Annotated in this window: 46 protein-coding genes, 1 tRNA gene and 8 pseudogenes (2 of these 55 running past the window's edge); 29 read left to right on the top strand and 26 right to left on the bottom strand. The window is 63.7% G+C overall.

Going from position 1 to position 56,383, the window contains the following annotated elements:
* Window positions 1–1,144: the 3' portion of a tRNA guanosine(34) transglycosylase Tgt gene (gene tgt / locus ACVWW3_RS11845; protein ID WP_456649943.1), read on the top strand. It extends 5 nt beyond the left edge of the window; the window shows 1,144 of its 1,149 coding nt (coding positions 6–1,149); the start codon falls outside the window, past its left edge; it ends in the stop codon at window positions 1,142–1,144.
* A gap of 15 nt (window positions 1,145–1,159) precedes the next feature.
* Here the strand turns inward: tgt and ACVWW3_RS11840 are convergent, their stop codons facing one another.
* A complete protein-coding gene (locus ACVWW3_RS11840; RefSeq protein WP_354047873.1) occupies window positions 1,160–1,378 on the bottom strand; it encodes a hypothetical protein in 219 nt (72 codons plus the stop codon).
* A 218-nt stretch (window positions 1,379–1,596) separates the two neighbouring features.
* Between ACVWW3_RS11840 and cysK the strand changes: the two genes are divergently transcribed.
* Both cysK and ACVWW3_RS11830 read left to right on the top strand, forming a co-directional pair.
* Window positions 1,597–2,574: a cysteine synthase A gene (cysK, locus tag ACVWW3_RS11835; RefSeq protein ID WP_456649944.1), complete on the top strand. Its 978-nt coding sequence runs from the start codon at window positions 1,597–1,599 to the stop codon at window positions 2,572–2,574.
* Between the two features lie 3 nt (window positions 2,575–2,577).
* A complete protein-coding gene (locus tag ACVWW3_RS11830; protein ID WP_354106467.1) occupies window positions 2,578–2,820 on the top strand; it encodes a BrnA antitoxin family protein in 243 nt (80 codons plus the stop codon).
* 78 nt (window positions 2,821–2,898) lie between these two features.
* On the opposite strand, the gene ACVWW3_RS11825 is transcribed toward ACVWW3_RS11830, so the two are convergent.
* Both ACVWW3_RS11825 and ACVWW3_RS11820 read right to left on the bottom strand, forming a co-directional pair.
* Window positions 2,899–4,317: a caspase family protein gene (locus ACVWW3_RS11825; protein ID WP_456649945.1), complete on the bottom strand. Its 1,419-nt coding sequence runs from the start codon at window positions 4,315–4,317 to the stop codon at window positions 2,899–2,901.
* A 194-nt stretch (window positions 4,318–4,511) separates the two neighbouring features.
* On the bottom strand, window positions 4,512–5,387 hold the full coding sequence (locus tag ACVWW3_RS11820) for a DMT family transporter (RefSeq protein ID WP_456649946.1): 876 nt from the start codon (window positions 5,385–5,387) through the stop codon (window positions 4,512–4,514).
* 151 nt (window positions 5,388–5,538) lie between these two features.
* Between ACVWW3_RS11820 and ACVWW3_RS11815 the strand changes: the two genes are divergently transcribed.
* Window positions 5,539–5,973 (top strand): RidA family protein, encoded by a 435-nt coding sequence (locus tag ACVWW3_RS11815; protein WP_456649947.1) that lies wholly within the window; start codon window positions 5,539–5,541, stop codon window positions 5,971–5,973.
* A gap of 15 nt (window positions 5,974–5,988) precedes the next feature.
* On the opposite strand, the gene ACVWW3_RS11810 is transcribed toward ACVWW3_RS11815, so the two are convergent.
* The 3 genes from ACVWW3_RS11810 to ACVWW3_RS11800 all read right to left on the bottom strand — a co-directional run bounded on the left by ACVWW3_RS11810 (window position 5,989) and on the right by ACVWW3_RS11800 (window position 7,596).
* Complete coding sequence (locus tag ACVWW3_RS11810) at window positions 5,989–6,534, bottom strand: hypothetical protein (protein ID WP_247343387.1); 546 nt, start codon at window positions 6,532–6,534, stop codon at window positions 5,989–5,991.
* Window positions 6,479–6,823, bottom strand: a complete 345-nt coding sequence (locus ACVWW3_RS11805; RefSeq protein WP_456649948.1) for a hypothetical protein — start codon at window positions 6,821–6,823, stop codon at window positions 6,479–6,481. The genes ACVWW3_RS11810 and ACVWW3_RS11805 overlap by 56 nt, the downstream gene beginning before the upstream one ends.
* 185 nt (window positions 6,824–7,008) lie before the next feature.
* Window positions 7,009–7,596, bottom strand: a complete 588-nt coding sequence (locus ACVWW3_RS11800) for a formyltransferase family protein (protein ID WP_456649949.1) — start codon at window positions 7,594–7,596, stop codon at window positions 7,009–7,011.
* 190 nt (window positions 7,597–7,786) lie between these two features.
* Between ACVWW3_RS11800 and ACVWW3_RS11795 the strand changes: the two genes are divergently transcribed.
* Window positions 7,787–7,954, top strand: coding sequence for a hypothetical protein (locus ACVWW3_RS11795; protein ID WP_456649950.1), 168 nt, complete (start codon window positions 7,787–7,789; stop codon window positions 7,952–7,954).
* A gap of 436 nt (window positions 7,955–8,390) precedes the next feature.
* Complete coding sequence (locus ACVWW3_RS11790; RefSeq protein WP_247343377.1) at window positions 8,391–8,624, top strand: hypothetical protein; 234 nt, start codon at window positions 8,391–8,393, stop codon at window positions 8,622–8,624.
* 5 nt (window positions 8,625–8,629) lie between these two features.
* Here the strand turns inward: ACVWW3_RS11790 and ACVWW3_RS11785 are convergent, their stop codons facing one another.
* From ACVWW3_RS11785 to ACVWW3_RS11775, 3 genes are all read right to left on the bottom strand, one after another.
* Complete coding sequence (locus tag ACVWW3_RS11785; protein ID WP_456649951.1) at window positions 8,630–8,932, bottom strand: hypothetical protein; 303 nt, start codon at window positions 8,930–8,932, stop codon at window positions 8,630–8,632.
* 91 nt (window positions 8,933–9,023) lie between these two features.
* Window positions 9,024–11,069, bottom strand: a complete 2,046-nt coding sequence (locus tag ACVWW3_RS11780; RefSeq protein WP_456649952.1) for an acetoacetate--CoA ligase — start codon at window positions 11,067–11,069, stop codon at window positions 9,024–9,026.
* A gap of 164 nt (window positions 11,070–11,233) precedes the next feature.
* Window positions 11,234–11,461 carry a hypothetical protein gene (locus tag ACVWW3_RS11775; protein WP_247343368.1) on the bottom strand — a complete coding sequence of 76 codons (228 nt, stop codon included), beginning with the start codon at window positions 11,459–11,461 and terminating at the stop codon, window positions 11,234–11,236.
* A gap of 391 nt (window positions 11,462–11,852) precedes the next feature.
* Between ACVWW3_RS11775 and ACVWW3_RS11770 the strand changes: the two genes are divergently transcribed.
* Window positions 11,853–12,980, top strand: coding sequence for an AI-2E family transporter (locus ACVWW3_RS11770; RefSeq protein ID WP_456649953.1), 1,128 nt, complete (start codon window positions 11,853–11,855; stop codon window positions 12,978–12,980).
* Window positions 12,981–13,125: 145 nt separating this feature from the next.
* Window positions 13,126–13,512: pseudogene (locus tag ACVWW3_RS11765) on the top strand (NUDIX hydrolase); the annotation flags it as partial.
* 8 nt (window positions 13,513–13,520) lie between these two features.
* On the opposite strand, the gene ACVWW3_RS11760 reads toward ACVWW3_RS11765, so the two are convergent.
* From ACVWW3_RS11760 to ACVWW3_RS11750, 3 genes are all read right to left on the bottom strand, one after another.
* Window positions 13,521–13,808 (bottom strand): Zn-ribbon domain-containing protein, encoded by a 288-nt coding sequence (locus ACVWW3_RS11760; protein WP_247447225.1) that lies wholly within the window; start codon window positions 13,806–13,808, stop codon window positions 13,521–13,523.
* 170 nt (window positions 13,809–13,978) lie between these two features.
* Complete coding sequence (locus ACVWW3_RS11755; RefSeq protein ID WP_456649954.1) at window positions 13,979–14,218, bottom strand: hypothetical protein; 240 nt, start codon at window positions 14,216–14,218, stop codon at window positions 13,979–13,981.
* A gap of 278 nt (window positions 14,219–14,496) precedes the next feature.
* Entirely contained in the window at window positions 14,497–14,739 is a 243-nt protein-coding gene (locus ACVWW3_RS11750) for a hypothetical protein (RefSeq protein WP_247343353.1), read from the bottom strand.
* 1,203 nt (window positions 14,740–15,942) lie between these two features.
* Between ACVWW3_RS11750 and ACVWW3_RS11745 the strand changes: the two genes are divergently transcribed.
* A complete protein-coding gene (locus ACVWW3_RS11745; RefSeq protein ID WP_456649956.1) occupies window positions 15,943–16,605 on the top strand; it encodes a hypothetical protein in 663 nt (220 codons plus the stop codon).
* A gap of 900 nt (window positions 16,606–17,505) precedes the next feature.
* Window positions 17,506–17,727, top strand: a complete 222-nt coding sequence (locus ACVWW3_RS11740) for a hypothetical protein (protein ID WP_456671969.1) — start codon at window positions 17,506–17,508, stop codon at window positions 17,725–17,727.
* A gap of 13 nt (window positions 17,728–17,740) precedes the next feature.
* On the opposite strand, the gene ACVWW3_RS11735 is transcribed toward ACVWW3_RS11740, so the two are convergent.
* Window positions 17,741–18,492, bottom strand: a protein-coding gene (locus tag ACVWW3_RS11735; RefSeq protein ID WP_456671968.1) for an IS5 family transposase whose coding sequence is annotated in 2 segments (ribosomal slippage) — window positions 17,741–18,162 and window positions 18,162–18,492 — 753 coding nt in all. Because the reading frame shifts where the segments join, the coding sequence is not laid out codon by codon here.
* A gap of 468 nt (window positions 18,493–18,960) precedes the next feature.
* On the opposite strand from ACVWW3_RS11735, the gene ACVWW3_RS11730 reads away from it, so the two are divergent.
* Window positions 18,961–20,304: a DUF6056 family protein gene (locus tag ACVWW3_RS11730; RefSeq protein ID WP_456671967.1), complete on the top strand. Its 1,344-nt coding sequence runs from the start codon at window positions 18,961–18,963 to the stop codon at window positions 20,302–20,304.
* A gap of 335 nt (window positions 20,305–20,639) precedes the next feature.
* On the opposite strand, the gene ACVWW3_RS11725 is transcribed toward ACVWW3_RS11730, so the two are convergent.
* From ACVWW3_RS11725 to ACVWW3_RS11715, 3 genes are all read right to left on the bottom strand, one after another.
* Window positions 20,640–20,715 (bottom strand) — tRNA-Lys (locus tag ACVWW3_RS11725).
* A gap of 326 nt (window positions 20,716–21,041) precedes the next feature.
* The gene (locus ACVWW3_RS11720) at window positions 21,042–23,705 is read right to left on the bottom strand and encodes a glycosyltransferase (RefSeq protein ID WP_456649958.1); all 2,664 of its coding nucleotides are present in this window, start codon (window positions 23,703–23,705) and stop codon (window positions 21,042–21,044) included.
* 215 nt (window positions 23,706–23,920) lie between these two features.
* Entirely contained in the window at window positions 23,921–24,514 is a 594-nt protein-coding gene (locus tag ACVWW3_RS11715; protein ID WP_247346812.1) for a beta-1-3, beta-1-6-glucan biosynthesis protein, read from the bottom strand.
* A gap of 224 nt (window positions 24,515–24,738) precedes the next feature.
* Between ACVWW3_RS11715 and ACVWW3_RS11710 the strand changes: the two are divergent.
* A pseudogene (locus tag ACVWW3_RS11710) lies at window positions 24,739–26,405 on the top strand (glycoside hydrolase family 17 protein).
* Here the strand turns inward: ACVWW3_RS11710 and ACVWW3_RS11705 are convergent.
* Together ACVWW3_RS11705 and ACVWW3_RS11700 are read right to left on the bottom strand one after the other, a co-directional pair.
* Window positions 26,365–26,745, bottom strand: a complete 381-nt coding sequence (locus tag ACVWW3_RS11705) for a hypothetical protein (protein ID WP_456649960.1) — start codon at window positions 26,743–26,745, stop codon at window positions 26,365–26,367. The pseudogene ACVWW3_RS11710 and the gene ACVWW3_RS11705 sit on opposite strands and share 41 nt — an antisense overlap.
* 181 nt (window positions 26,746–26,926) lie before the next feature.
* Window positions 26,927–28,301 (bottom strand): annotated as a pseudogene (locus ACVWW3_RS11700) (hypothetical protein).
* 173 nt (window positions 28,302–28,474) lie between these two features.
* Here ACVWW3_RS11700 and glmU point away from each other — a divergent pair.
* Window positions 28,475–29,831 (top strand): annotated as a pseudogene (gene glmU / locus ACVWW3_RS11695) (bifunctional UDP-N-acetylglucosamine diphosphorylase/glucosamine-1-phosphate N-acetyltransferase GlmU).
* A 159-nt stretch (window positions 29,832–29,990) separates the two neighbouring features.
* On the opposite strand, the gene ACVWW3_RS11690 reads toward glmU, so the two are convergent.
* Window positions 29,991–30,221, bottom strand: coding sequence for a hypothetical protein (locus tag ACVWW3_RS11690; protein WP_354047837.1), 231 nt, complete (start codon window positions 30,219–30,221; stop codon window positions 29,991–29,993).
* 219 nt (window positions 30,222–30,440) lie between these two features.
* Between ACVWW3_RS11690 and glmS the strand changes: the two are divergent.
* The 5 genes and pseudogenes from glmS (at window position 30,441) to ACVWW3_RS11665 (ending at window position 35,980) form a co-directional block, all read left to right on the top strand.
* Window positions 30,441–32,268, top strand: a pseudogene (glmS, locus tag ACVWW3_RS11685) (glutamine--fructose-6-phosphate transaminase (isomerizing)).
* Window positions 32,269–32,388: 120 nt separating this feature from the next.
* Window positions 32,389–33,159, top strand: a complete 771-nt coding sequence (locus ACVWW3_RS11680; protein ID WP_247346839.1) for a DUF502 domain-containing protein — start codon at window positions 32,389–32,391, stop codon at window positions 33,157–33,159.
* Window positions 33,160–33,275: 116 nt separating this feature from the next.
* On the top strand, window positions 33,276–34,133 hold the full coding sequence (locus ACVWW3_RS11675; protein WP_456652021.1) for a DUF1932 domain-containing protein: 858 nt from the start codon (window positions 33,276–33,278) through the stop codon (window positions 34,131–34,133).
* 527 nt (window positions 34,134–34,660) lie between these two features.
* Window positions 34,661–35,050, top strand: coding sequence for a nuclear transport factor 2 family protein (locus ACVWW3_RS11670; RefSeq protein WP_354107846.1), 390 nt, complete (start codon window positions 34,661–34,663; stop codon window positions 35,048–35,050).
* Window positions 35,051–35,149: 99 nt separating this feature from the next.
* Window positions 35,150–35,980, top strand: a complete 831-nt coding sequence (locus tag ACVWW3_RS11665; protein WP_456649964.1) for a helix-turn-helix domain-containing protein — start codon at window positions 35,150–35,152, stop codon at window positions 35,978–35,980.
* Between the two features lie 148 nt (window positions 35,981–36,128).
* Here the strand turns inward: ACVWW3_RS11665 and tnpC are convergent.
* Window positions 36,129–37,584: pseudogene (gene tnpC / locus ACVWW3_RS11660) on the bottom strand (IS66 family transposase).
* A gap of 155 nt (window positions 37,585–37,739) precedes the next feature.
* On the opposite strand from tnpC, the pseudogene panE reads away from it, so the two are divergent.
* Window positions 37,740–38,670, top strand: a pseudogene (gene panE, locus ACVWW3_RS11655) (2-dehydropantoate 2-reductase).
* Here panE and recG read toward each other — a convergent pair.
* Entirely contained in the window at window positions 38,667–40,775 is a 2,109-nt protein-coding gene (gene recG, locus ACVWW3_RS11650; protein WP_456649967.1) for an ATP-dependent DNA helicase RecG, read from the bottom strand. The pseudogene panE and the gene recG overlap by 4 nt on opposite strands.
* Window positions 40,776–40,959: 184 nt before the next feature.
* Here recG and ACVWW3_RS11645 point away from each other — a divergent pair, with 184 nt between their 5' ends.
* From ACVWW3_RS11645 to ACVWW3_RS11625, 5 genes are all read left to right on the top strand, one after another.
* Window positions 40,960–41,250 (top strand): FAD assembly factor SdhE, encoded by a 291-nt coding sequence (locus ACVWW3_RS11645; RefSeq protein ID WP_456649968.1) that lies wholly within the window; start codon window positions 40,960–40,962, stop codon window positions 41,248–41,250.
* Window positions 41,247–44,765, top strand: a complete 3,519-nt coding sequence (mfd, locus tag ACVWW3_RS11640; RefSeq protein ID WP_456649969.1) for a transcription-repair coupling factor — start codon at window positions 41,247–41,249, stop codon at window positions 44,763–44,765. Before ACVWW3_RS11645 ends, mfd begins: the two co-directional genes overlap by 4 nt.
* A gap of 248 nt (window positions 44,766–45,013) precedes the next feature.
* On the top strand, window positions 45,014–45,223 hold the full coding sequence (locus ACVWW3_RS11635; protein ID WP_247346851.1) for a cold-shock protein: 210 nt from the start codon (window positions 45,014–45,016) through the stop codon (window positions 45,221–45,223).
* Between the two features lie 216 nt (window positions 45,224–45,439).
* The gene (locus ACVWW3_RS11630; protein ID WP_256467602.1) at window positions 45,440–45,568 is read left to right on the top strand and encodes a hypothetical protein; all 129 of its coding nucleotides are present in this window, start codon (window positions 45,440–45,442) and stop codon (window positions 45,566–45,568) included.
* A 76-nt stretch (window positions 45,569–45,644) separates the two neighbouring features.
* Entirely contained in the window at window positions 45,645–45,881 is a 237-nt protein-coding gene (locus ACVWW3_RS11625) for a hypothetical protein (RefSeq protein ID WP_247346852.1), read from the top strand.
* Window positions 45,882–45,945: 64 nt separating this feature from the next.
* Here ACVWW3_RS11625 and ACVWW3_RS11620 read toward each other — a convergent pair whose 3' ends face one another.
* The 3 genes from ACVWW3_RS11620 to ACVWW3_RS11610 all read right to left on the bottom strand — a co-directional run bounded on the left by ACVWW3_RS11620 (window position 45,946) and on the right by ACVWW3_RS11610 (window position 50,630).
* On the bottom strand, window positions 45,946–47,169 hold the full coding sequence (locus ACVWW3_RS11620) for a GGDEF domain-containing protein (protein ID WP_456649970.1): 1,224 nt from the start codon (window positions 47,167–47,169) through the stop codon (window positions 45,946–45,948).
* An 85-nt stretch (window positions 47,170–47,254) separates the two neighbouring features.
* On the bottom strand, window positions 47,255–48,757 hold the full coding sequence (locus tag ACVWW3_RS11615) for an AMP-binding protein (RefSeq protein WP_456649971.1): 1,503 nt from the start codon (window positions 48,755–48,757) through the stop codon (window positions 47,255–47,257).
* A 4-nt stretch (window positions 48,758–48,761) separates the two neighbouring features.
* Window positions 48,762–50,630: an extracellular solute-binding protein gene (locus tag ACVWW3_RS11610; protein WP_456652022.1), complete on the bottom strand. Its 1,869-nt coding sequence runs from the start codon at window positions 50,628–50,630 to the stop codon at window positions 48,762–48,764.
* A gap of 262 nt (window positions 50,631–50,892) precedes the next feature.
* On the opposite strand from ACVWW3_RS11610, the gene ACVWW3_RS11605 reads away from it, so the two are divergent.
* Window positions 50,893–51,705, top strand: coding sequence for an invasion associated locus B family protein (locus ACVWW3_RS11605; protein ID WP_456649972.1), 813 nt, complete (start codon window positions 50,893–50,895; stop codon window positions 51,703–51,705).
* 98 nt (window positions 51,706–51,803) lie between these two features.
* Here ACVWW3_RS11605 and hspQ read toward each other — a convergent pair.
* Window positions 51,804–52,137 (bottom strand): annotated as a pseudogene (gene hspQ / locus ACVWW3_RS11600) (heat shock protein HspQ).
* A 106-nt stretch (window positions 52,138–52,243) separates the two neighbouring features.
* Between hspQ and ACVWW3_RS11595 the strand changes: the two are divergent.
* Window positions 52,244–53,197: an AEC family transporter gene (locus tag ACVWW3_RS11595; RefSeq protein ID WP_247346931.1), complete on the top strand. Its 954-nt coding sequence runs from the start codon at window positions 52,244–52,246 to the stop codon at window positions 53,195–53,197.
* 3 nt (window positions 53,198–53,200) lie between these two features.
* On the opposite strand, the gene ACVWW3_RS11590 is transcribed toward ACVWW3_RS11595, so the two are convergent.
* The gene (locus ACVWW3_RS11590) at window positions 53,201–54,385 is read right to left on the bottom strand and encodes a UbiH/UbiF family hydroxylase (protein WP_456649973.1); all 1,185 of its coding nucleotides are present in this window, start codon (window positions 54,383–54,385) and stop codon (window positions 53,201–53,203) included.
* An 87-nt stretch (window positions 54,386–54,472) separates the two neighbouring features.
* Between ACVWW3_RS11590 and pcsA the strand changes: the two genes are divergently transcribed.
* The 3 genes from pcsA to ACVWW3_RS11575 all read left to right on the top strand — a co-directional run.
* Window positions 54,473–55,240, top strand: a complete 768-nt coding sequence (gene pcsA / locus ACVWW3_RS11585) for a phosphatidylcholine synthase (protein ID WP_456649974.1) — start codon at window positions 54,473–54,475, stop codon at window positions 55,238–55,240.
* Window positions 55,237–55,971: a TerC family protein gene (locus tag ACVWW3_RS11580; RefSeq protein WP_456649975.1), complete on the top strand. Its 735-nt coding sequence runs from the start codon at window positions 55,237–55,239 to the stop codon at window positions 55,969–55,971. Before pcsA ends, ACVWW3_RS11580 begins: the two co-directional genes overlap by 4 nt.
* A gap of 75 nt (window positions 55,972–56,046) precedes the next feature.
* Window positions 56,047–56,383: the start of a quinone oxidoreductase family protein gene (locus tag ACVWW3_RS11575; RefSeq protein ID WP_456649976.1), read on the top strand. Its footprint extends 638 nt past the window's final position; the window shows 337 of its 975 coding nt (coding positions 1–337); the start codon lies at window positions 56,047–56,049; its stop codon lies beyond the right edge, outside the window.

Below are 56,383 nucleotides of genomic sequence, written 5' to 3'. Positions count from 1 at the left end.
TCGTCCTGACACCGGTCTGCCCAATCATTTCGAACTGCTCGCCACCGATGGCGCCGCGCGCGCCGGCCGCCTGACCACGCCGCACGGTGTGGTGCGCACGCCCGCCTTCATGCCGGTCGGCACCGCCGGCGCGATGAAGGGCATGCACTGGCGCGAGGTGCGTGAGGCCGGTGCCGACATCGTGCTCGGCAACACCTATCATCTGATGCTGCGTCCCGGCGCGGAGCGGATCGCGGCGCTGGCCGGCTTGCAGACATTCACCGGCTGGAACGGCCCGATGCTGACGGATTCCGGCGGCTTCCAGGTGATGTCGCTGGCGGATTTGCGCAAGGTCAGCGAGCACGCCGTCACATTCCGTTCGCATATCGACGGCGCCAAGGTCGAGTTGTCGCCGGAGCGCTCGATCGAGGTGCAGCGTTTGCTCGGCTCCGACATCGCCATGCAGATGGACGAATGCGTGCGGCTGCCCGCCGAGCGCGCCGACATCGACCGCGCGATGCAATTGTCGCTGCGCTGGGCCGAGCGGAGCAAGCGCGCCTTCGAGAGCGCGCCCGAGGGCTACATGCTGTTCGGCATCGTGCAGGGCGGCGACATACCGCAGCTTCGCCATGCCAGTGCGCAGGGCCTCATCGAGATCGGTTTCCACGGCTATGCGATCGGCGGCCTCGCCGTCGGCGAGCCGCAGGCCGTGATGCTGGCGATGATCGAAGAGACCGCGCCGCTGCTGCCGAGGGAGCGGCCGCGCTATCTGATGGGCGTCGGCACGCCGGACGACATGCTCCAGGCGGTCAAGCGCGGCATCGACATGTTCGATTGCGTGATGCCGACGCGCAATGGCCGGCATGGCGTTGCGTTCACACGCTTCGGCCAGGTGAATTTGCGCAACGCCCGCCACGCCGACGATCCGCGTCCGCTCGACGAAGAGAGCTCGTGGCCGTCGGCGCGCACCTACGCGCGCGCCTATTTGCACCACCTCGTCAAGTCGGGCGAGACGCTGGGTGCGATGCTGCTGTCCGAGATCAATGTCGCTTATTACCAGTTCCTGATGCAGGGCATCAGGGACGCGGTCGCACGGGGAACGTTCGAGGAGTTCTATCAGCGTACGTGCGAGGACTGGGCGAGGGGCGACATCGCCCCGCGCTAGCTCGACTGCACAGGGTCAGTTGCACACGAAATGTTGCTTGACGGCATGCTTGGTCACGAAGCCATAGCCGCAATTGTCGCAGGTCCAGAGATAGCTGATCACGTGGTCCGACACGTATGCTGAAGCTTCGGCTGCGACCATGGAGTCGGCGCAGACGGGACAGGTAGGCAACGCGCTACAACGCGGATAGCGGTGGTGTGTGACGGTCGACAACACTTCAGCGACTGCTGACATCGTGGTGACCTTCCTGCTTCGAGACGTAAGTCTAACATAAGCAGAATCAGTTGACGAGGTCGCAACACAAATGCGTTGGTTTTCTGATAATTAAAGCTCACGCGATTTTGCGATGCAGCGTATTTAACATGTTGCCGCAATGTCGCTTGCCTGTCGTCGCAGGCTGTCTGTAACTGCGCAAGAGACGTGACAGAAGCGCAAATTGCACGGAGTTCATCATGGACGCATCGTCCAGCACGGGTGCAGCGCACCAACCCGGCCGCGGCCGGATCTACGACTCGATCGTCGATGCTTTTGGCGACACGCCGGTCGTTCGCCTGCGACGGCTGCCGGCCATGCACGGCGTCAACGCGACCATTTTGGCAAAACTTGAATACTTCAATCCGGCCGCCAGCGTGAAGGACCGCATCGGCGCGGCCATGATCATCGCCATGGAGAAGGCCGGCATCGTCAAGCCCGACACCGTGCTGATCGAGCCGACCTCCGGCAATACCGGCATCGCGCTGGCCTTCGTCGCGGCGTCGCGCGGCTACAGGCTCAAGCTAGTCATGCCGGAGTCGATGTCGATCGAACGGCGCAAGATGCTGGCCTTTCTCGGCGCTGAGCTCGTGCTGACACCGGCGGCGCAGGGCATGAAGGGCGCGATCGCGACGGCCGAAGAGCTGTTGAAGACGACGCCGAATTCGGTGATGCCGCAGCAGTTCAAGAATCTCGCCAATCCCGAGGTGCATCGCCGTACCACCGCGGAGGAGATATGGAACGACACCGGCGGCAATATCGATTTCTTCGTCGCTGGCGTCGGCACCGGCGGCACCATCACCGGCGTCGGCCAAGTGCTCAAGCCGCGCAAGCCCTCGCTGCGGGTGGTCGCGGTCGAGCCCGAGGAAAGTCCGGTACTGTCGGGCGGCCAGCACACGCCGCACAAGATCCAGGGTATCGGCGCCGGCTTCGTCCCCGACATCCTCGACCGTTCTGTGATCGACGAGATCGTCAAGATCAACTCGACGACGGCGATCGAGGCCTCCCGCGCGCTGGCGCGGCATGAGGGTATTCCTGGCGGCATCTCCTCCGGCGCTGCCATTGCGGCTGCGCTACAGATCGGCAAGCGGCCGGAAGCTGCGGGAAAAACCATCCTGGCTATAGTGCCGTCCTTCTCCGAGCGGTATCTTTCGACGGCACTGTTTGAGGGAATCTAGGACATGGCTGATCAACCACCGAGGCGGCCGCGCACGCTCGGCGATGCCAGGACCGAGGCCGAGGCGGCGTTCAAGAAAGTGACGACCAAGGTCGCAGTGGCGCCGCCGAAGCAGAACGTAGCCCCGGGGGTCAAGGAGCAGGTCACGCTGCGGATCGATCAGGACGTGCTGGAGCATTTCCAGGCAGGTGGACCCGGCTGGCAGGACCGCATCAACGACGCGTTGCGGAAAGCCGCTGGGAAGTAGGCGCCAGCTGGCTGAGGGACTCGCAACGAAAAAGCCCGGCGCGAACCGGGCTTTTGTGCTTGCGATCTGGTCCTCGCCTCAGCGGCGGAACATGCCGCCCATCATGCCGCCGACGACACCGCCGACGAAGGCCGCGCCGGGATCGCCGCCGCCGCTGCGATGCTGGGCCGGTGCGCTCGGGGCAGGGGCGCTGGCGCGCCGGGCTGGCTTCGCGCTTTCGTCGCTCGCCGTCGGCGTGGCGGCCACGATCTCGGAGAGCAGGGCCTTGTGCTGGAGCTTGTTGAGATAGCCGGTCGACGGATAGCCACGTGCCGCCTGCCAGCGCTTGAGCACCGTACGGGTGTCGTCGCTGAAGGCACCGCTGACCTTGATGTCGAAGCCGAGCCCCGTCAGGCGGCGCTGCACGTCGCGGCGCTGACCTTTGTCGAGGCCGATCTGGTCCTCGGTCAGCTGGCTGGCGTCGTCGGTGAAGGTCGCGGGATCGACACCGGCGTTCAGGTTACGGGTCGTCGTCGACGGGCCGCTCTTGATCGCGGCGAGCCGCGCCAGCGCCAGCGCCTTGAACTGGCCGTTTGGGTAGGCGGAGAGGTAGGCGTTGAGTTCTTCCGGCTTGTTGCTCTCCTTGACCGAGCGCCAGTATTCGAGCTCGACACCGTCCGAATTGCCGCCGGTCGCCGCAGGCACGACGCCAGCCGCCGTCGGTGCCGCATTGGCAACCTGGGTCGTGGGCGCCTGGTTGAGATACACTGCGCCAATCAGATTGGTGTGGCCCCAGGGCAGCTGACCCTTGTGGGTCTCCTCGTTGACCTGGGCGCGCACCGACGTCATCGCCTGCTGGATCTCGATACCAGGCTTGGTGATGTTGTCGATCAGCGCACGGGTGAACGGGCTGTTGTTGCCCTCCTGGCCGTCGAGCGCGGTCTGGCCCGGGCCGGTGGCGAACGCGATCAGCGTGCCTTCGCCGGACTTCATCTCGGCAAGACCGCTCTGCACGTTGACGCTGCGGGTCGCGGAGTTCGACTTGATCTTGGCAGCGAACGGATTGTCGCGGCAGGCATCGAGGAAGACGAGCTTGACCTTGGCGTCGCCCATGGTCTGCTCCAGCGTCAGGTCGATGTTGATGGCGGCACCGAGCTTGACGTCCATCTCCGATTTGATGTCGGCGTCAACCGGCAGGAGATAGTTGGAGCCGCCGACCGCGATGCCGTGACCGGCATAATAGAACACTGCGACATCGGAGCCCTGCGCCTTGCGGCCGAAGTCCAGCAGCTTCTCCGTCATCTGGTCGCGGGTGAGGTTTGAACCTTCGATCACATCGAAGCCGACATTGCGCAGCGTCGCCGCCATCGCCTTGGCGTCGATCGGCGGGTTCGGTAATTGCGCGACATTCTTGTAGGTGCCGTTGCCGACGACGAAGGCAACACGGCGGTCGGCCTTCGCGGCGCTGACCGACAACGCCATGCACATCAGCGAAGCGAGGAGGGTGAGAGTGCGCATCTGAAATCCCCAACAGAATCGAATTGCAGGCAGCAACAAATTGGCAGCAAACCTACACGAAATCGCCCGGCTCCGTGCAAGCAAAACGACCGTCACCCGTTGCTTGGCGGCGGACTGTTGCATGAGCGAATGCCCGTCCAACGTGATCCAAATCACACGGCCACTTTGTTTTGTCGCGCGAGGCCGGGCGAGGTTCACTGCGCGCGGGCGGGAACTGCTGAAGCCGGCTTCAAATTCAGGAGATTACCGCACAGGATCAGCGCCGCGCCGAATATGGTCCAGGCATCGAGCCGCTCCGAATAGAGCAGCCAGCCGACGGTTGCCGTGAGTGGAACCCGCAAAAAGTCCATCGGCACCACGATGGTCGCATCTGCGTACCTGAGCGCGCTGGCGAGGCAGTAGTGCGAGAAAGTGCCGCACACGCCGATGACGAAGAGCCAGCCCCACAGCGAGGCCGACGGCCAGGTCCAGACATAGAGCGTCGGCAGCAGGCCCACGACAAACTGCACCACAATCATCCAGAACAGGATCGACAATGCGCTCTCCGTCCGGGTCAGCGATTTCGCCAATATCATGGAGATGCTGAAGCCGATCGCGGCCCCCAGCGCGATCAACTGGCCCGGATTGATCTCGCCGGTGGCGGGCCGCACGATCATGACGACGCCGACGATGCCGAGCGCGATGGCGGCGATCTTCCAGACGCTCATGTGTTCGGACAGGAAAGTTGCGGCCAGCAGCGCCGTCCAGATCGGCATGGTGAATTCAATTGCCACCACCTGGCCGATTCCGATCAGCGTCAGTGCGTAGAACCAGCCGAGCTGTGCGAAATAATGGACCCCGTTGCGCGCGAGGTGCTGGGGCAGGCGCTTGGTCGCGACCGCCTTGAAGCCTCCGGCCCGGTAGATGATCGGCAGGAGGAGCGTGAACCCGATCACCGAGCGCACTTCCATGATTTGAAAAACATTCAGCTCGCGCGTGGTCTCGCGCCCGGCCACCGCCATGACCAGCATCAGCGACAGCCAGCCGGCCATCCACAGGGCAGCCATCGTTTTGGACGGTGTCGTGTTCATCGGCGCTGGTGTGGGAGGCGAGGGTCCTGAGGGAGGGCCGGTATCGGCGACATCGCCGCCGTTTGCAACGGCCAAATCTGCGGATGCAGCGATGCAGGGCGGCGTGCTAAGGCATCAGCGACCAAGGACTAAAAACGGAAGGGCTTCGCTCATGCAGATATTGCAGCCGGCCGAGTGGAAAAAACCGCGCGGCTTTTCCCATGGTGTCGTGGCCGAGGGGCCGGGCCGCTGGGTGGTGCTGGCCGGGCAGACCGGCGGCGACGAGACCGGCAATTACGCGCCTGACATGGCGGCGCAGGTCGGGGCCGCGCTGAAGCGGATCATCAAGCTCCTGGGCGAGGCCGGCGCCGGCCCCGAGCACATCGTCCGCCTGACTTGGTACCTGACCAGCCGCAGCGAATATGAGGCAGCCGGGGCCGGCATCGGCGCGGCCTGGAAGGAAACGCTGGGGCGCAATTTCCCGCCCTCGACCTTGCTCTACATCGGCGGTCTCGTGGACGACCGGGCCAAGGTCGAGATCGAGGTCACGGCGTTCGTGCCGAACGCAAAAAAAAACGACCCGGCGAGGTCGCCGGGTCGATTGTAATTTGCTTGTATCGGCTTAGCGCGTCAGCGAGATGTTGGCGCCGCGGAACTGGCTGTCGGCGCGCATCGTGACGATTTGCTTGTTGCCGATCGTCTTCAGCGAGATGTTGGCGTTGAAGCCGGCGGCGGAGGCGACCAACTCGTAGTTTCCTCCGGCGCCGCGGCCCGAAAGCGAGCCAGAGATGTTGCGGCTGGCCTCGGACCAGCTGCCGGCGATGGCGCTGCCTTCAGCCCTGACGTTGGCGCCGAGGTTGAACTTGTAGGCGTCGCTGGCACAGGTCAGCGCCATCTCCATCGTCGGTCCGATCGGGATGTATTTGGCCCGGCAGCGAATCCGCTCGCTCGAGCCGTCATCCAGGGTGACCGTGCCGGAGCCACTCCAGCTGCCCGCAAGCGGGGCGAACGGGCCAGACTGCGCCTTGCTCTCAGAGTTCGCAATGCCCGCCGCAAATAAAACGGCGGCCGCGATCAGAAGCCGCCGGCTTAGGCCGGTGGTCCCGAATTGCTTATTGGCGCGATGCTTGCCATCGCCCGCTGCACGGTATGCCTGCAGATGCTCCATTCCACTTTCCCGATCCGGCGTTGCCGCTGAGTTGACCGTTGGCATATGCGCCATTGATCGAAACTTTCACAAGACCCTCCCGGCCGATGGTGCCGGAAACGTTAGCGCCGGGGGCGGTGATCCTGCCGTCGGCAACGGTCAGCAACGAGCTTGCGGTCGGCTCGCAGGAACCGCTCTTGGTGACGATGGTGACCTGCCAATTGCCGTCATAGGGGGTCTGGGCGAAAGCGGGCGCAGCGAGGGTGATAACTGAGACGGCACAGAACGCCGCAATGCGAGCAAAACGCATGAATTTAGTCCTTGAATCTGTCTGATATACTGACGCTTATTGGGACCAAATGTGACGGAAATTTGTTGCAATGCCAAATCGAAAATTGTTCCAGTGGAAACAATGGTTTATTTGCGTTTCCGGCTGCAATTTTCGAAGCAGAATCAACGCCCCTTCACGTTAAGGGTAAACGTCAGGAGAGCGACTCAGGAAAGAGCTGGCGCCAAGGTCGCGAACTGCTCGTCCTGAATCTTGGACGGCAGCGCCTTGTGGACCTTGGCATAGTCGATCACGTCGGCCAGCAATTTGAGCCCGAGCGGGGCAAGTGCGCGCTCCCACAGCTCCCGTGCCGTCTCGCCCTTCTTGACGAAGCACCATTCCTGGGCGGCGATGGCGCCGGCGTCCATGCGGTCGGCGAGGTGATAGATCGTGCCGCCGGCGATCGGATCGCCTTCCTTGATAGTCCATTCCACGGCGGCCTTGCCGCGATGGCGCGGCAGCAGCGAGGGATGATAGCCGATTCCGCCCAGCTTCGCCGCGGCGAGCGCGTCCTTGCCGATCCGGGCATGGCTGTGCGCGGTGACGATCAGATCGGTGTCGGGGGCGATCTCGGAGGCCACCACCAGCTTGGGGTCGGCCTGGACCACGACGTCGATGCCTGCGGCCCGGGCTGTCGCGGCGAGGCGATCCTCCGCGTCGGCCACTACGACCCGAACGATCGAGACACCGTGCTCCCGGAACATGTTCAGGGTGGTCACGCCGAAATGGCGGGAGCCGACGAGGGTAATGCGCATGGGGGTCCGATCCGTCTCGCAACTGCGTCATCCCCCGATACCATGTCCGGACGTCCTGTCACCACCCGCGCGGCGTTTGCGCCGGTTATCAACAATGCACCGGGGCCCAGATGCGCGATAAATTCGTCGATTGCGGAGCCGGCCGGTCCGGTGCTTCCATGGGCGCTTGGCACCGGCTTGGAGCGAGCGCATGCGAAGTGCGTGGCTTGTCCTTCTCGCGGCACTGATCGCGACCACTCCGGCACGCGCCGGCGGACCACTCTATCCGGCGGTCCCGCCTGAGGTTGGGGTGGCGCCCTTCATCGGCCCGACCTGGGACACCTATCGCTGCGCGGAAGGGCCGGTGACCAATTTCTAGAGCCGCCGGCACTCTATCGCGGCTACGCGTACCGGCCGTATTACCGCTACAGCGCCTACCTCAGGCTGCCGCGTACATACTTCTGCATCACGGACTAGCGTTGCCGCGCCGCCACGGTCGGACGGCAAGTGATGGATATGCCGGTTCCTGTGTTTCGTTTTTAACATACGGGACCCCGGTTTGCCGATAGAACATGGACCGACCGGGGCTGGCGAAATTTCAACCCGTATCCGTTTTCGAACCCGGCTTTGGCCGCTGGCATGATCGCCAGCGGCTTTTTCGTGCCGGGCCATCACGAAATCATCGGACGGTAATACGATCTCAACCAGCTTGGCGTATCGACGAATTCGTCGCGGATTTGTATTGCGTACCGCGACACCGAAATTGTCCCGCCGGCGTGGTGCGCCGTGCGGGCTTTTTTGCCGGGACCGATTTCATGCCGAGCGCGATTGAGCAGATCGTCGACGTCTACGTCCGACTGAAGAACCGGCGCGGCCTCGACCAGCTGATGATGCACAGACAGCGGCTCGCGGTCGACCTGAAGAGCAGGTCCGGCTACGATTTCAGCCTGCCGATCGGTCAGATCGACGATGAGATCGCGATCATCGAGGCCGGCCTCAGCCGGCTCAAGGCTGAATCCGCGGACGTCGGCGCGACGCATCCGATCTGACGCGCTCAGTCGCGCCGGCCGCCGTCGATGACGGTGAACAACGGCCGTGCCGTGGTCGGCTCGACCAGCAATTCCTCCACCAGCGCAGTCGCCGCATCGACATATTTGCGAGTCGGCTTGTCGAGGGCGCGTGCGGCCTCGTCGTCAAGCGCGACCTTTGCGGACTCGACCAGCTTGCGCATCCGCGCCGCATGATCATCGCCCGCCGTCAGCGTCGCGCGGGCCAGCGAGCGCAGCACGAACAGCTCGCCCTCGAGGCGGAGCAGGCGGTCATTGAGTCTGGTGAGGACGGCGTTGAGATCGGCCATGGCGCGCGTTCGTTGCGGAAGATCCATCCTGCTCTAGCGGTGATCGGTGAACGGAGTCCAAACGGCATCGGCGCAATTGGGCCGATCTCCCTCAAGTCTCGGTCCGCGCCAGATAGTCGCGCGCGAAGGCGAGATACCAGTCGAGGCAGGCGGGATTGGCCATCGCCTCCCTGTTGATGACCTTCTCGACGGGCTGGCCGAGCAGCAGCTTCTTGATCGGCAGCTCCTGCTTCTTGCCCGAGAGCGTGCGCGGAATCTCGGCGACTGCGAAAATTTCGTTCGGCAGGAATCGCCGGGAGAGGCCAGCCTCGATCGCCTTGTTGATCCTCGCCCGCATCGCGCCGTCGAAGGCGACGCCGTCGCGCAGTACGACGAACAGCGGCATGTAGCTGTCGCGGCCGAGATATTCGAGATCGACGACGAGCGAGTCCAGCACCTCCGGCAAGGCTTCGATCGCGGAGTAAAGTTCGCTCGTACCCATGCGCAGGCCGTGCCGGTTGATGGTGGCATCGCTGCGGCCATAGATGATGCAGGAGCCGTCCGGGTCGACCTTGAGCCAGTCGCCGTGCCGCCACACCGGCCCGCGGCCGCTGCCGTCGAAATTGTCCGGATAGGTCTCGAAATAGCTCGCGCGATAGCGCACATCGCCCTTGTCGTTCCAGAAATAGAGCGGCATCGACGGCATCGGCTCGGTGCAGACGAGCTCGCCGACCTCGTCGATGACGGCCCGGCCCTGGTCGCTGAAGGCTTCCACGGCAGCACCCAGCAGACGGCACTGCATCGCGCCCGGCGTCTGCGGCAGTTCGCGGTTGCCGCCAATGAAGGCCCCGGCGAAATCGGTGCCGCCGGAGATGTTGGCCCACCAGATATCGGCCTGGGCCTTGCTGCCGTTGGTCTTCGAGAGCGCCGCGAAGCGGTTGTTGAACCAGGCTTGCGTGTCGGCATTGAGCGGAGAACCGGTCGAGCCGAGACAGCGCAATCGCGACAGATCACCGGCGGCGAGGTCGATTTCGGCCTTGGCGCAGTTGGCGAAGAACGCCGCGCCCGCACCGAAGAAGGTCGCTTTCGACTGCGCGACGAAGCGCCACAGCGTGGTCCAGTCCGGCTTCTCCCTGGCGCCGCCGGGACTGCCGTCGAAGATGCAGCAGATGGTGCCATTGAGCAGGCCGCCGACCTGGCTGTTCCACATGATCCAGCCGGTCGAGCTGTACCAGTGATAGCGCTCGCCGAACGAGTTCTCGTGATAGGAGCAGCCGAGATCGTTGTGCAGTCCCAGCAGCGCCAGCACCACGATGACGATGCCGCCATGGCCGTGCACGATCGGCTTCGGCAGGCCCGTGGTGCCGCTGGAATAGACGATCCAGAGCGGATGGTCGAACGGCAGCCAGGCCGGTTCGAACGTGTCGATCGCCGCACTTGTCCTTGCAAGGATATCGGCGAGCAGGGCGTCCGGCGCTGCGGGTGCGACGGTCTCGCTGTGCAGGATGACGTGCTCGACCGTCGGCAGCGATCGCCGCAGCTCGGCGAGGACGTCTTTGCGATCGTGCAGTCGACCGGCATAGGTGACGGCGTCGCAGGCGATCAGCACTTTCGGCTCGATCTGCTTGAAGCGGTCGATCACGGCGGGGGCCGCCATATCGGGCGCGCAGACGCTCCAGATCGCGCCGATGCTGGCGCTCGCCAGGAACGCGATGATGGTCTCGGGGATGTTGGGCAGGTAGGCAGCCACGCGATCGCCGGGCTTGATGCCTTTTTCTTTCAGATGCAGCGCGAGCGCTGCCGCCTTGCGGCGCAGCTCCGGCCAGCTCGTCTCTTTAAGCTTGCCGTCCTCGCCGCTGCTGACAATCGCGGGCAGGCCGGCGGCGTCGGCCGCGTCCACATGACGAAACACCTGCCGGGCATAGTTGACCTGGGCGCCGGGAAACCAGACCGCGCCGGGCATCTTGCGCTCGGTGATGACGGCCTGGAACGGCGTCGGCGATTGCAGATCGTAATAATCCCAGATGCTGCGCCAGAAGCCGTCGAAATCGCGCACCGACCATTGCCGCATGTCCTCGTAGCTGGCGAAGGTGAGGCCGCGCTGCTCGGCGAGCCAGGTGCGGTAGAGGGCGATCTGGGGAACGAAAGCTGCGGTCATTGCGTGCCGGCTTCAGTTGTGGGGAAGGTGAGTTTATCTGTTGCGGCGGAGTAGCAGAAGCCGCACTTCGCGCAGGCAGCGTTGACGGCAGTAGCGGGCTGCGTCCGCCAGGGACACGTTTGAGTGGCGTAACGCGACTGCTTCAACGGGTTCGTCGTTTCAACCTACCGCCCCACGTCTGCCCAGCGCCTTCCGAACACCGGCGGCTTGGTCTTCACCGCTTCCCAGCCAAAGAAATGATGCTTGCCGGACCAGGTGTGCACCACGCCGCTACAGATGCTGCACTTGTAGCTGCCGGAATGCGCTTCGGCGTGCTCTTCCCTCGTCGCGGTGTAGTTCATGCTGCAACCCGCGCAGGTGAATTCTTCAATCGTCCAGATGCTGTTGGCCATTGCACCGAAAGTGGTTTGGGGGACCTCAATGAAAGCGTAGGTGCACGGCTTTGCATCGGCGTAAACCCGCCGGCCGAAATCCGGTTAATCGTCGTTAGCCAAACCGCCTCCGCCGGAGCGGGCCCTGTCGCCGACGCCATACGCGTAGCGCCAATAGCCCGGTGCGGCGTTTCGCTTCAGCGAAAAGTGGGCGCCGCGGTGAATTCCCGTGTGTGCGACAGGATCTCTGGGGCGGCGCGCCATGCTCTCGGAATGCCGAATGGCCCGATGCGTTCCTAATCGCCAGGCTCGGGCTGGACCGGTCGTCTTGACGCCGGATGCGCGGCTGGCAATAACGCTGGACCGAGCAAGTGCCGGAACCCGCGTCAATGCCGCAAGGAAAGCCGTGCCCGTGAAAAGTCTCCGTCAACTCCTGACGGGCGAGGACATCATCCAGCTCGTGATCCGGGTCGGCCTGCTCGGCCTGTTGATCATCTGGACCTTCCTGATCATCCGCCCCTTCGTGCCGATCCTTGCCTGGAGCGGCGTGCTCGCGGTCGCGTTCTACCCGGCCTTCAGCTGGGTCGCCAAGATCCTCGGCGGCCGGCCCAAGACCGCAGCGGCGATCCTGACCCTGATCACGCTCGGCATCGTCATTGGCCCTGCGACCTGGCTCGGCATCAGCGCAGTAGATGGCGTGCGCGAGCTGGCGCGCCAGCTCGGCACCGGCGACCTCGCGCTTCAGTCGGCGCCCGAGCGGCTCAAGTCGTGGCCGCTCATTGGCCCCTGGCTATTCGACCTCTGGGAGCAGACCTACAACAACATCCGCGCGGTGCTGCACGAGGTGGCGCCGTATCTCCAGCCGTTGGCGGGACCGTTGCTTGGGCTCGCGGGAGACGCCGGCGTCGGCACGCTGCAGTTCCTGGTCTCGGTGTTCGTGGCCGGCTTCCTGTTTCCGCACGGGCCGCGGCTGGTTGCGGCCGGCCGCGGCTTCCTGTTTCGCATCGTGCCCGAGCAGAGCGAGCATTTCCTGGGGCTCGCGGGCGCCACCATCCGCGCCGTGGCGCAGGGCGTGATCGGCGTCGCGATCGTGCAGGCGCTGCTGGCCGGAATCGGCTTCAAGCTCGCCGCCGTGCCGAGCGCAGGCCTGCTCGCCTTCATCGTGCTGCTGCTCTCGATCGTGCAGATCGGCGCCTTCCTGGTGCTGCTGCCGGTGATCATCTGGATCTGGACCGCCAAGGACGTTACCACGGCGCTGCTGCTCACCGTGTTTCTCGTCCTCGTCGGCTTCCTCGACACCATGTTGAAGCCGCTCGTCATGGGGCGCGGCCTGACCACGCCGACCATCGTGATCTTCGTCGGCGTGATCGGCGGCACGCTCGCCCACGGCATCGTCGGCCTGTTCATCGGGCCGATCATCTTGTCCGTGGCCTGGGAGATGATGATGGCCTGGATCAGGACGGAGGACCGGGCAGAGGCGGGGGCAAGGGCAGGGGCAGGGGAAGGGGAAAGAGCGGGGCAAAAAGCGGACGAGGCCTGATCTCGGGCCTCGAACGGCGCGATCGGCCTGCCGTAACCCGTCGGACCTGAGGGTCCAGCGGCCTGTGATCAAGCGGCGGGCTGAACTTGTCTATTCGACTAGACAAGTTACCATGGGTCCGATTCTGTTTTCGATTACGGCGGAAATGGCGAAGTCTTCCAAGCTGGTAGCCGCCAAGCGCGGCAAGGTATTGTTGGTCAGACGCCGGTCGGACGGGCTGTGGATGTTCCCGGGCGGCCGCAAGCGCGCGCGCGAGTCCGACAAGGACTGCCTGCGGCGGGAGATCAAGGAAGAGCTGCCCAAACTGAAGCTCGGCCGGATTAGCCTCTGGAAGGAAGTGACGGCCAGGAACAAGCGCTCCGGCCGCAAGATGAGCGATGCGATCTTCATCGCGAAGGGGGCCAAAGGCAGGCTCGCGATCGGCGACAAGAACGAGCTCGACCGCGCCGCCTGGCAGAAGCCGCGCGGCATCCGCCTGACGCCGACCTCGCGCTATATCCGCGACCGCCTGTTTCCGAGGAAGCCCCGGCGGGCGTATAGCTACTCCTCGTCCTCCGACGGCTGCTGCGTCCGTCCGGCGTGGGACCGCGAAGAATTGACACGGGCCTGCGGCGCGGATGCCCTCGCCATTTCGGTTTCGCGCTGCTCCTTGCGGGCCTTGCGCGCGCGCTTCATGGCCTGCTTGACCTGAGGGTTCGGCGAGTCCTCCGCGAAGAACAGCACCACCTCGCAGCTCGGACATTGCCTGGAATAGCCGTCCTGCAACCGTCCGGCGCGATCGCGGAATACGGTCTTGCAGCGCGTGCACTGAATCTGGACGAAACTCATCCGCGGTCGACAATGACTGATGGAAATGGATCGTCAGGTGATCCCAAATGTCTGAAGAAAGCTTGAATGCTTCCGGGACTTCGCCGGCAGGTCTGGCCGCTGAAGGCGGCGACGCAGCGGCCCGTCGCGACAGGCGGCAGGCCGTGATCGTCAAACCGCTCGATCAGCCGCTATTGCTTCGCCGCGATCGTGTCCAGGCATCGGTTGAGATAGGTGGTACGATCCCTCGGCAGCACCTTCTCGAGATCCGCCTTCAACGCGCATTCGCGCTGCCGCATCTGCTCGGCCCGCCGCTTCTCGGCCGCCTCGCGGTATTCGGGAGCAACCTTGTTGGGATCGACGAGGGCCTGCGAGCGGGCGGGAGCGGTAGCAAGCAATGCAATCACGGCGATGAAGATGAACGGTTTCAAATGAGCCTCCTGAAAAAGGCTCATGCTAGCGCGTGGCGTCGAAATGCTCAAACCGCGGTATCCCGTGCTAGCGGTTGTCTTCCGCAGATCGGGCGTGAGTGACGTTCTTCGCGATAAGGCGGCCAGTGGTGCTAGGGCGACAGTGCGCTCAATATACGCGGAATCGTCCACTCATCTGAATGGTGCTGCAGCCGGCGATGGCGCAGCGTGACAAGTTTGGGCGTCACCGCAATTCCGGAGCCGGCTTCGACTACCTGAAGTTTGGCTAAGTAAGTCCGTCACTTCGGGACGTGGTCGATCTTGTGCCCGAGATGCCCGGTGTCGTGATCGCGACGCAACTGGCTCAGCGACGTCTCGTTCAATTGTTGCAACACTTCATTGAGTTCAGTCGTATCCGGATAACCGGCGGCAAAACCCTTTCCGTAGATCTTGCGCAACGTGCCGACCAGCGTGTTGCCGTGCTTCTTGCTGATCGCGCCATCCTTGTCCCGGTGGCGACTATCCAGGCCGTGCTCCTTCATGTGCTTCTCCCTGAGTGGCGTCTGCGCGCCTGGAGGGCAGCGTGCTCCCAAACGAGTTGATTGGCAACGGCATGGCGCGCGGGAGTGGAGGTCGGTTCGCGCTTCCATCTCTTGGCTGTGAAGCTGCGTCGGATTGCGGTTGGACGGTTGGCGTATCACATAGACCCGAGCGGTTGCTTGATGGGAGCCGATACGATGCGCTCTGTTTTGGCCATGGGCCTCTTGATCGTGCTGTGCACGTCTGCAAGCGCCGCAACGGTGCATCATGCCCGTGCGGGCAATCCTGCGACACGCCATCCTGCGGCCGATCGTCCTCGCTCGGACGTGAATTCTCGCGCGCGCTTCGCGGTCCCCGGCTGGAGCGATGAAGCAACGGAGCGATGGCTCAATAGCGCCTCGTCCAACGTCGGCCGGGGCGGATAGCCACGGGGGTGAAAAATTCAGCCGAGCCGTGTGAAGTAGCTCACAAGCGGCTGTCGAGACCGCTGCTATGAAGGCCTCATTGCTTTACCGATTTATATTTCGCTTTACCGATTTATATTTCGAAAACGCCCCAGCGCAGCCACCAGGCGCTGGGGTTTTTCATGTCGATCGACGCGACGGCCGGAGCACGCGAAGCGCGATCGGATGGGCGGGTGCTTTCTGAAAAGTGCCTAAGGCGGGGCGACTAAGCGGCTTCTTCCTCAAACGATGTGTAAACTTGGCCTGCGGGATCAACGATCTGAACGTCCCAGCACCCGTCCGCGATCAGTTCTCGGGCCTTCTTGAGGGCGGCGGGCGAGGGATACCCGCTTGAGACTGACGACGCCTGCCGTGTCGAAACCGTTGATTTCAAACATGCCGCTCCTCCGATTTTCTCGAATCCTACACTTTTCGGGGCAGTTGTCTGTAGCTTTGTAGCGGTTCAGGGCAGGCTGTTCCATTATCGAGACGCAAAGCATTCGCTTCGGAGAACCGGAACTTGACCTGAAAAAGTCGGGCCTGTCCTGAACTCAAATGGGTGCAGAGTTACCGCAATTCTATCGCATGGACCCCGTACTCGGCCGGGGTGAGGGGGCATGCCAGGCGGGCAAGCCGCTAACGTGGAATTAATCCGAAAAGCCCACAATTTTAGGCAGTTGTAGGTGGGTGTTGCGTAGAGGAGGCGTCGCGAGGACGTTCCGGCGGCGGCATCCTTTTGCTCGCTCATTTGAGGTCAATGCAATGACCGCGACTTTCGAAACGCAAGGCCTCGTCGAACAACTCGACCCCGCAGCACTTGCAGCCGCAGTCGCGGCACACGAACCCGCAGCCCCGGAAGCTACCGCACTGATCAAGCGGTCCAGCCGGAAATCAGTGGTGGCACTGGCGGTGTGTGCCTTGGTCATCAATGGCTCGGCGGCTGTCTATACATCGCCCTCTGATTTTCCATTGCTGAATATCAGCAGTTTGGCGGAGCTGCTTCCGCGTCAAGAAGCTTCCATGCCAAAACCGGATCCGGTTGTCGCTGCCTTGAAGGATATTCAATCGACCCAGCATCAGCACACGGCTTCGCTGCAGGAGAACAATTACTCACTGCAGCAAAATGCGGCTCTGCAGCAGCAGGATGCAATTGTACTTCTTTCTCTGCGACAGAGCATCACGGATGAACGGGTCGATGTGAAGAAGATATCTTCGCAGCTAGCTACGCTTATCGCGAAGATCGACTCGCTGCAGAATACAATGATGTCGGACGTCACGTCCTCCATTCGAAGAGCGCATGCTCGCTACGGACTGTCCGCAGCGATACGCAAGCGGATGGCTCGGCAATCGAAATCTGCCGGGCCCGTTTCGGTTGGAGGAGCTCCCCTGAGCACGCCAGCTACAGTTTCGGCCCCGGAAAGCTGAAGGTAGGTCAAGCAAATCAATTGGGGCTGTGTGCTGCGCTATCCCGGCCCGGGCTCGCACTGACGGGGCATTTTTAGCCCAGCCCGAAATTATGCCGGCGGGCCGCTGATGTGGGCCCCCGCATTTCCCGGAACGAATGACGCGACGCTAGTAGCGCGGGTAATAGCCCGGCGCGTACCTTGGATCGCCATACCTCTGAGATCGATAGTAGCCATAGCCCCGCGGCGGATCGTCAGGGATTGGCCTGGCATAGACGCCGGGCGCCTTGTACGCGTTGGGATAGCAACGGCCGTTGGAGTAGTTGAAGTCATATCCGTGCGGACAGCCGCCGTCTGGACTGCCGCGAAACTGGACCTGTTGGAGCGGGGCCGGCTGGGGAGCGGATACGCCAATTTGGAGGGCGAGGGCCGCACCGGCGATAGCTGCAAGCATGTCTATGTCCTCCGTGTAACTCCCCGATCAACCATATGGCTATTACGAGTAATGGTCGCTGAATTGGGCATTCATCAACCATTCACTTTTGGGTGCGGTTCACTCCGAACGGTTCGAAGATTACACACCATGGTGTCGGCGAGGCGCTGATGAAGCGGAGGCGCAGAACCACCGAAGGGGCGACCGGCACCGCCACTCGGCATGTTAATGACGAAAGTCCGTCCGCCTGCTTTCTCATGTTCGCGGGCGGGGGCCACCCTCGGGAGGAACCGCGGCGCGCGTCGCTCGTTCGCTAGGGCCTTGTGGCGTATCGGCCTGATGCGGGAAGGTGTCTTCGGCCTCGGGTTGTCCCTGAGGCTGCTTTTTTGCCTGAAGCCCGCCGGTCCATGTGCGCTGGCCTTAACCTAATTTTAGGAAACAATTGTACGGCGGCGCCACGTTGGATAGAACAAATCCTGTCAGCGTCAGTTGCGTCCGAAAGTCATGATTACGTACAAGCAGTACCATATCGAACGATTTGAGCACGGGCCCAAGCGCTGGGTTGCTCGCATCACGCGGACAGACGGCCAGAACATCCGCACGATTCTGCCGGCGTCTGAGCTCCCCTACCTCGATACGAAGCCGACAGCGTCCGCCGAGGAAGCTGAGGAGCTTGCCAAGGAAGGCATCGACTTCGGCGGCGTGGTCTAGGGTCTGTTGGGATTCATCTGGAGTTTATCGCGGCCGCGGCCAGATAGATCATTGAAGTGAAGCTCTGGTCGGTCTTGTCGGCGCGCATTGCGATGCGCTTGAATTCCTTGAGCTTGCCGAAGAAGTTCTCGATGAGATGCCGCCATTTGTACATCTCCTTGTCGATGGCGAGAGGCTGTGCACGGCGCGGATGCTGGGAGATGACGACTTTGGCGCCACGCGCTTCGAGTTCGGCGATGATGGCGTTGCTATCGAAGGCCTTATCAGCGATCAGCGCGTTGAAGGCCAATCCCTCGATGAGCGGCGGCACGCCCACCGTATCGAAACGCTGTCCCGGCAGGAGCACGAAGCGCACGAGATTGCCGAGCGCATCGGTGAGCGCCAGAATTTTGGTGGTCATGCCGCCTTTCGAGCGGCCGATCGCCTGGCTTTGCGTCCCCCTTTTGCGCCCTGACCGTGGCGGTGGACCTTGATGATGGTGGCGTCGACCATGGCGTATTCCATGTCGGGATCGTCGGAGATGGCCTCGAACAGCCGCTTCCAGACATCCGCCTTCACCCAGTCGCGAAAGCGCGTGAATGTGCTATTCCAGTGGCCGAACATCGCCGGCAGATCCCGCCAGGGACTGCCGGTTCGGGCGATCCACAGAACGGCCTCGACAAACAATCGGTTGTCCTTGCCGCTGCGGCCCGGATCTCCCGGCTTGCCAAGACAATGCGGCTCCATCTTCGCCCATTGGGCGTCAGTCAAAACGAATCGGTCCATCCCAAGCTTGAATCACAACCAAGCCCCGATGAGAATCCTGAATCCCAACAGACCCTAGTCCGTCGTCGCCGGTCTCCTGACTTTCATTCGCGAACTCGCTTGATCGCCTTCAACCTGTACGCCGTCGGAAAGCGACGATTCTTTGCTCTTGCTGCCACAGATCATCCCCGAAATGAGCCGCGCCGAGCTATAGATCACTTGATCTTTGCTTTGGATCAACGGGATCGCCTTCGTTCGATCCTGCGCGCAAGAGACTCCAATTCCTCGGTTGACGCCACATCAAGCAACAACTAGAAAGCACGCTTTCCGATTGAAGAATATGCATGCGGACCAGGGTCAATTTTGCACACACGGATGATCGAGGTGCGCGTACTATAAAACTGGCTTCGTGGACTATTATCGTTGTCGTGCCGGCCGTGTTCATCCTGAAGCTGCTAGGACTGGCGCTATATGCGATCCCCGAATCCGATGATTTTTGTTTCTTCTATGCGAACAATCATCATGGCATCGTGGGATCAGTGTCGGGTGTTCTACAACTCGGCCATAGGGCGTATCACGCCGTTGCTGCTGATGCAGCTTCCTGCCGTCCTACGCACCTCGACAGGCATAGATCTTTTCATCTGCTACGTCCTGACCATGGTTGGTTTCATGGTGGCGTTCGTTGCGGCGATGATATTTCTTGCGCGACGGATCCAGTCGGACACAACTCTCTTGCAGCAGATTGCGCTCGGGCTGGCGTTCGCGGCTGTGCTCGCGAGCGAGGCACCGAGCCTGCACCAGATGTTCTATTGGTTACCAGGTGTCGCCTGTTACACCGTTCCTGCGGCGATCGTCGTCTTGGTGTTTGCTGAGCTCATAAACGCGGCGGAAAATGGATTGAATCTCTCTCGCGCATCGACCGCGCTGATGGCCCTCGGTGGTTTAGTCGCGGCTATGTGCAATGAGTTCACGGCGGTTTGGCTAATAGGTATCGTCTCCTGCTCGCTGTTGGCTCGCTGGGTGTTTGACCAACGCCTTCAGGTGGATGCACATTTGTGGGTTGTTCTCGCGACCGTCGCCGGTCTCGCCGTCGTGTTGTCGGCGCCCGGAAATTCCGTGCGCATGAGTCAGTTTCCGATGGCGGGTGATTTTTTGAACTCGTTGAAGGAGGCCCTTCTTTTCGGCTTGATTGGCTTGGGGCGCCTGTTCAGCGAGCCTGCGACGGGGACGTGGCTTCTGTTCGTTGTGTTGGTCACAACCGTATTGCCACAACCGAATTACGTGAGTTCGAGAAACAGAAAGGTTTTAGCCGCAGGAGTCGCGCTCATTGGTCTAGGCGGCGCATATTTCGGATATTTTGTACACCAATATGCGACGGGGAACCGTCTTGTGGGGAGGGCGCAGAATGAGGTGCTGGTCTTTGTGCTGTTCAGCCTGACGATGAGCGCCGCGCTTTTTGCCCGAGCGTATCGCGACCGAATTTGCAAGCTAGTCACCGCGTCATCAGTCATGGGTGTTGCCGTGCCTTTGATATTCGGCGCCAGCTTGGCAGTAGCGTTGCACTACAGCAAAGTCGGCATGCAGATTCGGTCGGAGCGAGACGGCTTTAGCGTGTTCTGGCTCGAAAGCATGGAACGTCATGCGCGCCTGACCCTGTCTCCTGAGCAGAGGCTGGTGGTTGCGCAGCACACGGCTCACCCGACGACGTTGATGAACAGCGATGTGACCGACAACCCCGGCCGGCTCCCGAACGACTGCATCGCGCGCTTCTACCAAAAGGAGAGCATCGTAGCGGGGCCCGCGGGTACGCCTAGCGTGCAACGCGCTGACTAGGCCAATGGCAGGAAGTCGTAACCCGACGGCTGCGCGGTGACCACGTAAGCCGCGGCCTCTGGGACTAGCCGTTGTAGGCCGCCGCTGCGAAGCCCGTGGCCTACGCCGGCTACCGTTCCGCACGATCGGCACCACATCGACGGGCTCGCGTGCATTGGAGCGCATCTGTCTGGATCCGGCGGCCGGCTGGGCCATGCCGCAGGAGCGGGCAGGCTCGAGACCATGGCCGGCAACTACCACGCTGCGATCGAGGCAGACAATGCGTCTGCAGACACGGTACAGAGACAGTGCTTTTTGGGAGTATTGGAAATTTGTAATAAGTTATTGATTTTGCTTGGTGAGCGCGCTGGGGCTCGAACCCAGGACCCCGTGATTAAAAGTCACGTGCTCTACCGGCTGAGCTACGCGCTCCCATGGCCGCTGATGGCTTTCAAAGAGATCGCCATCGTGTTCGGACATTCGAGAAGCATGTCTTGCTGCCACGCTCTACTTGCGTCGCGGGGAAAACCGGCCGTTCTCCGGATCATGCTTTCGGCCCGCGCTGTGTAGGGGGATGGGGCGCGGAGGTCAATAGCAGGGTGGCTGCCAAAACTCGCGGCAGAAGCGGGGATTTGCTCGCCGCTTCCATGGTTTAAGTCGGGATTTTCAACTTGATTGGCGCACAGTCATCCACGCCGAAGAGCGAGGATAGCTTACCGGCCGAGGGCCTCGCCCCGCGCCGCGAGGTCGTCTCGCCGTCAGTTCGCTTCGCGCCGGACCTCGTTCGGCAACGGCTGCGGCGTGCCGGCGGGGGTCGGCAGCGCGACGGGGCGGAGCCCGATCAGCTCGGCGGTGCGGATCGCGCTGTCGCGCCAGAACTTGAACGAGTTGATGCGGCTGAGCTCGAGGATGGCGATGGCGACCGCAGCCAGGAACGGCAGGCTTTGCAGCACCAGCACGCCCGCGAAGATGTAGATCTCGGTGATCTGGCGATAGCTGTTGGAGGCGACCAGCACGCCGGCGCCGATCAGGAGCAGGGCGCCGATCACGGCCTCCCAGAACGCCTGGAACTCTATCGACATCCGGGACAGGCCACCCTTGGAGGTGCGCGCGAACGCGATGTGCTCGGTGATCAGTCCTTGCGCGACCGCGCGCGACACCGTCCATTGCACGCTCATCGCCGCGATCATGGCGCCCAGCATCTGGCCGGGCTTGATGGCGACGCGCGCACGGTACATCGACAAAAAGTGCGCGAGCGAGACAATGAAGGCGCCAATGATCGGCAGCGTCAAAATCTTGTCGGGGATGGCGATGTCGGCGAAGGCCACGATCGGCACCCAGATGAGGTTGAGCAGCGCCACGACCACGCCGAGGCTTTCGGCCCCAAGCCAGTTCAGCCAGCCGAGACCATATTCGCGCTTCTGGTCAGCCGTCAGCCGACTCTTTCCGGGCAGGAAGTTCCGCCAGTGCTTCTTGACGATCTGGAGGCCGCCATACGCCCAACGATGGCGTTGTTTCTTGAAGGCCTCGTAGGTGTCGGGGAGCAGGCCCTGACCGTAGCGGTGGTTGGTGTAGTGCGTGGTCCAGCCGAGTTGCTGGATCGCTAGGCCGAGATCCGAGTCCTCGCAGATCGTATCGCTCGACCAGCCGCCGGCCATGTCCATCGCGGCACGGCGGATCAGGCACATCGTGCCGTGCACGATAATGGCGTTGGTCTCGTTGCGCTGGACCATGCCGATGTCGAAGAAGCCGGCATATTCGCCGTTCATGAGGTAGTGCATGATCGACAGATCGCCGTCGCGATGTTCCTGCGGCGCCTGCACCAGACCGACGCGCGGGTCGGCGAAGGCGGGCACGAGGTCCTTCAACCAGTCGGGATCGACGACGTAGTCGGCATCGAGGATGCCGATGATCTCGGCATCGACGGCGGTGCGGTCCATCGCGATGCGCAGCGCGCCGGCCTTGAAACCCTGCACCTTCTCCGCGTTGATGAACTTGAAGCGTTCACCGAGCGTGCGGCAATGGTCCTGGATCGGCTGCCAGAAGGCCGGGTCCGGCGTGTTGTTGATGATGACGACGCATTCGTAGTTCGGATAGTTCAGCCGCGACAGCGCATCGAGCGTCTGCTTGAGCATCTCGACCGGCTCGAAATAAGCGGGGATGTGGATCGAGACTTTTGGAAAGTAATTCTCGGGAACGTTCGCGACCGGTTTGCCCTTCGTGAGCAGCCGCTGCGGCGGCCGGCCGAACGCGACGGCGGCGATCTCGTCGATGCGCGCCATCGCAATGAGGACGAGGGGAACAAGCAGGATCATGCCCAGCGTCAGAGCGAAGGCCGAGCCGAAAATGAAATAGTGCCCGTTCCAGAACGCGAACACGGTGGCGGCCCAGGCGCCGACGCCATTGGCGGCAGCCGACAGCAGGAACGCCTGCTTCGCCGTCGGCTGTTCCAGCCGCAGGATCGGCAGCGACAACAGGACACCGACCAGCAGCGCTATACCCATCGACTTCCAATAGTCGGGATTCTCCACCGGGCCGGTCCAGGCGAATTTCGGCTCGCGGCTGGCGTTGAGGATGCCCCAGTACGGACCGACGCCGCCTTCGAAATATTTCCAGGGCTGATCGATGGCTTCGACGATGTTGTATTCCATGCCGATGGCATCGGCGCGGCTGACGAAGTTGCGCAAGGTCAGTGCCTGCTGGAACGGACCGGGGTCGGCATTGCGCAGATTGTAGCCCGCGCTCGGCCAGCCGAACTCGGCGATCACGATGCGCTTGCCGGGGAACAGGTTACGCAACAAATTGTAGCGGTCGACGGCCTGGTCGACCGCCTGGTCCGAGCGGAAATTTTCCCAGTAAGGCAGCACGTGGGCGGCGATGAAATCGACGTTGGAGCCCAGGTCGGGGTTGTCGCGCCAGATGTTCCAGATCTCACCGGTCGTCACGGGCACGCGGACCGCGCCCTTGACCTTCTTGATCATCTCGATGAGGTCTTCGACCTTCTGCTCGCCGCGGTAGATCACCTCGTTGCCGACGACGACGCCATTCACGTTGCTGTTCTTGCGGGCGAGCTCAATGGCGGCCTTGATCTCGCGCTCGTTGCGGTCCGGGTCCTTGCCGATCCAGGCGCCGACCGTGACCTTGAGCCCGAACTCGGCGGCAATCGGCGGCACCAACTCGTTGCCTTCCGTCGCGGAGTAAGAGCGGATGGCACGCGTGAGGGTCGAGAGCTTTTTCAGATCGGCACGAATCTTGTCGGGGTCGACGTTGTTGTCGACAGCATGTCCCGGTTCGAACGGCGTATAAGACAGGCTGGGTAACAGGCCCCTAAAGTCCGGCGCAGGTTCCTTGTCGCGCAAGACTCCCCAGAGGCCGGCGTGAAGCGCGGACACAAGCAACAGAACGGCGGCGACAACCCGCATCGCGGCTAAACCAAAAGGGGCTGAGGGGGCAGGGAAGCGGATCCGACCCCGAGATCCGACCAAGTCCGCGGCAAATGGAGCATACCTCTGCCGCGCGGTTTCACAACTGTCATGGCCTCATGACCGTATGAGGGCGTGGCAAATTTCGGAATACGCAGCAGTGCCAATTGCTTCTATCGCCGATCGTTCCTGAACGGAGGCTGAAACAATCGCGGCTATTTCGAGGGCGCCGGTGACGGGCTTGCCGCCGGCGAGGGGCTCGCGGCCGGCTGCGGTTGCGCATTGCCTGATGTCGGCGCGGCGGGCTGCGAGGCCGCGGCGGCCGCCGCCTGCTGCGGCTGGGAGGCCGGGTTGATCCAGCAAGCGTGGACACGGCTGTCCAGGGTCTCGGCGACCTTGGGATCAATCTGGCCGCCAAAGCGGGTCAGGCAGCGGAAGGCGGCCTGGATGTGGCCGCCAGGGCAGCCGAAGCGGTCGTAGAGGTCGAGATGGCGGAATGCGGTATCGAGGTCGTCCCGCCACATCAGCCGTATCACGCGCCGGCCGAGCCAGACGCATTCGGGGTTGCCGGCCGGGCCGCTGATGACCTGGGCTGCTTCGGCGAACTCGTCGGTGCGACGCTGGTTCTGGGCGGCATCCTTGGCGGCGTCGGCGGGCTGGGCGGCTGACTTGCTCTGGTCCGGGGCGGGCGTGCCGCTCTGGGCGGAGGCGCCACCGAGACCGACCATGACGAGAAGGGAAGTAACGGCCAAGGTGGCGGCGAACTGCCGCAGGACCGCATTTCGTAACTCGAACACCCGTTGCCGCATGAATTTCCCCAATATATTCACTGACCGTCCGCGCCAGGACCTCGCGGACGCGCCGGTGATGGCGTCCAAATGGGTCTCCAATGCGGCGGAAAAGTCCTTTCGATTCCATGGCCTGAATTTCAAATTTTGTCCAGCAAAGTCACGATCCTAGGCCTCTGTCGAACGGCCGCAGGTAAATTCCTCAGGGGAGGGATCGATCCATACCGGAGCCACCCCCTTGGCAGATGGCGTGCGAGCAGGTAATCGACGGCCCTTCGCGGGAGGACGGAACTGATTTCTCTTCGTACGCCACTGGCGCTTCTGCTCGTTTCACTGGGTGCGATTGCTGCCGTGTGGTGGTGGCTTGCCACGCCGATCACGCTCGCGCGCGCCCCGATCGATCCCGCCGACAAGGTTCAGTGCGTTTCCTACGCGCCGTTCCGCGGCGAGCAGTCGCCGCTGAACGCATGGACCCATATCGAGGCCGATCAGATCGAGCAGGACCTGCGCCAGCTCAAGGAGATCACCGACTGTGTCCGCACCTACTCGATGGAGAACGGCCTCGACCAGGTGCCGGCGATCGCCGCCAGGATCGGCGGGCTGAAGTTGCTGCAGGGGATCTGGCTCTCCAGCAACCGCACCAAGAATTTTGAGCAGGCCGCGCTCGCCGTCCGCCTTTCCAAGGATTTCCCCGGCATCATCACCAGCATCATCGTCGGCAACGAGGTGCTGCTGCGTGGCGAGATGACGACCGCGGACCTCGTCTCCATCATCCGCTCGGTGAAGGCGCAAGTCAGCGTGCCCGTCACCTATGCCGACGTCTGGGAGTTCTGGCTGAAGAACCGCGAGGTCTATGACGCCGTCGACTTCGTCACGATCCACATCCTGCCCTATTGGGAGGATTTCCCGGTCAAGGCGAAATTCGCCGCCGCCCATGTCGAGGCGATCCGCGAGCGCATGGCAGTCGCGTTTCCCGGCAAGGAGATATTGATCGGCGAAACCGGCTGGCCGAGCGAAGGGCGCATGCGCGAAGGCGCGCTGCCGTCGCGCACCAACCAGGCGCGCGTCGTCTCCGAGATTTTGACCCTCGCGAAAGCGCAGAAATTCCGCGTCAATCTAATCGAGTCCTATGACCAGCCGTGGAAGCGCAAGCTGGAGGGCACTGTCGGCGGCTATTGGGGACTCTATGACTCGGTGCACCGCAGCCTGAAATACCCGCCGGGCGAGCCGATCAGCAATTTCCCGTACTGGAAATGGTACATGGGCGCCGGCATGGGCCTCTGCGTGCTGGTGTTCGCGGTCGCAGGCCTGACGTTGCGGCGCAGGCCCTGGACGCCGCGCTTCTCGGCCTGGCTCGGTGTGGCGATCTCGGCGACCTCAGCGGGCATCCTGCTCGGGATCGGCGCCGACAAGATGTACTACGAGAGCTACGGCATCGGCGGCTGGCTGCTGTGGGGCGCGCTGCTCGCGGCCGGCATCCTGTCACCGATCTTCTGCGCGCAGGCGATGGTGATCGGCCGCAGTCTTACCGACCTTTCTCGATCTGCTGGGCCCGCGCGAGGGCCGGAAATGGTCGAAGCTCACCGCCGTGCTGGGCCTCACGCTGGCGGTGACCGCGGTGATCGCGGCGCAGACCGCACTCGGCTTCGTGTTCGATCCGCGCTACAAGGATTTCCCCTATGCCTCGCTGACGATGGCGGTGGTGCCGTTCGCGCTGTTGATGCTGAACCGGCCGCAGATCGGCCAGCGTCCGATCGCGGAATCGGTATTCGCGGGCGTGCTGACGCTGTCGGCCGCGTACGTGCTCGTCAACGAGGGCCGCGACAACTGGCAGTCGCTGTGGACCTGCGCGATCTATTTGTTGTTCGCGCTCACGATGTGGCGGGCGCGGGCCGAGCAAATCCAAGAATGAACAGGCCGATCGCCAGGCCCGACAGCACGACATTGTAGAGCACGATGCCGATGCCGGCGGCGATGATGCCGACGGTCAGCAGCACGATCGACGGCCGCATCAGATTCAGCGTCGCTACCACCAGCGCGACGATGCCGAACACCGAATTCTTGAACAGCACAGTCGAGACCGAGCGCGCCTTGCAGATCAGCGTCTGAAGTCCGGCGTCGCAGGCGAGCCCGACCTGCGAGTTTTCGATTCCGAGGTAGCGCAGATAGAGCGCATAGCCGACGGAGGCGAAGCCGACGACGATCAGGAACTGCACCTGGTAGGGCGTGAGGCGGAAGGGCTTTTTTGTCATGGCCGCAATATGGTCGGGATGAAGCGAGGGGGCAACAGGGCAGGTGGAAGTTTCTGCCTATCGTGGCGCAACTGCGCGCCATTGTGGCGGTGTGCAAGTCATCCACGCTCAGGGTAGCGGAGCATGACGCAACGATTTTCCACTGACGGCGATTATTGACGCCTGCCTCAGTCCACAAGGCTTATCGCCTGAAGAACGACGACAACGTCGATCCCGCTGACGCCGGCGCCGTCTCCGGCTTCGCCTGTGCGGCTGGCTGCGGAGCCGCAGGAGCAGGCGCGGGCTCCTCTCGCTTCGAGGAGCGTTTTGAGGAATAGCTGTGGCGGCGCTTGTCCGGTTTGGCGGCGGGCGCGGGCGCCGAGGCGGTGTCGGCTTGCGGCACCGAGTCCTGGGTCTTGTCGGAGTTCTTCTCTTGAACTCGATCCTGAGTCTTCTCTTGTCCCTTTTCCTGGCCGCCGCGCATTGACAGCCGCTGGCCGTCGAACACGGTGGTCTCGCAGTGGCGGTCGTTTTCGGCGAGGCCTGCGCAGAGCTTGGCTGCTGCGGCGGCGTTGATCAGCGGGCCGGCTCCCAAGCGAAGCTGCATGCCGAGGCCGGTGTTGCCTTCCTTGATCATGATGATCGGCCGCAGCGCCGCGATCTCCGGATTGGATTTGCTCAGGCCGCGCCAGAGTGCACGCAGGCCGTCGACCGAGTTCGCGCCACCGAGATCAATCGCAAAGCGCGTCTGCTGGACCGCAATCGCAGGAGCCTCGCTCTCGGCGGCCTCCGGCGGCTTTCGCTGCCACAGCAGCGACTTCGATCGGAGCGGGCGCCGGGTCGGGCTTCTTCTCGGCAGCCTTCTCAGTTGCCTCGGGCTGCACCAGTTTTGATGCGGCCGGATCGGGCGGCGCCATGATCGACTTGGACGGCACCAGCGGAAGCATCGGCGGTGTCGAGGCCGTCAGCGGCGCGTGCGACAGGAGCGAGGCGGCGGCCGCGCTCTGCGTCGGCGGGCCCGACGGCTCCTTTGCGCTGTCTTTCGGCGAGTCCTTGGCAACTTCGGTGCGCGGCTTGTCGCTGACTGGTGCTGGTGTCGAGGCGACCGGCGCGACGCTGGGCGCGGGCGGCCCGACCAAAGCTGGCGCGTCCAGCGGCTTCGCAGCGGACGCCTGCGGCGGCGTGGTCGTCTGCCTGGCGATGGCGCCGGTGACAGAATCGAGCCCTTGCTCCAGCACGGTGACGCGCGAATAGAGCCGGTCGCGATCGGTGTTCAGTGTCTCGATGGCAGAGGCGAGGCGGCGGGCCTCGTTCTGGCTCTCCTTGGTCAGCATCTGGAGCCGGTCGGCCTGGTGCGCGAGATCGGCCGACGCGACCTGGTCGCGCCGCCAGCCGAGCTGGGCCTGGTTGGCGAATACGGCAATCACCACGGCGCCGACGGCCGCCACGCCCCACGAGCCCAGCCGCCACATCATGCTGCGATCGAACGAACTCTCCTCGGCCACAAGTCCGGAGAATAGCCCGCCGGTCTCCTTGGTGCCGAAGGCATCCGCCAGTGGGTCGGAATCCTTTGCCATGTACGTTTAAGCGCCCAGCCCTGTCCGGCTTCCCCGAATCAATCAGGGAACATTAACAGGAAAACCTTGTCGCACTTGAATTCCGGGCGATTGCGGGGGTAGCAAGGCGATAGCTCATGACGGCATCGACCTGCCGCCGCCAACTGATTCGGCCGTATCTGACAGGATTTTCGATGACCGCCCGTTCCAGCCTCACGATCGTGCTCGCCGCCGGCGAAGGCCACACGCATGCGATCGAGCCTGCCGAAAGTGCTGCATCCGGTCGCGCACCAGAGCCTGCTCGCCCACGTGCTCGCCGCCGCACCCAAGGGAACCGGTACCTCGCTCGCGGTCGTGATCGGACCCGACCATCAGGCGGTGGCGGACGAAGCAAAGCGCATCCGCCCCGACGCGCTCACCTTCGTGCAAGGCGAGCGGCTCGGCACCGCGCATGCGGTGCTGGCGGCGCGTGATGCCATTGCGCGAGGTGTCGACGATCTGCTGATCGCGTTCGGCGACACGCCGCTGATCTCGGCCGAGACCTTCGCGCGGCTGCGCGCGCCGCTCGCCAAGGGCGCGGCGATCGCCGCGCTCGGCTTTCGCGCCGCCGATCCCACCGGCTATGGCCGCTTCATCGTCGAGGGCGACCGCCTGGTCGCGATCCGCGAGCAGGCCGATGCCAGCGCAGAGGAGCGCAAGATCGATCTGTGCAACGCCGGCGTGATGGCGATCGACGGACGCCGCGGGCTGGCGATCCTCGACAAGATCGGCAATGCGAATTCCAAGGGCGAATATTATCTGACCGACGCGGTCGGCATTGTCAGCGAACAGGGATGGGATGCCGTGGTGATCGAATCCAGCGAGGACGAAGTGCGCGGCATCAACACCAAGGCGCAGCTCGCCGAGGCCGAAAGCGTGATGCAGGCACGGCTGCGCAAGGCTGCGATGGAAGCCGGGGTGACGCTGATCGCGCCCGAGACCGTCTTTCTCGCGGCCGACACGGTGTTCGGCAAGGACGTCACCATCGAGCCGTTCGTGGTGATCGGTCCCGGCGTGTCGATCGCCGACGGCACGGTGATCCACTCGTTCTCGCATATCGTGCAGACCACGCTCGGCAGGAACGTTTCGATCGGCCCCTATGCGCGGCTGCGCCCCGGTACCTCGCTCGGCGACGGCGCGCGCATCGGCAATTTCGTGGAGACCAAGGCCGCGACCCTGGAGGCCGGCGTCAAGGTCAACCATCTCTCCTATATTGGCGATGCCACCATCGGTGCCAATTCCAACATCGGCGCCGGCACCATCACCTGCAACTACGACGGCTTCAAGAAGCACAAGACGGTGATCGGGCAGGGTGCCTTCGTCGGCACCAACTCCTCGCTGGTCGCGCCGGTGACGATCGGCAATGGCGCCTATATCGGCTCGGGCTCGGTGATCACGCGCGACGTGCCGGACGATGCCATGGCGCTGGAGCGCAGCCCGCAGACTATTAGGGAAGGCGGCGCTGCGCGCTACCGCGAGATCAAGACGCGCGGCAAGAAGCCGGAGAAGTGAGCGGAACTGCTTCTAGCTTGTAGTAAGCGCACTCCGTCCTCATCCTGAGGAGCCCGCTGGAGGCGGGCGTCTCGAAGGATGGCCGCGGGCGAGATCCGGGCCGTCATGGTTCGAGACGCGCTTCGCGCTCCTCACCATGAGGGTCGTCTTACGTGGCCGCTAGTCGTCGTCGGCGACATCCGAGAACATCGCTCGCTTCAAGCGCCAGCCGCGCGGCCTGGCGCGCTTTGCCGGTTCGCCGGTGGCCTGCGTGGCGAGGACAGGCTTACTTTCCTTGCCTCGCTCCATGGCACGCTGGGGCGGTGGCCAATGCGCAAGGTGCGTGCCTGTGGTCTCGCTGGCGTGCACGAATGTCGATGACAGACCTTTGCGGTCGGACGAGCCTTTCATGGCCTTATCTCCCGGAGGGGAAATCGTTGGCCAAATTTGTTGACAAGAAGTTAACGGACGCGGTTTAACGCCCGCCAATTCGACGCAGTCGAAGCAGGCGTGACGAGGCGCTGTCTCAATCAGCAATAAATATTGAGTATCTGGTTGCTTAGGAACTTCGCTAAAAACCGAGCGTATCGTTTAGGCGATTTTTCGACGATTTGGGGGATAGTGAGCCGCATGTGCGGGATTGTCGGCATTCTCGGGCGCGAACCGGTTGCAGAGCAATTGGTGGATTCGCTCAAACGTCTTGAATATCGCGGCTACGATTCCGCGGGCGTCGCCACGCTCGAAGGCAAACACCTCGAGCGCCGCCGCGCCGAGGGCAAGCTGAAGAATCTGGAGAAGCGGCTCGAAGCGGGGCCTCTGAAGGGCACGACCGGCATCGGTCATACCCGCTGGGCCACCCACGGCAAGCCGACCGTGAACAACGCCCATCCGCATGCGACCGAGCGCGTCGCTGTCGTCCACAACGGCATCATCGAGAATTTTCGCGAGCTGCGCCAGGAACTCGAGAAGAACGGCGCGGTGTTCCATACCGAGACCGATACCGAGATCGTGCTGCATCTGGTCGACGATCTGCTCACGCGTGGCAACAAGCCGGTCGAGGCGGTGAAGCTGGCACTGGCGCGGCTGCGCGGCGCCTTCGCGCTCGGCTTCATCTTCGCCGGCGACAACGACCTCATGATCGGCGCTCGCAACGGCCCGCCGCTTGCCATCGGCTATGGCGACGGCGAGATGTATCTCGGCTCCGACGCCAATCGCGCTCGGCCCGTTCACCGATACGATCAGCTATCTCGAGGATGGCGACTGGGTCGTGCTGACCCGCAACAGCGCCGACATCTTCGACAAGGACGGCCATGCCGTCCAGCGCGACAAGATCAGGCACGCGGCCTCGACGTCGCTGGTCGACAAGGCCAATTACCGCCACTTCATGGCCAAGGAGATCCACGAGCAGCCTGAAGTGGTCGGCCACACGCTGGCGCGCTATGTCGACATGGCGACCGAGCGCGTGTCGCTGCCGGTCAAGCTGCCGTTCGACTTCAAGGACATCCAGCGCATCAACATCACGGCGTGCGGCACCGCGAGCTACGCCGGTTTCGTCGCAAAATACTGGTTCGAGCGCTTCTCGCGCGTGCCGGTCGAGGTCGATGTCGCCTCCGAATTCCGCTATCGCGAGGCGCCCTTGCGTAAGGGCGATCTCGCCATCTTCATCTCGCAATCGGGCGAGACCGCCGACACGTTGGCCGCGCTGCGCTATGCCAAGGCCGAGGGCGTGCACACGGTTGCCGTCGTCAACGTGCCGACCTCGACCATCGCGCGCGAGAGCGAGACCGTGCTGCCAACCCTCGCCGGGCCCGAGATCGGTGTGGCCTCGACCAAGGCCTTCACCTGCCAACTCATGGTGCTGGCAAATCTTGCGATCGCGGCCGGCAAGGCCCGCGGCGAGCTGTCCGACGAGGACGAGACCAAGCTGGTCCATGGCCTCGTCGAGATCCCGCGTTTGATGACGGATGCGCTCACCACCGAGCCCCAGATCGAGAAGCTCGCACGCGAGATCGCCAAATCGCGTGACGTGCTCTATCTCGGCCGCGGCACCAGCTTCCCGCTCGCGCTCGAAGGCGCGCTGAAGCTGAAGGAGATTTCCTATATTCACGCCGAGGGCTATGCCGCCGGCGAGCTCAAGCACGGCCCGATCGCGCTGATCGACGAGACCATGCCGGTCGTCGTGATCGCGCCTTACGACCGCGTGTTCGAGAAGACGGTTTCAAACATGCAGGAGGTCGCCGCCCGCGGCGGCAACATCATCCTGATGACCGACGCCAAAGGCGCGGAAGAGGCGACCGTCGAGTCCCTCGTCACCATTGTGATGCCTGATATGGCGGCAGCCTTTACGCCGATGGTTTATGCCGTTCCCGTGCAACTGCTCGCCTATCACACGGCTGTCGTCATGGGCACGGACGTCGACCAGCCGCGCAACCTCGCGAAATCGGTGACCGTGGAATAGGCAACCGTGGAATAGGCAGAAGGGATAATAGACACAAGGGATATCGGTCGGTCGCTTCGTGGTCTTCCAAAACCTGCTAGAAGACCCTAGCTTGTGTGCTGCGACCGACCTGGAACCCGAATGACCCCCCGCGACGACGCGCCTGCGCCGCTTGATCCCGCGCCGGAACCGCATACCGGCCTGATGGGCCGTTTCCGCAATTATTTCCTCACCGGCCTCGTGGTGACGGGACCGGTTGCGATCACCTTTTATCTGGTTTGGTGGTTCGTCACCTGGGTTGATGGCGTGGTGCGGCCGTTCGTGCCGCTGGCCTATCGGCCTGAAACCTACATGCCGTATGTCATCCCCGGCTGGGGACTGATTGTCGCATTCTTCACGCTGACTCTGGTCGGCTTCCTCGCGGCCAATCTCATCGGCCGGACCCTGGTCGATGTCGGCGAGACCTTCCTTGGCCGGATCCCGGCGGTGCGCGCCATCTACCGCGGCCTGAAGCAGGTATTCGAGACGCTGTTCTCGGGCAAGGGCTCGAGCTTCCGCAAAGTCGGCCTGGTCGAGTTTCCCTCGCCGGGCATGTGGTCGATCGTGCTGATCTCGCAATCGCCAAACGAGGACGTCTCTCGCAGCCTGCCGGGTCAGGAGGAGCACGTCTCGGTGTTCCTGCCGTGCTCGCCGAACCCAACCACCGGCTTCTTCTTCTACGTCCCCAAGAGCAAGATCGTCGAGGTCGACATGAGCACCGAGGATGCCGCGACCCTGATTATGTCGGCTGGCGTGGTGCAGCCGGGCTCTACGCCCGACCCGAAGAAGGCCGCCGCGCTCGCGGGCATGGCGAACGCCGCGCGCATTGCCAACGCCTCGGCGCTCCAGGCCCAGCCTGCGAAGGTGGAGTAGAGCCATTCCTCCCAGGGATGGCCGCCGGTGACGCGGGCGTCCGCGTCCTCTGCTAGTCTCCGGTTGAACTGAGCGCGTCGCTCGGATTCGATTTGGAGCGCATGATGTCCAAAACGATGTCAAAGACCATTGCGATCCTCGCGCCCGGTGCCATGGGCAGCGCCGTGGCCCGCCGCCTCGGCGAGCACGGTGCGCGCGTGCTGACGTCGTTGAAAGGGCGGAGCGAGGCGACGCGCAAGCGCGCGGCGGATGCCGGCATGATCGGCGCCGAGGACGATGAGATCGCCGACGCCGACATTATCCTTTCGATCGTGCCGCCGGGCGAAGCCGTGGCGCTCGCCGAGCGGCTGGCGGGGCTGATCGTCCGGCGCGAGAAGAAACCGGTCGTGGTCGATTGCAACGCCGTCAACGTCGATACCGTCAAGAGGATCGAGGAGATCATCAGCTCGGCACAGGCGCCATTCGTCGATGCCGGCATCATCGGATTCCCGCCGCAGCCCGGCGGCAAGAGCCCGGCCTTCTACATGTCCGGCGAGCATGCCGACGAAGTCGCTGTTCTCAAAGGCCTTGGGCTCGACGTGCGGATCGTCGAGGGCCCGGTCGGCGCAGCCTCGGCTTTGAAAATGTCCTATGCCGGCATCGTCAAGGGACTCGCCGGCATCGGCGCGGCGATGGTGGTCGCGGCAACGAAAGCGGGCGCGGCCGATGCGCTGCGGGACGAACTCGCAATGAGCCAACCCGCGGTCCTTGCCCGGCTCGAAGTCGCGCTGCCGGATATGATCCCGAAGGCCTATCGCTGGGTCGCGGAGATGCGGGAGATTTCCGGTTTCCTCGGACCCGATCATCCGGCCAGCCAGATTTACGAGGGTTTTGCGCGCTGGTTCGAGCATCTCGCCGAGGACGCGAAAGGCGAGGCGGCGGATGCCGACTTGATGAAGGCATTCGCCGCGCGTATCGCGCAGAAGAAAGCCTGATCGTCCGTCTCTCTGGGTCAGGCCGTGTTGTGTCGCGATCGAAGGCGGAGCGCAGGAGAATGCGCCACTGGCAGAGCCAGCGCGGGCGGTCGATGACGACCAGTGTATCGGCGCGCGCGAGCGTGAGATCGAAGGTAAGTCCCGAGAAGCTGCCGTCGACAACCCACGCATCGCCCGCGATCGCGTCAGTGACGCGCGTTCGAAAGCTCGCTTTGTCGGATGGCTTCCAGCCCGGCCGCCAGTAGAGCACGTCGAGATGGATCACCGGCAGACCAAGCCTTTGCCCGAGATTCCGGGAGAGGCTCGTCGTTCCGCTACCCTGGCAGCCAACGACGATGATCCGGCGCATTGCCGCAGGGTTCCATAAAGTCGGGCTCTGGGAAAGAGGACGGCTTCTGAACCCGCTTTATTACCTCGGATGTAATTGAGCCAATTCGCAGCTTGACTACTCTCCACATCATTCACCCGACAGGAAGCGTCCTATCAAGCCTCCTGTCGCGTATGTGTCGGTGCATGAGGAGAGAGAGATGCAAGTCGTGTTTACGCGAAAGGAGCCGCCGGGATGGCTGCTCGACATGTGGAAGGAGATCGACGACAAGACTTTCGGACGAGGTTTCGACTGTTTTGCGGAGGATGCCGTCTGCAATCTCGGCGTCGCCGATTGGAAGGGGCGGGAAGCGATCCGCGCCAATCTGAAGGCCTTCATCGACAGCGGCTTCACCGCGCTGCATCGCGTCACCGAATATTGGGATGCAGGCTCCCTGAAGGTGTTTCGCGGCGTCGTCGACATGACACCCGATGATCCCTCGATGAAGGCGGTGCATCCCACGATGACGCACTTCTTCTACATGGACGAGACGGACGATACCAAGGTACGGCACTGGGTCGGCGCCGTGGGCCCAGTCGCCTTCGGTTGATCGCCTCGAACCTGCTACTAGCGGCGGCGCCTCGGGTATACCGACGCACCGCCGCCTATGCGTATTGACGATACCGCAGATCGACGGGAAGGACCGACCATGAAAGCGATGGCCAGCGCCCTCAAGACACGCGCCAATTCGGCGGGCGCTCTCCTGCGTCAATGGCGAGACATTCGCGGCAAGACGCAGCTCGACCTGTCCTTCGACGCCGGCGTTTCGCAGAAGCACATCAGCTTCGTCGAGAGCGGTCGGAGCGTTCCGAGCCGCCAGATGCTGCTCGATCTTGCCCAAGCCCTCGACGTTCCGCTGCGCGAGCGAAACGAGCTGCTGCTGGCCGCCGGCTACGCGCCGTCCTATGCTGATCCAGCGCTCGGCACGCCGGCGATGACGAGCATCAACCATGCTCTGCGACGCATGCTGCGTCAGCACGAGCCGTTTCCCGCCATCGTCATGGACCGGTATTGGAACGTGCTGATGACCAACGAGGCTGCGCCGCTTCTGTTCAATTGCTTCGTCGACATGTCGGCGCGGCCGACGCCACGAAACCTGCTGCATCTCATGTTCGATCCGGACGGCATGCGTCCCTTCGTCGCGAACTGGCCGCAGGCCGCCCGCGGATTGCTCGCACGGGTGAATCGCGAGGCGGTCGGGCACGTCGTCGATATCAGGACGAAGGCGCTGCTGGAGGAATTGTCGCAGTATCCCGGGGTGAAGCCGGAATGGCGTGCGCCTTCGGCCTCCGATGCGATGCCGATGATCCCGCTGTCCTTCGTCAAGGACGGTGTGACGCTGGACTATTTCTCCTTGATCACGACGGTCGGAACGCCGCAGACGGTCACTGCAGAGGAACTACGGCTCGAGTGCATGTTCCCCGCCAACGAGGCGACCGAAGCCGAGCACGGCAGGTTTTTGGGCGCGCACGCCGGTTGAGGGGGCGTCGCCGCGAGTCCACCTGATCGCTATGTGCTAGGCTCTACCCGCATCGTCATTGCGAGTGCAGCGAAGCAATCCAGAATCCCTCCGCGGTAAGACTCTGGATTGCTTCGCTTCGCGTAACTGCCCAGGTCCGTTTGCTCGGTTAGGCGACGCTGAGTTTGTGGATGAGTTGTGTGGGGCATCGGGACAATGTTTCGAGCATGTTCCATCCGCGCTTTCGAGCGGTACCGATCAGGGTGCGAAGCGTGGCGAAATTGTCTGCGCCTTGTGAGGTGCGGAAGCCGGCAGAGATCTTCTGCCGCAATTTCATCATCCGAGCATCGCGCTCGGCCTCGTTGTTGGTAAACGGCACCGCCGAGTTGTGCAGAAACAGCAGCACCGCCTCTTTATGTAACTTGAGGCGCAACAGGAGATTATGGCCCGTGCGCCGTCTGATCCGCCCGCGCTTGATGTCGCGAGGCAGCGCGGGTAGCGTCTCGTGCCAGGCGATACCGGCGCGGATAATGCGGTCATAAAGTCGCTCGGCGGCGCGGATTCTGTTGGGACGCAGCGCGCCTGTCTGATCGGTTGGATGCTCTGACGCCAGATTGACCTCGTGGCACAGGCAGCGGAGCAACCCGCGCATGCGCCGGGCCCAGGCCTCGCCATCGATGTCCACCAGCGCCGTCAACTCGCGCAGGTGATGCGCATTGCACAGCGCATGCGTGACACCGGACATCTGAAAATAGGATGTCCAATGGTCGTGCACAACGATATGCGCCGCTTGCGTCAGCACCTCGCCGCGCCTGGGTGAGACGCGATAATGCACCAGCCCATTGATCCCGGCGGTGCCCGCGACATGCAGCCATTGCGGCGTGGCGCCCACCCAGAACCCGGTCTCATCCAAATGCTTGACCGGTGCCCGGCGGATTTGCTCGCAGACTGCCGCAGCGAAATCCTGCGTCCGGCTGGCAGCCCGGGCGATCATTTGTCCGATCGTGCCGGCCGAGATGGTCACGCCAAACAGATCGGAGAGGATTTGCCCGAGCCGATCTTCAGGCAGAAACTGTCCCGCCGACAGATAGGTCACCACAGCGGCCAACCGGACGCCATATTGCGCCGGCGCCCTTACCTCGGGTGGAAACGATCCTGTCGTGACCGCGCCACAGCCGCTGCATTTGCAACGATAGAGCTGATGCTCCGTGACGAGCAGCGGCGCCGGCGCCGGCAGATCGAACACCTGACGGCTGCCGACAAGTTCCAGCTGTTCACCCTCCAGCGCCATTCGGCAGCGCCCGCATCTGACAGGGCGATGCATGATCGTATGATCGACCCGTTCGGACCGCTTCAAGTGTTTGCCTGCATGGCCGGGCTGGCCGCCGGGCTTCTTCAACCCTCGCTCACGCAGGCTCTGTGTCCGGCGAGAAGCCTGGCCCGGTCCATCGCTCGAAGGCGGCTTGCTGCTATTGGAGCTGTCCAGACCAAGCCGACGCTCCAGATCGGCCACACGCACCGTCAGCAATGCGTTCTGCTGCTCCAACATCAGGTTGCGCCTCCTGCAACTCCCCAATCAGGGCCAGCAGGGCGTCCACAGACAATGAGGAATTTGGCGGCGTCACCCATACCTTGACTCACAAACACATGTGGTCAGTCAAGAGAATACAAACGGCCACCTGGGCAGTTACCGCTGCGCTCGCAATGACGAGGAGGAGACGTCGCGAGGTTCATCTGTTATTATTTCTGCGGAAGCGGTCACTCTACAATGGGAGTTCGAATGAGAGTGCTGGTGATCGGCGCGGGAGCGCTCGGAGGCTATTACGGAGCTTGCCTGGTCCGAGCGGGCGCTGACGTGACCTTTCTGGTGCGGTCCGGGCGGGCGGAGCAATTGCGGCGCGATGGATTGAGGATCGTGAGCCCGCACGGCGACTTTGCCGTACAGCCGAAGCTCATGATGGCGAACGATCTCAGGGAGCCGTTCGACGTCGTGCTCGTCGGCGTGAAATCCTATTCGCTCGATGACGCGATGAGCGAGTTTGCACCGGCCGTTGGCGCCAAACACGATGATTTTGCCGATCCTCAACGGGTTGAAACATATCGACGCCCTGACTGCGCGGTTCGGCGCCGTGCAGGTCCTCGGCGGGCTGGCGAACGTCAGTGCCGGGCTCGATGCGGATGGTCGTGTCGTTCAGTTCATGGCCAATCAGACCATCGTATTCGGTGAGATCGAGGGATCGTTCAGTGAGCGCGTGCTCGCGCTGCAGTCGCTACTCGATATCCCCGGTATCGACGTGCGCGCCAGCGAATCGATTATGCAGGACATGTGGGAGAAATTCGTCCAGCTGAGCACGCTTGCCGGCATCACCTGCCTGATGCGGGCAAGCATCGGAGACATTCTGACCGTGCGGAAGGGCGAGGAGTCCATTTTCCGCCTGTTTGCGGAATGCTGTGCCGTGGCGACGGCCTCAGGTTTTGAGCCACGAGCGCCGTTCATCGAGTTCGATCGGAAGCTCTTCACGACGGCGAACTCTCCGCTCAAGGCGTCGATGCTGCGGGACATCGAGCGCGGCTCCGCGACGGAGGCGGAACATATCCTTGGCGATATGGCCAACCGGGCCCGTGCGCTGGGTACCGATACGCCGCTATTGAATTTAGCCCGCGCGCATGTGGCGGCCTATGAGGTTGGGCGGCAGAGAGCGGCCAGCTAACCCGCTCCGATCAACGGAATCGCCTCGTCCCGTTCGTACAGATACAGCAGGCATCGCAGCGCCTCGCCGCGCTCGCCCTTGAGCTTCGGATCGTCCCTCAGGATGCGGAGCGCCTCGTCGCGGGCCTGCGTGATGAGCTGGCCGTGCACCTCCGGGCGGGCGATGCGGTAGCCAGGCAAGCCGCTCTGGCGCACGCCAAGCACGTCGCCTTCGCCGCGTAGCTTCAAATCCTCCTCGGCGATCCGAAAACCGTCAGTGGTCTCGCGGATCACCTTCAGCCGCGCCTTCGACATCTCGCCGAGCGGCTCGGAGTAGAGCAGGAGACAGGTCGAGGCCTCCGAGCCGCGGCCGATACGGCCGCGCAATTGATGGAGCTGGGCGAGACCAAAGCGTTCGGCGTTTTCGATGACCATGATCGTCGCCGCCGGCACGTCGACGCCGACCTCGACGACGGTGGTCGCGACCAGCAGGCCGATCTCGTGGGCGGCGAATTGGCCCATCACGCGGTCCTTCTCGGTACCCTTCATCTGGCCGTGGACGAGGCCGACGCGGTCGCCAAACCGCTTTTGCAGGCTTTCGAAACGCTTGGTCGCATTGGTCAGGTGCTCAGTGCCCTCGGCCTCGGACTCCTCGACCAGTGGGCAGATCCAGTAGACCAGTTTGCCTGATAGAAGCGCGCGGCCGATGCTATCGGTGACCTCCTCGATACGGCTCATCGATACGGTGCGGGTTTCGATCGGCCTGCGGCCGGCCGGCTTTTCGCGCAATTCGCTGATGTCCATGTCGCCGAAATAGGTCAGCACCAGCGTGCGCGGGATCGGCGTGGCGCTCAGCACCAGCACGTCGACGGCTCCCCCTTTTGACGTCAGCGCCAGCCGCTCGCGCACGCCAAAACGATGCTGCTCGTCGACGATGGCAAGCGCGAGGTCGTTGAAGATCACATCGTCCTGGATCAACGCGTGGGTGCCGACCAGCAGGTCGATCTCGCCGGCTTCGAGTTGTGCCAGCAGCTCCCGCCGCTCCTTGCCCTTTTCGCGGCCGGTGAGGATCGCGACCCGCATTCCCGCGCGCTCGGCGAGCGGGGCGATGGTCTTGATGTGCTGGCGCGCCAAAATTTCGGTCGGCGCCATTAGCGCCGCTTGCTTGCCGACCTCCGTGACGGCGGCGGCGGCCAGCAGCGCGACCACGGTCTTGCCCGAGCCGACGTCGCCCTGCAGCAGGCGCAGCATGCGCACCGGTTGTTGCAGATCCTCGGCGATCGCCGCCGCGGCATCGCGCTGGGAGATTGTCAGCGCATAGGGCAGGGCATCGATGATCTTGTTGCGGAGGTGCCCGTCGCCGGCGTTGCGCACGCCGGCCGGGCGGCGCAATTGCGCGCGAATCAGGGCGAGCGCGAGTTGTCCGGCCAGGAGTTCGTCGAAGGCGAGGCGCGACCAGAACGGCTGGTCAGGCAGAATGTCGGTGAGTTCGACCGGCTGATGCACGCGGGTGAGCGCCTCAGCGATCGGCGGGAAGCTGCAGCGCCGCAGCACCTCGGGGCTGATCCATTCCGGCAGCGCCGGAAGCTTCTGCAGGGCCTGCGCGACCGCGCGACGCAGCGAGCCGAGCGCCAGCCCTTCCGTCAGCGGATAGACCGGATCGATGCCCGAGAGTTTTGAAACCGCCTCCTCGTCCAGCACCCGGTCGGGATGCACGATCTGCGGGATGCCGTCATACATCTGCAGCGTGCCCGAGACGTAGCGCTTCTCGCCCACCGGCAGCAACTTTTCGACATAGCCTGGCTTGGCTCGGAAGAAGGTCAGCACGACGTCGCCCGTGTCGTCGCTGGCGTAGACGAGGTAGGGCGCGCGCGCATTGCGGGGCGGGGGCGGGCGGTGGCGGTCGACGGTGACCTCCAGCGTCACCATGGTTCCCTGAACGGCGTCGCGAATCTTCGGCCGCGCGCGGCGGTCGATGACCTGGCTCGGCAAATGCAGCAACAGATCGACCAGCCGCGGCGTCTCGTTGCGGGTGAGCAGATACTGCAGCAGCTTGTCCTGCTTCGGACCGACGCCGGGCAGGCTGGTCACGGGGGCAAACAGCGGATTGAGCAGGCTGGGGCGCATCAGGCGAATCTAGGATCGTTTCGACCCGTCATGCCCGGCTTTATGCAAGGCATCCACGTCTTTTTTCGCATCCCTGCGCGGGCAGCGGGCCATGATAAATCGAGGGCTGACATGGACGGTCCGAGTGGCTATACCACCCCCGCCCGGCACGTCCGGGCTTTCGGCGTTTGACTGGAATAAAGACATGACGGGCACGACACGATCGAGCAACGGCCTGGACGACCGCCGCAAGCGGCTTCTGTTCCGCTGCTGGCACCGCGGCACGCGCGAGATGGACCTTATTCTCGGCCGCTTCGCGGATGCCGAGATCGGCAATCTGTCCGATGACGAACTGACGCAGCTCGAGATCCTGCTCGAGGTCAACGATCCCGATCTCTATGCCGCCATTATCGGCGACAAGGTGCTGCCGGCTGATGTCACCGGCGCGCTGTTTGCCCGCATCAAGGCCTACCCGATCGCGGACCGCGACGTATGAAGCAGGGGATGAAATCTCCGGCCGAGCTGCTCACGCCCGGCCGCGCGCTGACGCTTGCCAATGTCGCCGAGGGCGCCGAGGGTCTCGTCGTCTCCGATCTCGCGCGCGCCATCGCGGCGCGGCCGAAGAAGCCGGCCGTCAGTCTCGCGGTGATCTGCCGCGACGGGCCGCGGATGCAGCAGCTCGAACGCGCGCTGCAATTCTTCGCGCCCGATCTGCCGGTGCTGACCTTCCCGGCCTGGGATTGCCAGCCCTATGACCGCGTCTCGCCGCATGGTGGCGTCCTCGCCCAGCGCCTGACCACGCTGGCACGGCTCGCGTCCCTGACCGGCAGCGACAAGCCGCTGATCGTGCTGACCACGGTGAATGCCGCCGTGCAGCGCGTGCCCTCGCGCGATCTCGTCGCGGCGCAGGCGCTGTCGGTCGCGCCCGGCAACGTCGTGCCGATGAACACCATCATCGCCTGGCTCGAGCACAACGGCTACAACCGCTCCTCGACCGTGCGCGAGCCCGGCGAATACGCCGTGCGCGGCGGCATTTTGGACCTGTTTCCGGCTGGTCTCGACCAGCCCGTGCGTTTCGACTTCTTCGGCGACAGCCTGGAATCGATCCGCACCTTCGACGCCGAGACCCAGCGCACGCTGCTGGACATGCGCGCACTCGACCTCGTTCCGATCTCCGAATTCCAGTTGGTCACTGACACCATCCGCCGCTTCCGCATGGGCTATGTCGCCGAGTTCGGCGCGCCCGAGCGCGACGATGCGCTGTACGAGGCCGTCAGCGAGGGCCGCCGCCATCCCGGCATGGAGCACTGGCTGCCGCTGTTCCAGGACCGGATGGACACGCTGTTCGACTATCTGCAAGGCGCGGCCGTCGCGATCGAACCGCAGGCTGAGGATGCCGTCCGCGAGCGCTTCAAGCAGATCCTCGACTATTACCAGGCCCGCCGCGATGCGATGGAGCATCCGGGCGGCGGCGCCATCTACAAGCCGCTGCCGCCTGACAGGCTTTATTTGACCGACGAGGAATGGACCAGGCGCGAAGGCGACATGCCGCTGGTGCGGCTGACGCAGTTCTCGGTTCCGGCCGATGGTACGAGTGTCGTCGATGCCGGTGCGCGTAAGGGCCGCGACTTCGCGCCCGAACGCAACGACACCACCGTCAATGTGTTCGAATCCGTCGTCAGTCACGTGATGGCGCTGCACGCCCAGCGCAAGAAGGTCGTGATCGCGCTGTGGAGCGAAGGCTCGCGCGACCGCATGATTTCGATGCTGCGCGACCACAAGCTGACCCACACCACCAGCGTCAACAGTTGGCGCACGGTGCAGGCGACCCCGCGCAACGAGACCATGCTCGCTGTGCTCGGCCTCGAAAGCGGTTTCGAGACCGACGAGATCGCGCTGATCAGCGAGCAGGACATCTTAGGCGACCGCCTGGTCCGGCCGCGCAAGGCGAGCCGCAAGCTCGACAATTTCATCTCGGAGGTGACGAGCCTTGCCGCCGGCGACATCGTCGTGCACGTCGATCACGGCATCGGCCGCTTCATCGGCCTGCAGACACTCGACGTCGCCGGCGCGCCCCATGACTGCCTCGAGCTGCATTATGCCGCCGAGACAAAGCTGTTCCTGCCGGTCGAGAACATCGAGCTGCTGTCGCGCTACGGCTCCGACCAGACCACGGTCGAGCTCGATCGCCTGGGCGGCTCCGGCTGGCAGACCCGAAAAGCAAAACTGAAGAACCGCATCCGCGAGATCGCGGGCGAGCTGATCAAGATCGCCGCGGAGCGGCATCTGCACGAGGCGCCAAAGCTGCCGGTGCAACCCGGCCTCTATGACGAGTTCTGCGCGCGCTTCCCCTATGACGAGACCGAGGACCAGCTTGGTGCGATCGAGTCGACGCTGAAGGACCTCGAACTCGGCCGTCCCATGGACCGGCTGATCTGCGGCGATGTCGGCTTCGGCAAGACGGAAGTCGCGCTGCGCGCCACCTTTGCGGTCGCGCTCGAAGGCAAGCAGGTCGCGGTCGTGGTGCCGACCACGCTGCTCGCTCGCCAGCACCACAAGACGTTCACCGAGCGTTTCAAGGGTTTTCCGGTGCAGGTCGCGCAGGCCTCGCGGCTGGTACCGACCAAGCAGCTCAACCTGGTCAAGAACGGTCTCACCGACGGCTCGGTCGACATCGTCGTCGGCACCCATGCGCTGCTCAGCAAATCGATCAAGTTCCGCGACCTCGGCCTGCTGATCGTGGACGAGGAACAGCATTTCGGCGTCACCCACAAGGAGCGGCTGAAGCAGCTCCGCGCCGAGGTGCACGTGCTGACGCTGTCGGCGACGCCGATCCCGCGTACGCTCCAATTGGCGCTGACTGGCGTGCGCGAGCTCTCGATCATCGCGTCGCCCCCGGTCGACCGCCTTGCGGTCCGCACCTTCGTCGCCCCGCACGATCCCTTGATGATCCGCGAGGCGTTGCTGCGCGAACGCTATCGCGGCGGCCAGGCGTTCTACGTGGCGCCGCGCATCGACGACCTCGCCGAGGTCAAGGATTTCCTCGACAAGAACGTGCCGGAGATGAAGGTCGCGGTCGCGCACGGGCAGATGCCTCCCGCCGTGATCGAGGACATCATGACCGCGTTCTACGACGGCAAGTTCGACATCCTGCTGTCGACCACGATCGTGGAATCCGGCCTCGACATCCCCAATGCCAACACGCTGATCGTGCATCGCGCCGACATGTTCGGCCTGGCCCAACTCTATCAGCTCCGCGGCCGGGTCGGACGCTCCAAGCTGCGGGCGTACGCGCTGTTCACGCTGCCGGCGCAGCAGAAGATCACCGCGCAGGCCGAGCGTCGCCTCACCGTGCTGCAATCGCTGGAGACGCTAGGCGCGGGCTTCCAGCTCGCCTCGCACGACCTCGATATCCGCGGCGCCGGCAATATCCTGGGCGAGCAGCAGTCCGGCCACATCAAGGAAGTCGGCTTCGAACTCTACCAGTCGATGCTCGAAGAGGCGATCGTCAACCTCAAGGCCGGCGTCTCCGAGCCCGCGGCCGACCGCTGGTCGCCCTCGATCACGATCGGCATGCCCGTGCTCATTCCAGAGGATTATGTCGGCGATCTCTCGGTGCGGTTGTCGCTCTACCGGCGCCTCGCCGATCTCGACAGCGAGGAGGAGATCGAGAACTTTGGCGCCGAGATGCGCGATCGTTTCGGCGTGCTGCCGGACGAGGTGCGCTATCTGTTCAAGGTCGCCGCGATCAAGGCATTCTGCCGCCAGGCCAATGTCGGGAAGATCGATGCCGGCCCGAAGGGCGCCGTCATCGCCTTCCGCGACAATTCCTTTGCCCATCCCGATCGCCTGGTGACGTTCATCCGCAGCCACGGCCAGGCCGCGAAGGTGCGGCCCGACATGAAGGTGGTGTTCCTGCAGGATTGGGAAACGCCGGAAGAGCGTCTCGCCGGCACCACGGAGATCATGCGGCAGCTGGCGCAGCTCGCGCACAGCAAGAAGGCGGCGTAGGGCCTGTGGCGTTTCCGGAGGCGGCGTAGCGCGAAACGATGCTCCGCACCCTGATCAAAACAGCGACGTGTGCCCACTTGCGGAATGACCGAACCGTAGTTACGTTCATTTTATCGAGTTTCGGCCGAACGACTTGGCCTCGCCGCTGAAAAGCGCGCCTGACTGACGACTCTCCCTCCAGATCTCGACGACACAGACCGCGCTTCTGAGCGCGGCCAAACGCTTATCTATCTTAAAGGACGACCCCCATGACGACGGGAACCGTGAAGTGGTTTAACAGCCAAAAGGGCTTCGGATTTATTCAGCCGGACGAGGGCAGCCAGGATGTCTTCGTTCACATCAGCGCCGTTGAACGCGCCGGCATGAACACCCTCAACGAGGGGCAGAAGGTTTCTTTTGAAGTCGTTGCAGACCGCCGGACCGGCAAGTCTGCTGCTGAGGATCTGCGCGCTGTGTAAGCTGCGCGATTAGTGCTATGTCGCTTTGACCACGGATGTACTGGCAGAGCCTCTGGTTCTTACGACCCGCGACCGGTTCACCGGCCGCGGGTTTTTTATGACCCCGTATGCAGAGGGGCCCGATCATACTCCGGGGAGAATAGTGGCGTTTAGCGCGAGCATCCCCATATAAGGGGCATGGCAAACTGGCAGAAGTCGAGCGCGCGGCAAGCTCCCATGACGAAGGCTGAGCTCCGCCAGATGCTGACCGAGGCCGTCCGCAACACGCAGCCCCGCCTCGAGCATAGGCCGAAGCGCCTGGCGAAGGCCAAGACGATCGCCACTGGGACCGCCTGCGTCGACTAGATGTGGTCATTCCGCCGGTTCGCTGAACCCGCAGATATCAAGCGAATTCATTCGAAAAATTCTACGCAGGAGCAGTATGCGCAAGCTTCCCGAACCCACCGAACAAGAGACCATTGAAGGCCCCCAAGCCGTATCCTTTCAGATCGCGAATGGGAACGCTCGACAGAGCTGCATTTTGCAAACCACCTTCCCGACGAAATTGCAGGCACAGAGATATCTTCTCGCGAATTGGCCAGCCATCGACAAGATGGCTCGCGACGCTCTCGCGATGGGAAGCTTTGAAGACGGTCAGATCAAGCTCATGATGGCCTGAACAGCCCGAGCTCTACGGCGAACTTCAAAAAGGGCATGAGATCAGCGAACACGCTGCTCATGTGCTACGACGCCGCGCGGGACGCGTCGGCGGACAGCCGCCCGAGCAGCGACCTTGCCGTATCCGACGGCGACAGCGAGTCCACTGAGACCACGGGATCGCTGCGCATCTCGTGCTTGCCGTTCGACGTGTGCCGCATCACCGCGGAGAGGCGGCGGGCGATCATGTGGGCGGTGCGGAAGTCGGTTTCCGCGAACGCGACGATGACCGAGCCGTCCTTCTGTGCCGCGCCAAAATCCATCTGCCGCATCAGGCGGCTGAGAATGCGGGCGGCATCGAGCTGGGCGCGGGAATTGCCGGGGTCGAAGGCGAAGCGCGCGACCGAGAGGCCGCCGCCGCGGGCCAGCGTCTGCTCGACCGCTTTGGCGAAATCGCGGGCAAAAGCTTCCACCGTGAGCAGGCCGCTGCGCGGGTCGAGCCAGCCGCCGGCATCGATCGAGCGCAGCGTGCGGCTCAGTTGCGCTTCCATCGCGTGCTGGCGGATCAAGGGCAGCGCGTTGGCGGCGACTTTCGCCGGGTCGCCCGGGATCAGCTCGAGATTGGGCAGATCGTAAGTCTGCGTCAGCTGGTGCGCAGTCAGGATCACGGGCAGGCTGCGGAACCGGGTATCCTCGGCGAGCACCGTGAGGAAGGCATCCGTCACGCGGGCTGTGAAACCCTCGGCCAGCACGACGCCGTCGAGGTCGCGGGTGTTGAGATGTTTGGCCGCGGCCTCGATCGAGAGCGCGCCGACGACCCCGACGCGCTCGCCGAGCGCGACAGAGAGCGCAGGGTAAGCCGCGCCGCGGCCGATCAGGAGCACCGTGGCATCACGTGCGGGGTCGGCCTCCGGCAGCGCGACTTTCACTTCCGGCAGCCGGCGCAACACCGTGGCATGAAGTGTGCGAATGCGTAGCGCGGCGCGAAGCCGCGCGATCAGGCGGTCGGAATGGCCGCCGCGCGATGAGAAGGGCAGGGCGTTGTGCGGGAGCGCGCCCGCCGCGTCCAGGGCCACGAAGGGAAGGTAAGGCGATTGCTCCGCGATCTTCCTGGCGAGCGGCGCCAGATGCGGCTCGTGCCCGGCATGCATCGCGGCGAGAACCATGGCCGGCTGCAGTTCTTCGACCGCGCGCGCCGCGCCGGCCCAGTCGGTGTCGACCACAGGGAAGAATCGCGCCTCGTCCAGCGTCGCAATGAAGGCCGGCCGCTCGACGTTGGACACAAACAGGATCGGGCCGGCCTGGGACATCGAGCAACTCTGATCATGCAATCGATGCTGCGCAATCTAGTCCGCTCGCCTTAATGCAGCGTCAATGGATTAGTCGAAACTGCGCCTAGACCGGCCCGGAACGGTCGCGAAAAGCTTCGACCATCAGGGGGTTAAGCCCGAGTTCGTTGAGCGCCTCGCGTGCGCGGGCATTGTCCTGGGCCCGGCCCGCCAGCCGGTGACCGGAGAGCCGGTCGGGCAGCGCGGTGAGGAGGGCGCCCTGGCCGAGCCGGCGCGCCCATTCCTGGAGGTCGTTGGAGAGGAAGCGGTAGCCGCCGACGGCCATGATGCCGGAGGGCGGCGCGGTGATGCAGATCGCCCCGCTGGGGCGGTCGAGCCGCGCGGCATAGCCGGTGTCGACATAGTCGCGTGGGGGCTGCGCGATCAGGGTGTCGCCGACCGGTGGCGGCGGGGCGTACGCCGCGATCGGCACCATCGGGCCGCGCAGGCCGAGCGTGCCTTTCGGCGTCAGCAGAATCTCGCCGGCGATCGACGAGCCCGACTGCTCGCGCGGCGCACCGTGCGGTCCCGGCATCACCGGCACCGGCATGCCGTCCTCGCCACGCCGAGCGCCGAACAATCCGGCCTCGCCGAACAGATAGACGTCCGTGAACGGTGCATGCGCCGCGATCCAGGCCTCGCTCGCCGCCACCTGCTCGGGGGCGCGCCACAGGCCGATGACATTGCGCAAGGTGGGCATCCGCGCCGCCATATCGGAATCGCCGAGCCGCTGGGCAAACTGCGCCGGCGCGATCAGCACGTCGCATTCGTGCTCGTTGATCTGCTGCTCCAGCACGTCATTCTCGAACGGATGATGCAGCGCCAGCGCGCCGCCGCACAGCAGCCACACCGCAAGTGAGGAGGCGAGGCCGGCAAACGACATCGGCGTGAATGCCGCCATCACGGTCGCGCCCTGCTTGATGTCGGCTTCCAGGGACATCGCGAGCCCGGCGGCGATCAGGCTGAAATGCGGGCGCGGCACCGGACGAAAGCCTTCCGCGGTAACGTCGAAGGAGATCATCGCCGCCTTGCGGCCATCCTGGATCACGGTGCGCGCGATGCCGGGCGGGCGGGCCAGTACATCGTCGAGCGAGGCCATGCCTTCGGGCAGGTCGGTGCCGAAACCGCAGACATGGCGGATCGAGAAGGCTTCGGCGGCCGCATGCATTGCGAGATCGGCATAGCTGACGCCGTCGACCGTGCTCATGGTGACGATGGCGCGCGCCGCGGTGCGGTTCAGGGCGGCGGTCAGTTCGGCATGGCGCCAGAGCAGCGGCAGCACGGCGACGACCAAGCCGGCGCGATGGGCGGCCAGCACCGTGAGCACGAACTCGACCGTATTCGGCAACTGGATCGCGATGACGGAATTGGCCGGCAGGCCCGATTCGACGAAATAGGCCGACAGCGCCTCGATGGCCGTGTCAGCCTCGGCATAGCTCATGCGCCGCGGCTGGTGCCCGGTCACCCGGAACTTGTTCAGGGGGTCGAGCAGAGCGGGCGCATGCGGCTGCCGCGTCAGCGTGCGCTGAAACAGCGTGTCGAGCGTCGGCGATACGGCTGGCTGGTTCACGGCGTCACTTTGCTTGATGAGCTTCCGGCTGCCCCTTCGACCACCACGTCTCCGGCAGGTAGCCGGACAGCGATGTGGCCTTTGGCCGTTCTATCCGATTCCAGCGCGCGATCCATTGCTCGGATACGTTAAACAGGGGGATTGTATAGAAACCGGAGATCAAAGCGCGATCGAGCGCCCGCACCGCCGATGCGAAATCCGTATGTTCACGGGCCTCCAGCAGCGCCGCGATCATGGCATCGACCGCGGGATCCCTGGCACCCATGTAGTTGCGGGTGCCCGGATGGTCGGCGGCAGCGCTCCCCCAGTAGAAATATTGCTCGTTGCCGGGCGACAACGACTGGTCCCACCGATTCTGGATCATGTCGAATTCGTAAGCGAGCCGGCGCTGGTCGAACTGGACGGGATCGACCGAGCGCACGCTCGGCTCGATGCCGGCGCGCTTGAGGTCCCGTTGGAAGGCAAGCGCGATGCGCTCCTGGTCGCGGGTCGTGACCAGAATTTCGAAGGTGAAGGGCGCCTTGGTCGCGCGATTGCGCAGCACCGTGCCGTCGAGATCGTAGCCGGCCTCCGACAGCAGCTTCAGGGCCGCGCGCAGCGTCGTCCGGTCGCGCCCGGAGCCGTCGGTCACCGGCAGGCGGTAGCTGCCGTCCAGGACGTCTGGCGGGATCTGCGCAGCGAACGGCTTGAGCAGCTCCCGCTCACGCGCATCCGCAGGCTTGCCATACGCCGAGAGGTCCGAGCCGGCAAAATAGCCGGCGACGCGCGAGTAGAGGTTGAAGAAGTAGTTGCGGTTGACCAGCTCGAAATCGAACAGCAGCGTCAGCGCCTGGCGCACCCGGATGTCGGCGAAGACGGGACGCCTCGTGTTGAACACCAGAAATTCGGAAGGTTGCGGTACGCCCGGCTTGATGGTGTCGCGGATCACTTCGCCGCTTTTCGCCGCGGGAAAATCGTAGCCGTCGTGCCAGCGCAGCGGCTCGTGCTCAATGCGGAAATCATAGAGGCCGCGTTTGAACGCTTCGAACTGGCCGTTGGCCTCGCGAAAATAGTCGAGCCTGATCTCGTCGAAATTATAGAGCCCGCGATTGATGGCGAGGTCGCGGCCCCAATAATCGGGATTGCGGGTGAGCGTCACGCTGGCGCCGGGCTTCACGGCGGTGACGCGATAGGGGCCGGAGCCGACCGGGCCCGTCATCGTCGTCTCCTCGAATGCCGCGACATCGACCGCATGCTTCGGCAGGATCGGCATCAGGCCGAGGATCAGCGGCAGTTCGCGGTCGTTGGCCCCCGCGAGATCGAAGCGCACGGTGAGAGGATCTGGTGCCTCGGCACTTGCGATCTTGCTGTAATATTGCCGGTGGTTGGGGCGGCCGTGGTCGCGCAGCAGCTGCCAAGAGAACAGCACGTCCTCGGCGCGCAGCGGCTTGCCGTCGGAGAAGCGGGCCCGGGGATCGATGTGGAACGTGACAAAGCTCCGCTCGTCGTCGGTCTCGACCGATCTGGCGAGCAGGCCGTAGAGCGTGAACGGCTCGTCATTGCCGCGCGCGAGCAGGCTCTCGACCACGTAGTTCCGCATCTGCTGCACGGCCAGTCCCTTGACGATGAAGGGATTGAGGCTGTCGAAGGTGCCGAGAACGCCCCAGGTCAGCCGGCCACCCTTGGGGGCATCAGGATTGACGTAGGGCATGTGGGTGAAATCGGCAGGCATCGCCGGCTCGCCGTGCATGGCAATGGCGTGGGCTTCCTCGGCCCCTGCGCCGCTTGCCGGGAATCCCAAGGCGAACGGCAGCCCCAAGGCGAAAGCCAGGACGCAGAGGCGGACGCACAGACCTTCAGAACGGCCCTCCATAAGGCGCTGGAACATGAACATCTGCACACGTTGATTCGAGGACCGGCGGGGCCTGAATCCTATCACAGGGAATTTCCCGGGGACGCACGTCAGGGCGCGGTCAAAGACGCTTGTCGGCATTGATCTTTTCGTCGGCCACGTTAAGAAGGCACGCAATCGCGCAAGAGCGCCGAGCCCGTCACTTGTCCGCCTCATTTGACGGGGACAGAGCCGCGCCCAAGGCGGCCATGTTCGGTGCGTCGAAGCGGTTCGGGCACTTCCCGTTCAGAAAGGGTTTTCCGCAATGAATTTCCGTTACTTGGCCGCGTCCGTCCGGCCGCGCGGGCGACTTCTCGCCTTGTTGACGGCGACGGCGTTGGCCGTCCCATTTGCCGCCGAGGCTCAGGCCCCGGCTCCGGGCGCACCCGCGCCCAAGGCCGCCCCGAAAGCCGCTCCGAAGGCTGCCCCAAAGGCCCCGGCGGCGGCCGCTCAGGCACCTGCCCAGCAGCCGGCCGCTCAGGGCGCTCCGGCGCAGCAGGGCGCGGCTCAGCCGGCGGATCAGCAGATCCAGCTGATCTACGCCCCCTGGACCAAGTTCTGCCTCAAGGGCCAGGACGCCAATGCCAAGCAAGTTTGCTTCACCGGCAAGGACGGCCGTATCGAGTCGGGCCAGCCGGTCATCGCGGCCGTCATCATCGAGCCGGAAGGCGAGCCGAAGAAGATCCTGCGCGTGACGCTGCCGCTCGGCATGCAGCTGGTGCACGGCACTCGCATCATCGTGGACAACAATCCGCCGTTGCAGAGCCCGTATGTGATCTGCTTCCAGAACGGCTGCATGTCCGATTACGAGGCCACGCCCGAGTTCATCAACAACATGAAGAAGGGCCAGAACCTCGTTGTTCAGGCGATCAATGCCAACGGCGCGCCGCTGACCCTGCCGCTGCCGCTCGCCGGCGAATTCCAGAAGGCCTATGACGGTCCGCCGACCGATCCGAAGGTGTTCGAGGAAACTCAGAAGAAGCTTCAGGAAGAGCTTCAGAAGAAGGCTGACGAGCAGCGCAAGAAGCTCGAGCAGCAGGGTGGCGCGCCCGGCGCACCTCCGACCGCTCAGAAGTAATCGGGACCCAATCCCGGACATGAAAAAGGCGCTCGGTTCGAGCGCCTTTTTTTCTGACCCATATTGTTTGTCTGAGCGAAGATGTGTCCGAGCGAAGATCAGTTCAGCGACGGGTTCCGCGGACGATAGCCGCCGGCCTTGTCCTTGATGAAGATCTCGGTGACCTGGGAATGCCGGACCGGCTCGCCGGAATCGTCCGGCACCAGGTTCTGTTCGGAGACGTAGGCGACGTATTCCGATTCCGCGTTTTCGGCGAGCAAATGATAGAACGGCTGGTCCTTGTGGGGCCGCACCTCCTCGGGAATCGACAGCCACCCACTCCTCGGTGTTGTTGAATTCCGGATCGATGTCGAAGATCACGCCCCGGAACGAGAAGATCCGGTGGCGCACGACCTGTCCGATCTGGAATTTGGCGGTCCGCGCTTTAATCATTCCCCGTCGATAGACCAGGATTGTGGCCGATGCTAGTGCCCTGATCTGGAATTAACCCGCGCTTACGGGGCAGATAGCCCCCATGTCCTCAGAAAACACTTCATCAATGGTCGATATCCTTAATCTCGCTCTACCTTATTTCGGCTTGATCTTCGTTGGATTCGCCTGCGGCAAGGTCAAATCCCTGCCGGAATCGGGCCTCGCCTGGATGAACTTCTTCCTGCTCTATGTGTCGCTGCCGGCGCTGCTGTTTGCGATCATGTCGAAGACGCCGTTCTCGGAATTGAACAACCCGCCGTTCCTGATCGCGACCACGCTGTCGACGGTTGCGGCATTCACCCTGGCGCTGGTCGTCGGCAAATTTCTCGGCCGCCTGACGCTGCGCGAGGCGACGCTCGCCGGACTCTCCGGCGGCTACGGCAATATCGGCTACATGGGGCCGGGGCTCGCGCTCGCCGTGCTCGGAACCAAGGCGTCGGCGCCGACCGCGCTGATTTTCTGCTGCGACAGCATCTTCCTGTTCACTATCGTGCCGTTGCTGATCGAGCTCTCCGACCGCGATCATCCCTCGATCGTGCACGCCTTCGGCGTCGTGTTGAAACAGATCGTGCTCAACCCGCTGATCATGTCGGCCTGCTTCGGCGCGGCCTTCGCATCGCTCCATATCGAGATGCCGGTCGCGCTCGACCGCACCATCACCTTCCTCCAGAACGCAGCCGCCCCGACCGCGCTGTTCGTGCTCGGCGTGACGGTGGCGCTCCGCCCTTTCGACCGCGTACCCTGGGAAGTGCCGGGCGTGATCGCGGTCAAGCTCCTGATCCATCCGCTCGCAGCTTTCGGCCTGATGTTGGCGTTCGGTCCGTTCGCGCAGCCCTGGGCCGCGACCGCCGTGCTGATGGCGTCACTGCCGCCGGCGCTGAACGTGTTCGTCATCGCCCGGCAGAACGACGCCTGGATCGAATCTGCCTCCGTGGCGGTGCTGCTCGGAACGTTTGCGTCCGTGGTCACGCTGACCAGCGTGATGTGGGCGATCCAGACCGGCCGGCTGGCGTTTCCTTAAACCTTAGCGCCGCCACGTCGGCGTCAGGCCCTCGCGCATCGCAAAACGCCGGAGCGGGCCGAACGCGCCGAGCAGGTGCATGCCGACCGCGCGGACCGGCTGGAGCGGGAGGAAATCGTTGAGCAGGGAGCGGTTGGCGATGTCGATCGCAAAGGTCCGACTCAGAATGTCCGGACGCCGGGCCCGGTCGTAGCGTTTGAGCACGTCGGCTGCGCCGGGATCCTGACTCGATGCGATGGCGTCGCCTGCGAGCCTGGCAATGTCGGCGGCATCTCGCAGGCCGAGATTGAGACCCTGGGCGCCGATCGGGGGAACCACATGGGCGGCTTCACCGACCAGCGCGATGCGGTCGCGGCCGAAGGATTTGGGGCGTTCGATTCCCAGCGGGAACAGGTTGCGCCCGGGCTCCACCGTCATGCGGCCCAAAATGGAATGCGATTGCTTCTCGATCGCGGCGGACAGCTCCGCGTCGCCCAGGCCGCGAAGCCGTTCGGCGTCCGCAGGCGCCGAGACCCAGACGACGCTGGAGCGGTCGCCGGGCAGGGGCACGAACACGCAAGGGCCATGCGGCGTGTGGAACTCGGTCGAGACGTTGCGATGCGGGCGCGCGTGGCCGACGTTGAAGGTCAGCGCCGTCTGGTTCAGCTCGCGCCGCGTCACCGTGATGCCGGAGGCTTCGCGGCAGAGCGAATGGCGGCCGTCGGCGCCCACCACGAGACGGGCAGAGAGGAATTGCGCGGCGGCGGTGCGGATCGCGACGTCGTCGGCTTCGATGACAACGGCTTCGGCCTCGTCATCGAAACGGACGAGACCGGGCAACTCGGCCGCGCGCGCTTCCAGCGCCAGCATCAGCGAGCGGTTGTCGATGTTGTAACCGAAGGCATCGAGGCCGATTTCGTGACAGGAGAACCGGACCTCCGGCGCGCGGAACAGCCGGCCCGTGTCGTCGACGAGCCGCATGATCTCGAGAGATGCCGCCTTGTCCTTGCAGCGCCACCAGACATCGAGCGTTTCCAGGAGACCGACGGAAGCACCGAGCAGGGCGGTGGTGCGGTTGTCGGCATAGGGCACGCGCCGCGCCACCAGCGCGGTCCGTGCGCCCGCCTGCGCCAGTGCGATGGCCGCGCTAAGTCCCGCCGGTCCGCCGCCGATCACGGCCGCGTCAAAGAGTGTCGATGCATCTGTCATGGAACGACATTTGACACGCCCCACGGCAAATTCAAGCCCACTCATATTTCCCTGATTTTATGACGAATTGTGCGACCGGGCGCCGCAATGGCTTATGTGCAAACCGGTGTCATTCTGATAGCAGAAGCCATGGACAGCCAAGAGGATTCCCTGAAGCCCAGGCCCGCGATCCGCGCCGCCGCCTTCTCGGTGCACATCTTCACCGCGTTCGGTGCGGCGATCGCGCTGCTGGCAATGCTCGAGGCCGTGCGCGAGCACTGGGCGGCGATGTTTCAATGGCTGGGCGTCGCCCTCATCATCGACGCGATCGACGGGCCGATCGCGCGCCGGCTCAACGTCAAGGACGTGCAGCCGAACTGGTCGGGCGACGTGCTCGATCTCGTGGTCGATTTCGTCACCTACGTGTTCGTGCCGGCCTATGCGATCGTGGCCAGCGGCTTGCTCCTGCCGGTCGCTGCACCCTTGCTAGGTGTCGCCATCATCGTCACCAGCGCACTATATTTCGCCGATCTGCGCATGAAGGCCGACGACAATCATTTTCGCGGTTTTCCGGCGCTGTGGAATGCGGCGGCGTTTTATCTGTTCCTGCTGCACTGGCCGCCGCTGCTGTCGACGCTGCTGGTAGCAAGCCTGGTGGTGCTGACCTTCGTGCCGTTCCACGTGCTGCATCCGGTGCGTGTCGTGCGGCTGCGCTGGCTGACCATGTCGCTGATCGCAATCTGGGCTCTGCTCTCCCTCTACACGCTGCAGATGGACTTTCGCGTCGGCACCGGCGTGACTGTCGCGCTCTGCGCGATCGCGCTCTGGATCAGCTTCAGCGACGCATTGATACGGCTGACAAGATCCTTCGCATGATGCACCTGTTGACAAGCCCCGAAGCCTGGGCCGCGCTCCTCACCTTGACGTCACTCGAGATCGTGCTCGGCATCGACAACGTCATCTTCCTGTCGGTAATCGTCTCGCGCATCCCCGAGAATCAGGCGCATCGCGCCCGCCAGATCGGGCTCGCGCTGGCGCTGATCTTCCGCATCATCCTGCTCAGCCTGCTGGTCTGGCTGATCGGCCTGACCGCGCCGGTGTTTTCGTTTTCGGGTTACGGCTTCTCCTGGCGCGACCTCATCCTGATCGGCGGCGGCTTGTTCCTGATCGCGAAGGCAACGCACGAGATTCATGGTGAGGTCGAAGCCGATGACGGCGAGGGCGACGAGAACTCCCCTCGTAACGCCTTCTTCTGGGTGATCGTCCAGATCGTGATCATCGACATCGTGTTCTCGCTGGACTCGATCATCACGGCGATCGGCATGGCGCAGGACATCGAGATCATGATCGCGGCCGTCGTGATCGCCTGCCTGATCATGTACATTTCATCCGGGCCGGTGTCGCGATTCGTCGCGGAGCATCCGACCACGAAAATGCTGGCGCTGGCGTTCCTGGTGCTGATCGGTGTCGCGCTGGTGGCGGACGGATTCCAGTTCCACATCCCGCGCGGCTACATCTATTTCGCAATCGCGTTCTCGGCGGCGGTCGAATTCTTCAACGTGCTGGCGAAGCGCAACCGCAGGAAAACCGGCAAGCCGTCGGTCTAGCCATTCCAGCCGGTGTCGAGTTGACAAGGCGGGCGCGATGCCTTTCGCTGGCCTGCGAGAAGAGGAGGTCAGGCGATGACCAAAGCCGTCCGTGTCCACAAGGTCGGAGGCCCCGAAGCCCTGGTCTATGAGAGCGTCGATGTTCCGGCGCCCGGCCCGGGCGAGGTGCGCATCCGCCAGCATGCGGTCGGCCTCAACTTCATCGACGTCTATTACCGCACCGGCCTCTACAAGGCGCCCGGGCTGCCTTTCATCGCCGGCAATGAGGCCTCGGGCGAAGTCGTCGCTGTCGGGCCGGGCGTGACCAATTTTCATCCCGGCGACCGCGTCGCCTACTACTACAACCTTGGCGCCTATACCGGCGAGCGCAATATCCCTTGGGAGAAACTGGTCAAGCTACCCGACCACATCA

Source organism: Bradyrhizobium sp. LM2.9 (assembly GCF_054056555.1).
The sequence above is the reverse complement of the archived record's forward strand: the minus strand, read 5'-3'. Positions and strand labels throughout refer to the sequence as shown.

Coding starts and splice junctions, on each gene's coding strand:
- ACVWW3_RS11840 (WP_354047873.1), bottom strand. CDS start 1,378: ATGTCAGCAGTCGCTGAAGTGTTGTCGACCGTCACACACCACCGCTAT.
- cysK (WP_456649944.1), top strand. CDS start 1,597: ATGGACGCATCGTCCAGCACGGGTGCAGCGCACCAACCCGGCCGCGGC.
- ACVWW3_RS11830 (WP_354106467.1), top strand. CDS start 2,578: ATGGCTGATCAACCACCGAGGCGGCCGCGCACGCTCGGCGATGCCAGG.
- ACVWW3_RS11825 (WP_456649945.1), bottom strand. CDS start 4,317: ATGCGCACTCTCACCCTCCTCGCTTCGCTGATGTGCATGGCGTTGTCG.
- ACVWW3_RS11820 (WP_456649946.1), bottom strand. CDS start 5,387: ATGAACACGACACCGTCCAAAACGATGGCTGCCCTGTGGATGGCCGGC.
- ACVWW3_RS11815 (WP_456649947.1), top strand. CDS start 5,539: ATGCAGATATTGCAGCCGGCCGAGTGGAAAAAACCGCGCGGCTTTTCC.
- ACVWW3_RS11810 (WP_247343387.1), bottom strand. CDS start 6,534: ATGGAGCATCTGCAGGCATACCGTGCAGCGGGCGATGGCAAGCATCGC.
- ACVWW3_RS11805 (WP_456649948.1), bottom strand. CDS start 6,823: ATGCGTTTTGCTCGCATTGCGGCGTTCTGTGCCGTCTCAGTTATCACC.
- ACVWW3_RS11800 (WP_456649949.1), bottom strand. CDS start 7,596: ATGCGCATTACCCTCGTCGGCTCCCGCCATTTCGGCGTGACCACCCTG.
- ACVWW3_RS11795 (WP_456649950.1), top strand. CDS start 7,787: ATGCGAAGTGCGTGGCTTGTCCTTCTCGCGGCACTGATCGCGACCACT.
- ACVWW3_RS11790 (WP_247343377.1), top strand. CDS start 8,391: ATGCCGAGCGCGATTGAGCAGATCGTCGACGTCTACGTCCGACTGAAG.
- ACVWW3_RS11785 (WP_456649951.1), bottom strand. CDS start 8,932: ATGGCCGATCTCAACGCCGTCCTCACCAGACTCAATGACCGCCTGCTC.
- ACVWW3_RS11780 (WP_456649952.1), bottom strand. CDS start 11,069: ATGACCGCAGCTTTCGTTCCCCAGATCGCCCTCTACCGCACCTGGCTC.
- ACVWW3_RS11775 (WP_247343368.1), bottom strand. CDS start 11,461: ATGGCCAACAGCATCTGGACGATTGAAGAATTCACCTGCGCGGGTTGC.
- ACVWW3_RS11760 (WP_247447225.1), bottom strand. CDS start 13,808: ATGAGTTTCGTCCAGATTCAGTGCACGCGCTGCAAGACCGTATTCCGC.
- ACVWW3_RS11750 (WP_247343353.1), bottom strand. CDS start 14,739: ATGAAGGAGCACGGCCTGGATAGTCGCCACCGGGACAAGGATGGCGCG.
- ACVWW3_RS11745 (WP_456649956.1), top strand. CDS start 15,943: ATGACCGCGACTTTCGAAACGCAAGGCCTCGTCGAACAACTCGACCCC.
- ACVWW3_RS11730 (WP_456671967.1), top strand. CDS start 18,961: ATGATTTTTGTTTCTTCTATGCGAACAATCATCATGGCATCGTGGGAT.
- ACVWW3_RS11720 (WP_456649958.1), bottom strand. CDS start 23,705: ATGCGGGTTGTCGCCGCCGTTCTGTTGCTTGTGTCCGCGCTTCACGCC.
- ACVWW3_RS11715 (WP_247346812.1), bottom strand. CDS start 24,514: ATGCGGCAACGGGTGTTCGAGTTACGAAATGCGGTCCTGCGGCAGTTC.
- ACVWW3_RS11705 (WP_456649960.1), bottom strand. CDS start 26,745: ATGACAAAAAAGCCCTTCCGCCTCACGCCCTACCAGGTGCAGTTCCTG.
- ACVWW3_RS11690 (WP_354047837.1), bottom strand. CDS start 30,221: ATGAAAGGCTCGTCCGACCGCAAAGGTCTGTCATCGACATTCGTGCAC.
- ACVWW3_RS11680 (WP_247346839.1), top strand. CDS start 32,389: ATGACCCCCCGCGACGACGCGCCTGCGCCGCTTGATCCCGCGCCGGAA.
- ACVWW3_RS11675 (WP_456652021.1), top strand. CDS start 33,276: ATGTCAAAGACCATTGCGATCCTCGCGCCCGGTGCCATGGGCAGCGCC.
- ACVWW3_RS11670 (WP_354107846.1), top strand. CDS start 34,661: ATGCAAGTCGTGTTTACGCGAAAGGAGCCGCCGGGATGGCTGCTCGAC.
- ACVWW3_RS11665 (WP_456649964.1), top strand. CDS start 35,150: ATGAAAGCGATGGCCAGCGCCCTCAAGACACGCGCCAATTCGGCGGGC.
- recG (WP_456649967.1), bottom strand. CDS start 40,775: ATGCGCCCCAGCCTGCTCAATCCGCTGTTTGCCCCCGTGACCAGCCTG.
- ACVWW3_RS11645 (WP_456649968.1), top strand. CDS start 40,960: ATGACGGGCACGACACGATCGAGCAACGGCCTGGACGACCGCCGCAAG.
- mfd (WP_456649969.1), top strand. CDS start 41,247: ATGAAGCAGGGGATGAAATCTCCGGCCGAGCTGCTCACGCCCGGCCGC.
- ACVWW3_RS11635 (WP_247346851.1), top strand. CDS start 45,014: ATGACGACGGGAACCGTGAAGTGGTTTAACAGCCAAAAGGGCTTCGGA.
- ACVWW3_RS11630 (WP_256467602.1), top strand. CDS start 45,440: ATGACGAAGGCTGAGCTCCGCCAGATGCTGACCGAGGCCGTCCGCAAC.
- ACVWW3_RS11625 (WP_247346852.1), top strand. CDS start 45,645: ATGCGCAAGCTTCCCGAACCCACCGAACAAGAGACCATTGAAGGCCCC.
- ACVWW3_RS11620 (WP_456649970.1), bottom strand. CDS start 47,169: ATGTCCCAGGCCGGCCCGATCCTGTTTGTGTCCAACGTCGAGCGGCCG.
- ACVWW3_RS11610 (WP_456652022.1), bottom strand. CDS start 50,630: ATGTTCATGTTCCAGCGCCTTATGGAGGGCCGTTCTGAAGGTCTGTGC.
- ACVWW3_RS11605 (WP_456649972.1), top strand. CDS start 50,893: ATGAATTTCCGTTACTTGGCCGCGTCCGTCCGGCCGCGCGGGCGACTT.
- ACVWW3_RS11595 (WP_247346931.1), top strand. CDS start 52,244: ATGGTCGATATCCTTAATCTCGCTCTACCTTATTTCGGCTTGATCTTC.
- ACVWW3_RS11590 (WP_456649973.1), bottom strand. CDS start 54,385: ATGACAGATGCATCGACACTCTTTGACGCGGCCGTGATCGGCGGCGGA.
- pcsA (WP_456649974.1), top strand. CDS start 54,473: ATGGCTTATGTGCAAACCGGTGTCATTCTGATAGCAGAAGCCATGGAC.
- ACVWW3_RS11580 (WP_456649975.1), top strand. CDS start 55,237: ATGATGCACCTGTTGACAAGCCCCGAAGCCTGGGCCGCGCTCCTCACC.